The sequence below is a fragment of the Streptomyces sp. NPDC058664 genome, assembly GCF_042716635.1.
Classification (GTDB): domain Bacteria; phylum Actinomycetota; class Actinomycetes; order Streptomycetales; family Streptomycetaceae; genus Streptomyces.
The window spans coordinates 1-57,671 of sequence record NZ_JBHXRW010000003.1 but is presented as its reverse complement, the minus strand read 5'-3'; the positions used below and the strand labels follow the sequence as shown (position 1 = coordinate 57,671).

At 72.5% G+C, this 57,671-nt stretch carries 44 protein-coding genes, 6 tRNA genes and 1 riboswitch (1 of these 51 running past the window's edge); of the genes, 31 read left to right on the top strand and 19 right to left on the bottom strand.

Going from position 1 to position 57,671, the window contains the following annotated elements; genetic code table 11:
• Both purQ and purL read left to right on the top strand, forming a co-directional pair.
• Positions 1–220, top strand: partial view of a phosphoribosylformylglycinamidine synthase subunit PurQ gene (purQ, locus tag ACFWUY_RS03375; protein WP_327163303.1) — the 3' end only. The gene continues 461 nt to the left of window position 1, outside the view; 220 of the gene's 681 nt are visible here — the last part of the coding sequence; its start codon lies off the left edge, out of view; the stop codon is at positions 218–220.
• Positions 220–2,469, top strand: coding sequence for a phosphoribosylformylglycinamidine synthase subunit PurL (gene purL, locus ACFWUY_RS03370; RefSeq protein WP_384101490.1), 2,250 nt, complete (start codon positions 220–222; stop codon positions 2,467–2,469). Before purQ ends, purL begins: the two co-directional genes overlap by 1 nt.
• Before the next feature lie 69 nt (positions 2,470–2,538).
• On the opposite strand, the gene ACFWUY_RS03365 is transcribed toward purL, so the two are convergent.
• Complete coding sequence (locus tag ACFWUY_RS03365; protein ID WP_384101488.1) at positions 2,539–2,949, bottom strand: nuclear transport factor 2 family protein; 411 nt, start codon at positions 2,947–2,949, stop codon at positions 2,539–2,541.
• 77 nt (positions 2,950–3,026) lie between these two features.
• Between ACFWUY_RS03365 and ACFWUY_RS03360 the strand changes: the two genes are divergently transcribed.
• Complete coding sequence (locus ACFWUY_RS03360) at positions 3,027–3,815, top strand: sterol carrier family protein (RefSeq protein WP_384101486.1); 789 nt, start codon at positions 3,027–3,029, stop codon at positions 3,813–3,815.
• A 66-nt stretch (positions 3,816–3,881) separates the two neighbouring features.
• Complete coding sequence (locus tag ACFWUY_RS03355; RefSeq protein ID WP_384101484.1) at positions 3,882–4,688, top strand: META domain-containing protein; 807 nt, start codon at positions 3,882–3,884, stop codon at positions 4,686–4,688.
• Positions 4,689–4,701: 13 nt separating this feature from the next.
• On the opposite strand, the gene ACFWUY_RS03350 is transcribed toward ACFWUY_RS03355, so the two are convergent.
• Together ACFWUY_RS03350 and ACFWUY_RS03345 are read right to left on the bottom strand one after the other, a co-directional pair.
• Positions 4,702–6,096: a sulfatase-like hydrolase/transferase gene (locus ACFWUY_RS03350; RefSeq protein WP_384101482.1), complete on the bottom strand. Its 1,395-nt coding sequence runs from the start codon at positions 6,094–6,096 to the stop codon at positions 4,702–4,704.
• Positions 6,097–6,272: 176 nt separating this feature from the next.
• On the bottom strand, positions 6,273–6,365 hold the full coding sequence (locus ACFWUY_RS03345; RefSeq protein ID WP_384101480.1) for a putative leader peptide: 93 nt from the start codon (positions 6,363–6,365) through the stop codon (positions 6,273–6,275).
• 340 nt (positions 6,366–6,705) lie between these two features.
• On the opposite strand from ACFWUY_RS03345, the gene purF reads away from it, so the two are divergent.
• Both purF and purM read left to right on the top strand, forming a co-directional pair.
• A complete protein-coding gene (gene purF, locus ACFWUY_RS03340) occupies positions 6,706–8,232 on the top strand; it encodes an amidophosphoribosyltransferase (protein ID WP_384101478.1) in 1,527 nt (508 codons plus the stop codon).
• Positions 8,233–8,274: 42 nt separating this feature from the next.
• A complete protein-coding gene (gene purM / locus ACFWUY_RS03335; protein WP_384101476.1) occupies positions 8,275–9,342 on the top strand; it encodes a phosphoribosylformylglycinamidine cyclo-ligase in 1,068 nt (355 codons plus the stop codon).
• Positions 9,343–9,480: 138 nt separating this feature from the next.
• On the opposite strand, the gene ACFWUY_RS03330 is transcribed toward purM, so the two are convergent.
• On the bottom strand, positions 9,481–9,735 hold the full coding sequence (locus ACFWUY_RS03330; protein WP_030221379.1) for a DUF3073 domain-containing protein: 255 nt from the start codon (positions 9,733–9,735) through the stop codon (positions 9,481–9,483).
• 300 nt (positions 9,736–10,035) lie between these two features.
• Positions 10,036–11,127, bottom strand: coding sequence for a Leu/Phe/Val dehydrogenase (locus tag ACFWUY_RS03325; protein ID WP_384101474.1), 1,092 nt, complete (start codon positions 11,125–11,127; stop codon positions 10,036–10,038).
• A gap of 155 nt (positions 11,128–11,282) precedes the next feature.
• Here ACFWUY_RS03325 and ACFWUY_RS03320 point away from each other — a divergent pair, with 155 nt between their 5' ends.
• Both ACFWUY_RS03320 and bldC read left to right on the top strand, forming a co-directional pair.
• The gene (locus ACFWUY_RS03320; protein WP_384101472.1) at positions 11,283–12,137 is read left to right on the top strand and encodes a hypothetical protein; all 855 of its coding nucleotides are present in this window, start codon (positions 11,283–11,285) and stop codon (positions 12,135–12,137) included.
• Positions 12,138–12,718: 581 nt separating this feature from the next.
• Complete coding sequence (gene bldC / locus ACFWUY_RS03315) at positions 12,719–12,925, top strand: developmental transcriptional regulator BldC (protein WP_003949541.1); 207 nt, start codon at positions 12,719–12,721, stop codon at positions 12,923–12,925.
• A 332-nt stretch (positions 12,926–13,257) separates the two neighbouring features.
• Here bldC and ACFWUY_RS03310 read toward each other — a convergent pair whose 3' ends face one another.
• The 3 genes from ACFWUY_RS03310 to hrpA all read right to left on the bottom strand — a co-directional run bounded on the left by ACFWUY_RS03310 (position 13,258) and on the right by hrpA (position 17,687).
• Positions 13,258–13,449: a DUF6274 family protein gene (locus tag ACFWUY_RS03310; RefSeq protein ID WP_384101470.1), complete on the bottom strand. Its 192-nt coding sequence runs from the start codon at positions 13,447–13,449 to the stop codon at positions 13,258–13,260.
• Between the two features lie 126 nt (positions 13,450–13,575).
• Positions 13,576–13,649: transfer RNA gene (locus tag ACFWUY_RS03305), tRNA-Asp, on the bottom strand.
• Positions 13,650–13,748: 99 nt separating this feature from the next.
• Positions 13,749–17,687: an ATP-dependent RNA helicase HrpA gene (gene hrpA, locus ACFWUY_RS03300; RefSeq protein ID WP_384101468.1), complete on the bottom strand. Its 3,939-nt coding sequence runs from the start codon at positions 17,685–17,687 to the stop codon at positions 13,749–13,751.
• A gap of 121 nt (positions 17,688–17,808) precedes the next feature.
• On the opposite strand from hrpA, the gene ACFWUY_RS03295 reads away from it, so the two are divergent.
• The 3 genes from ACFWUY_RS03295 to ACFWUY_RS03285 are packed head-to-tail and all read left to right on the top strand — an operon-like array spanning position 17,809 to position 19,790.
• Positions 17,809–18,159, top strand: a complete 351-nt coding sequence (locus ACFWUY_RS03295) for a hypothetical protein (RefSeq protein WP_384101466.1) — start codon at positions 17,809–17,811, stop codon at positions 18,157–18,159.
• 54 nt (positions 18,160–18,213) lie between these two features.
• Positions 18,214–18,951 carry a DsbA family protein gene (locus ACFWUY_RS03290; RefSeq protein ID WP_384101465.1) on the top strand — a complete coding sequence of 246 codons (738 nt, stop codon included), beginning with the start codon at positions 18,214–18,216 and terminating at the stop codon, positions 18,949–18,951.
• The gene (locus ACFWUY_RS03285; protein WP_384101463.1) at positions 18,948–19,790 is read left to right on the top strand and encodes a cytochrome c biogenesis CcdA family protein; all 843 of its coding nucleotides are present in this window, start codon (positions 18,948–18,950) and stop codon (positions 19,788–19,790) included. The genes ACFWUY_RS03290 and ACFWUY_RS03285 overlap by 4 nt, the downstream gene beginning before the upstream one ends.
• Positions 19,791–19,893: 103 nt before the next feature.
• Here ACFWUY_RS03285 and ACFWUY_RS03280 read toward each other — a convergent pair.
• The 3 genes from ACFWUY_RS03280 to ACFWUY_RS03270 all read right to left on the bottom strand — a co-directional run bounded on the left by ACFWUY_RS03280 (position 19,894) and on the right by ACFWUY_RS03270 (position 20,175).
• Positions 19,894–19,967, bottom strand: a tRNA-Phe gene (locus ACFWUY_RS03280).
• 22 nt (positions 19,968–19,989) lie between these two features.
• Positions 19,990–20,063: transfer RNA gene (locus ACFWUY_RS03275), tRNA-Asp, on the bottom strand.
• A gap of 39 nt (positions 20,064–20,102) precedes the next feature.
• A tRNA-Glu gene (locus tag ACFWUY_RS03270) sits at positions 20,103–20,175 on the bottom strand.
• Positions 20,176–20,279: 104 nt separating this feature from the next.
• On the opposite strand from ACFWUY_RS03270, the gene ACFWUY_RS03265 reads away from it, so the two are divergent.
• The 7 genes from ACFWUY_RS03265 (at position 20,280) to ACFWUY_RS03235 (ending at position 30,023) form a co-directional block, all read left to right on the top strand.
• Complete coding sequence (locus ACFWUY_RS03265) at positions 20,280–20,630, top strand: metallopeptidase family protein (protein WP_384101461.1); 351 nt, start codon at positions 20,280–20,282, stop codon at positions 20,628–20,630.
• A 137-nt stretch (positions 20,631–20,767) separates the two neighbouring features.
• Positions 20,768–21,505 (top strand): hypothetical protein, encoded by a 738-nt coding sequence (locus ACFWUY_RS03260; RefSeq protein WP_384101459.1) that lies wholly within the window; start codon positions 20,768–20,770, stop codon positions 21,503–21,505.
• Positions 21,506–21,702: 197 nt separating this feature from the next.
• Positions 21,703–24,051 (top strand): DEAD/DEAH box helicase, encoded by a 2,349-nt coding sequence (locus ACFWUY_RS03255; RefSeq protein ID WP_384101457.1) that lies wholly within the window; start codon positions 21,703–21,705, stop codon positions 24,049–24,051.
• 221 nt (positions 24,052–24,272) lie between these two features.
• Entirely contained in the window at positions 24,273–27,422 is a 3,150-nt protein-coding gene (locus ACFWUY_RS03250) for an FG-GAP-like repeat-containing protein (RefSeq protein WP_384101455.1), read from the top strand.
• A 184-nt stretch (positions 27,423–27,606) separates the two neighbouring features.
• Positions 27,607–27,679, top strand: a tRNA-Lys gene (locus tag ACFWUY_RS03245).
• A 305-nt stretch (positions 27,680–27,984) separates the two neighbouring features.
• Positions 27,985–29,442 carry a diacylglycerol/lipid kinase family protein gene (locus tag ACFWUY_RS03240; protein ID WP_384101930.1) on the top strand — a complete coding sequence of 486 codons (1,458 nt, stop codon included), beginning with the start codon at positions 27,985–27,987 and terminating at the stop codon, positions 29,440–29,442.
• The gene (locus tag ACFWUY_RS03235; protein ID WP_384101453.1) at positions 29,439–30,023 is read left to right on the top strand and encodes a phosphatase PAP2 family protein; all 585 of its coding nucleotides are present in this window, start codon (positions 29,439–29,441) and stop codon (positions 30,021–30,023) included. The genes ACFWUY_RS03240 and ACFWUY_RS03235 overlap by 4 nt, the downstream gene beginning before the upstream one ends.
• Before the next feature lie 28 nt (positions 30,024–30,051).
• Here ACFWUY_RS03235 and sigJ read toward each other — a convergent pair whose 3' ends face one another.
• Positions 30,052–30,993, bottom strand: coding sequence for an RNA polymerase sigma factor SigJ (gene sigJ / locus ACFWUY_RS03230; RefSeq protein ID WP_384101451.1), 942 nt, complete (start codon positions 30,991–30,993; stop codon positions 30,052–30,054).
• Between the two features lie 186 nt (positions 30,994–31,179).
• On the opposite strand from sigJ, the gene ACFWUY_RS03225 reads away from it, so the two are divergent.
• The 6 genes from ACFWUY_RS03225 to ACFWUY_RS03200 all read left to right on the top strand — a co-directional run bounded on the left by ACFWUY_RS03225 (position 31,180) and on the right by ACFWUY_RS03200 (position 36,628).
• Positions 31,180–31,674 (top strand): rhodanese-like domain-containing protein, encoded by a 495-nt coding sequence (locus ACFWUY_RS03225; RefSeq protein ID WP_384101450.1) that lies wholly within the window; start codon positions 31,180–31,182, stop codon positions 31,672–31,674.
• A gap of 53 nt (positions 31,675–31,727) precedes the next feature.
• Positions 31,728–31,801: transfer RNA gene (locus tag ACFWUY_RS03220), tRNA-Met, on the top strand.
• Positions 31,802–31,933: 132 nt separating this feature from the next.
• Positions 31,934–32,674, top strand: a complete 741-nt coding sequence (locus ACFWUY_RS03215) for a MerR family transcriptional regulator (RefSeq protein ID WP_384101448.1) — start codon at positions 31,934–31,936, stop codon at positions 32,672–32,674.
• Between the two features lie 124 nt (positions 32,675–32,798).
• A complete protein-coding gene (locus tag ACFWUY_RS03210; RefSeq protein ID WP_384101446.1) occupies positions 32,799–34,010 on the top strand; it encodes a PP2C family protein-serine/threonine phosphatase in 1,212 nt (403 codons plus the stop codon).
• A gap of 201 nt (positions 34,011–34,211) precedes the next feature.
• A riboswitch (cyclic di-AMP (ydaO/yuaA leader) is annotated at positions 34,212–34,358 on the top strand.
• 11 nt (positions 34,359–34,369) lie between these two features.
• Positions 34,370–35,515: a M23 family metallopeptidase gene (locus ACFWUY_RS03205; protein ID WP_384101444.1), complete on the top strand. Its 1,146-nt coding sequence runs from the start codon at positions 34,370–34,372 to the stop codon at positions 35,513–35,515.
• Positions 35,516–35,677: 162 nt separating this feature from the next.
• The gene (locus ACFWUY_RS03200; protein WP_384101442.1) at positions 35,678–36,628 is read left to right on the top strand and encodes an aldo/keto reductase; all 951 of its coding nucleotides are present in this window, start codon (positions 35,678–35,680) and stop codon (positions 36,626–36,628) included.
• Here the strand turns inward: ACFWUY_RS03200 and ACFWUY_RS03195 are convergent.
• From ACFWUY_RS03195 to ACFWUY_RS03180, 4 genes are all read right to left on the bottom strand, one after another.
• Positions 36,625–37,956 carry a PrsW family intramembrane metalloprotease gene (locus ACFWUY_RS03195; protein WP_384101440.1) on the bottom strand — a complete coding sequence of 444 codons (1,332 nt, stop codon included), beginning with the start codon at positions 37,954–37,956 and terminating at the stop codon, positions 36,625–36,627. The genes ACFWUY_RS03200 and ACFWUY_RS03195 overlap by 4 nt on opposite strands.
• Before the next feature lie 56 nt (positions 37,957–38,012).
• The gene (trmB, locus tag ACFWUY_RS03190; RefSeq protein WP_384101928.1) at positions 38,013–38,777 is read right to left on the bottom strand and encodes a tRNA (guanosine(46)-N7)-methyltransferase TrmB; all 765 of its coding nucleotides are present in this window, start codon (positions 38,775–38,777) and stop codon (positions 38,013–38,015) included.
• 109 nt (positions 38,778–38,886) lie between these two features.
• Positions 38,887–40,071: an L-2-hydroxyglutarate oxidase gene (gene lhgO, locus ACFWUY_RS03185; RefSeq protein ID WP_384101438.1), complete on the bottom strand. Its 1,185-nt coding sequence runs from the start codon at positions 40,069–40,071 to the stop codon at positions 38,887–38,889.
• Between the two features lie 106 nt (positions 40,072–40,177).
• Entirely contained in the window at positions 40,178–41,617 is a 1,440-nt protein-coding gene (locus ACFWUY_RS03180; RefSeq protein WP_384101436.1) for an MFS transporter, read from the bottom strand.
• 569 nt (positions 41,618–42,186) lie between these two features.
• Between ACFWUY_RS03180 and ACFWUY_RS03175 the strand changes: the two genes are divergently transcribed.
• The 4 genes from ACFWUY_RS03175 to ACFWUY_RS03160 all read left to right on the top strand — a co-directional run bounded on the left by ACFWUY_RS03175 (position 42,187) and on the right by ACFWUY_RS03160 (position 48,572).
• Positions 42,187–44,421, top strand: a complete 2,235-nt coding sequence (locus tag ACFWUY_RS03175) for an asparagine synthase-related protein (protein WP_384101926.1) — start codon at positions 42,187–42,189, stop codon at positions 44,419–44,421.
• A gap of 27 nt (positions 44,422–44,448) precedes the next feature.
• Complete coding sequence (locus tag ACFWUY_RS03170; RefSeq protein WP_384101434.1) at positions 44,449–44,871, top strand: Uma2 family endonuclease; 423 nt, start codon at positions 44,449–44,451, stop codon at positions 44,869–44,871.
• Positions 44,844–45,011 (top strand): hypothetical protein, encoded by a 168-nt coding sequence (locus ACFWUY_RS03165; RefSeq protein ID WP_384101432.1) that lies wholly within the window; start codon positions 44,844–44,846, stop codon positions 45,009–45,011. Before ACFWUY_RS03170 ends, ACFWUY_RS03165 begins: the two co-directional genes overlap by 28 nt.
• Before the next feature lie 72 nt (positions 45,012–45,083).
• Entirely contained in the window at positions 45,084–48,572 is a 3,489-nt protein-coding gene (locus ACFWUY_RS03160) for a BTAD domain-containing putative transcriptional regulator (RefSeq protein ID WP_384101429.1), read from the top strand.
• Here ACFWUY_RS03160 and ACFWUY_RS03155 read toward each other — a convergent pair.
• Entirely contained in the window at positions 48,559–50,673 is a 2,115-nt protein-coding gene (locus tag ACFWUY_RS03155; protein ID WP_384101427.1) for a sigma-70 family RNA polymerase sigma factor, read from the bottom strand. The two genes, ACFWUY_RS03160 and ACFWUY_RS03155, sit on opposite strands and share 14 nt — an antisense overlap.
• A gap of 248 nt (positions 50,674–50,921) precedes the next feature.
• Positions 50,922–51,707 (bottom strand): TetR/AcrR family transcriptional regulator, encoded by a 786-nt coding sequence (locus ACFWUY_RS03150; RefSeq protein WP_384101425.1) that lies wholly within the window; start codon positions 51,705–51,707, stop codon positions 50,922–50,924.
• 353 nt (positions 51,708–52,060) lie between these two features.
• Here ACFWUY_RS03150 and ACFWUY_RS03145 point away from each other — a divergent pair, with 353 nt between their 5' ends.
• On the top strand, positions 52,061–53,425 hold the full coding sequence (locus ACFWUY_RS03145; RefSeq protein ID WP_384101423.1) for an NAD(P)/FAD-dependent oxidoreductase: 1,365 nt from the start codon (positions 52,061–52,063) through the stop codon (positions 53,423–53,425).
• A gap of 106 nt (positions 53,426–53,531) precedes the next feature.
• Positions 53,532–55,199 (top strand): SpoIIE family protein phosphatase, encoded by a 1,668-nt coding sequence (locus tag ACFWUY_RS03140; RefSeq protein WP_384101421.1) that lies wholly within the window; start codon positions 53,532–53,534, stop codon positions 55,197–55,199.
• On the opposite strand, the gene ACFWUY_RS03135 is transcribed toward ACFWUY_RS03140, so the two are convergent.
• A complete protein-coding gene (locus ACFWUY_RS03135) occupies positions 55,196–56,464 on the bottom strand; it encodes an MFS transporter (RefSeq protein WP_384101419.1) in 1,269 nt (422 codons plus the stop codon). The two genes, ACFWUY_RS03140 and ACFWUY_RS03135, sit on opposite strands and share 4 nt — an antisense overlap.
• A gap of 155 nt (positions 56,465–56,619) precedes the next feature.
• Here ACFWUY_RS03135 and ACFWUY_RS03130 point away from each other — a divergent pair, with 155 nt between their 5' ends.
• A complete protein-coding gene (locus tag ACFWUY_RS03130; RefSeq protein WP_384101417.1) occupies positions 56,620–57,186 on the top strand; it encodes a MarR family winged helix-turn-helix transcriptional regulator in 567 nt (188 codons plus the stop codon).
• Positions 57,187–57,671 lie beyond the last annotated feature (485 nt).

The window sequence follows — 57,671 nt, the reverse complement described above, 5'->3', positions numbered from 1 at the left end:
GCTCGACGAGCTGGAGGCCGAGGGGCGGGTCGCCTTCCGCTACCTGGACGTGAACCCCAACGGCTCGCTGCGCGACATCGCGGGCATCACCAACGCCGCCGGCAACGTGGTCGGCCTCATGCCGCACCCCGAGCACGCCGTCGAGCCGCTGGTCGGCACCGGCAAGACGGACGGCCTCGGTTTCTTCACCTCGATCCTCAAGAAGCTGGTCAACGCCTGATGAGCCTCGACACCGTCAAGCACGCGAGCGAGACGCCGGACAGCGAGCAGCCCTGGAAGGAGCTCGGCCTCAAGGAGGACGAGTACGCGCGCATCCGCGAGATCCTCGGCCGCCGTCCCACCGGCGCCGAGCTCGCCATGTACTCCGTCATGTGGTCCGAGCACTGCTCCTACAAGAGCAGCAAGGTCCACCTGAAGCAGTTCGGCGAGAAGGTCCCGGAGAACGACGCCATGCTCGTCGGCATCGGCGAGAACGCCGGCGTCGTCGACGTGGGCCAGGGGTACGCGGTCACCTTCAAGGTCGAGTCGCACAACCACCCCTCGTACATCGAGCCCTACCAGGGCGCGGCCACCGGCGTCGGCGGCATCGTCCGCGACATCCTCGCCATGGGCGCCCGTCCGGTCGCGGTCGTCGACCCGCTGCGTTTCGGCGCGGCAGACCACCCCGACACCAAGCGCGTGCTGCCCGGTGTCGTCGCCGGCATCGGCGGCTACGGCAACTGCCTGGGCCTGCCGAACATCGGCGGCGAGGTCGTCTTCGACTCCTGCTACCAGGGCAACCCGCTGGTCAACGCCGGCTGCATCGGCGTGATGAAGCACGAGGACATCCACCTCGCCAAGGCCTCCGGCCCCGGCAACAAGGTCATCCTGTACGGCGCCCGCACGGGTGGCGACGGCATCGGCGGCGTCTCGGTCCTCGCCTCCGAGACCTTCGACGACACGAAGCCCACCAAGCGCCCCGCCGTCCAGGTCGGCGACCCCTTCCAGGAGAAGCTCCTCATCGAGTGCACCCTGGAGATCTTCAAGGAGAAGCTGGTCGCGGGCATCCAGGACCTGGGTGGCGCCGGACTCTCCTGCGCGACGAGTGAACTCGCGAGCGCCGGTTCCGGCGGCATGCGGGTCGACCTCGACCGGGTGCACCTGCGCGACGCGACCCTCTCGCCCGAGGAGATCCTCATGAGCGAGTCGCAGGAGCGCATGTGCGCGATCGTCGAGCCCGTGCACGTCGAGCGGTTCCTGGAGATCTGCGAGAAGTGGGACGTCATCGCCACCGTCATCGGTGAGGTGACCGAGGGCGAGCGCCTGGAGATCTTCTGGCACGGCGAGCAGATCGTCGACGTGCCGCCGCGCTCCGTCGCCCATGAGGGCCCGACCTACCACCGGCCGTTCGCGCGCCCGGACTGGCAGGACGCCCTCCAGGCCGACGACGCCGGCAAGCTGCCCCGGCCGCAGAACGGCGCCGAGCTGAAGGACCAGGTCCTCAAGCTGGTCTCCTCCCCGAACCAGGCCTCGAAGTCCTGGATCACGGACCAGTACGACCGGTTCGTGCAGGGCAACACGGTCCTGGCGCAGCCCGAGGACGCGGGCATGGTCCGCATCGACGAGGAGACCAACCTCGGCGTGGCCATGGCGACCGACGGCAACGGCCGGTACGCGAAGCTCGACCCGTACACGGGTGCGCAGCTCGCCCTGGCGGAGGCGTACCGCAACGTCGCCGCCTCGGGTGCCAAGCCGCTCGCCATCTCGGACTGCCTGAACTTCGGTTCGCCCGAGGACCCGGCCGTGATGTGGCAGTTCGCCGAGGCCACCCGTGGTCTCGCGGACGGCTGCCTCCAGCTGGGCACGCCGGTGACCGGCGGCAACGTGTCGCTGTACAACCAGACCGGTGAGGTCGCGATCCACCCGACGCCGGTCGTGGCCGTGCTCGGTGTGATCGACGACGTGAACCGCCGTACGCCGATCGCCTTCGCGGAAGAGGGCCAGCTCCTCTACCTGCTCGGCGACACGCGTGAGGAGTTCGGCGGCTCGGCCTGGTCCGAGGTGATCCACCAGCACCTCGGCGGCATGCCGCCGGCCGTGGACCTCGATCGGGAGAAGCTGCTCGGCGACATCCTGATCTCGGCCTCCCGTGACGGCATGATCGACGCGGCGCACGACCTGTCCGACGGCGGTCTCGTCCAGGCGGTCGTCGAGTCCTGCCTGCGCGGCGGGAACGGCGCGCGCCTGGTCGTCCCCGAGGGCCTGGACGCGTTCACGTTCCTCTTCAGCGAGTCGGCCGGCCGTGCGGTCGTCGCCGTCCCGCGCAGCGAGGAGCTCCGCTTCACCGACATGTGCGGTGCGCGCGGTCTGCCCGCGGCCCGTATCGGTGTCGTCGACGGTGACGCCGTCGACGTCCAGGGCGAGTTCGCGCTCTCCCTGACGGAGCTGCGCGAGGCGCACGAGGCGACGATCCCGGGCCTGCTGGCCTGACGTTCTGACGTTTCACGTGAAACGGCCCCCGGTCCTGGCAATGGGACCGGGGGCCGTCCCGCATCCGTGTCACGTTCGGTCGGCCGGTCCCCAGAAGGCGTCGGATTCCTCGATGTCCGCCACGCACTCGTCCACGTCGGTCATCTTGCCGCCGACGATGGTGAAGAAGAGCCCGCCTTCCATCTCGATGCCGCGGTCGCCGCGGTCGCCGTGCCACTTGTGCACTGCCATGACATGGCCCCGGCCGTCCGGGTAGACACCCTTCAGCTCGACCTTGAACGTGCCGTCGGTGAGCTCCATGAGCTGCCCGAAGTGGGCGAGGACGTTGTCCGCGCCCTTGAAGTGGCCGGACATCCGGCTGCTGCCCGGTGAGTGGTGGGTGCAGTCCGAGGTCATCAGCGACCGCACGGTCTCCATGTCGCCCGCGGAGAACGCTTCGTAGCCGCGGCGGACCAAAGCGGCGTCAGGGTGTTCAGCCATCGCCGATCGACCCCTCTCCTACGCGTAGGTGTGTGCGGGAAGACCTCCCTCTTCAGTCTCCGACTACCCTCGCCCCCATGCCACCGGCCAAGAAGCGCACCCGCAGTTATGACTCCGCCAAGATCCGGTCCGCCGTGCGCGCCCAGTTCGGGCACGTACGGGAGGCGGTCGAGGCGTTCACGCCCGATCAGCTCGACGGGCCGACCAGGCTGGGGGAGTGGACGGTACGGGACCTGGCGGCGCACCTCGCGTGGATGGTCGACTCCGTGCCGCAGCTCCTGGCCGTGCCGGAGCACGGGAAGGACCGGCTGGCGCTGCTCGACTGGCCGTTCGTCACGGCCGACGCGGCCGAGCGGATCGACACGCACACCCGGGGCATCGACGCCTCGGACCTGCCGGGTCTGTACGCGCGCGTGGCGGACGATTACGAGCGGGCGCTGGCGGACGTCGCCGACGAGCGGCTCCTGCCGGTGAGCTTCGGCGCGATGACGCTCGCCGACTTCCTCGTCACCCGGACCGTCGAACTCGTCGTCCACACCGACGACCTGAACGCGGCGACCGGGGTCGGCATCCCGTACGACCGGCAGGCCCTCGCGGCCTGCACGCGGCTGCTCACCGACGCGCTCGCCTCGAAGGTCCCGGGTGGCGCGGTCGAGGTCCGCGTCCCGCCGTACGCCGTGGTGCAGTGCGTGGAGGGTCCCCGGCACACCCGGGGCACCCCGCCGAACGTGGTCGAGACGGACCCCCTGACGTGGATCAGGCTGGCGACCGGGCGGGCGGAGTGGGCCACGGAGCTGGACGGTGCCAGGGTCAGCGCGAGCGGCGAACGCGCGGACCTGGCGGAGTTCCTGCCCCTCATGGGCTGACCTCGACGGGCCGCCGACTCCGACGGGGCGAGGGAACCGACCCGCACGCGCGTCCGTCCCATCGGCATGAAGACGCCGCGCACCCCCCTCGCAGCCGCCGCCCTCGTCCTCCTCCTGACCGCCTGCGGTTCGGAAGGAGGCACCGTTTCCGGGGCGGACACCGTCTCCCCCGACCTGCCCGTCGCCGGTACCCACTGGACTATCGGCGCCGTGACGCTGGACGGGCGCAGGTCCACGGCCCCGGACGGCGCGCGTGTCGACTTCGCGGAGAACGGCCGCGCCCGGGGGAACAGCGGATGCAACTCCTTCGATGCCGCCGTCGCCGTGAACGGGGACACCCTCACGGTCTCCGGGCAGGGGATCACCGAGATCGGCTGTCCCGGCGACCGACAGCGCTTCGAGTCGGACCTGCTCAAGGCCTTCTCCGGCCCGCTGAAGGGAAGGCTGAAGGGCGAGTCCCTCACCCTGACCTCCCCGGACGGCCGGAACGGTCTGGAACTGACCGCCGAGCCGGCCGCCCTGCTGCGCGGCACCACGTGGAAGATCGACGGGCTCGTCTCCGGGGACACCGTGGCCTCCCCGCCCGCCGGCAGCGAGGGCAAGGCGCGGATCGTCGTCGGCAAGGACGGACGGGTCACCGGCAACCTCGGCTGCAACAACTTCTCCGCGACCGCCGCGGTGACGGAGAAGACGCTCACCGTCGAGGGACCGGCGGCCACCACCCGCATGATGTGCGCGAGTCCGCAGATGACGCTGGAGACGAAGCTGTACGAGCTCCTCGACGGCCCCCTCTCGTACCGGCTCGACCACCGGACCCTGACCCTCACCGACGCCTCGGGCGAGGGCTTCACCGCGGTCGCCGCCGACAAGTGACGATCGGCGGGGCTCAGTAGCGCAGGAGCCCCGCGTCGATCCGCTCCCAGGCCGTCCGCAGCGAGGCGGTGAGACCGGGCTCGACGGCCGCCAGGTCCGCTTGCTCGCGGGCGTCCCGGCCGAGGTGGAAGAGCTGGTCGCGGCCGGTCTTCCCGCGGTAGTACTTCCAGTCGCCCCGGCGCAGGGCCCGTTCGCCGCGCACCCGCCAGAACAGGTCCCGCTCGGGGACCTCGTCGCCGCGCAGGAGGTGCCGGGCGAGGCTCGTGCCGTCGAGCGGGTGGGCCGGGTCGGGCCGGGCGCCGGCCAGTTCGAGGAGGGTGGCGGTCCAGTCGGGGGTGAAGACGGGGAGCCGGCTGACCTGGCCGCCGTCGATCCGGGCCGGCCAGCGCAGGATCGACGGGACGCGGATGCCGCCCTCCTGGAGGGAGCCCTTGTTGCCGGCGAGCGGCCAGTTGTAGGAGAAGCGTTCGCCGCCGTTGTCGCTGGCGAAGAAGACGAGGGTGTCGCGCTCCTGGCCGGAGCGGCGCAGTGCGTCCAGGACCTTGCCGATCGACCGGTCGAGGTCCTCGACCATCTGTCCGTACTTCTCGATCGAACCACCGTCCTGGTGCCACAGGGCGCGGCCGTCGCCGGCCTTGATGCGGCGGGTGATCTCGTCGCTCGTCTCCGTGTCGCCGTCGGCGACCCACGGCCAGTGCGGGGTGGTGAAGTTCAGGTTGAGGAGCCAGGGCCGGTCGTGGTCGCGGCCGACGTACTCGCTCGCCCGCTCGGTGAGGATGCGGGTGTAGTAGCGCAGGTCCTTGTACTGGGCGTCGCCCTCGTAGAGGTCGTACTCGCCGCCGAGGCCGAGCTTGGAGTAGTACTCCAGGGCGCCGCCGAAGTTGCCGAAGAACTCGTCCCAGCCGGACCGGGTGGGGGAGTAGTCGGGGAGATAGCCGCAGTGCCACTTGCCGATGAGGGCGGTCGCGTACCCGGAGTCGCGGAGCAGGGAGGCGAGAGTGGGGTGGGTGGGCTCGAGGCCGACGGAGCGGTCGGCGATGGGCTCGGCGAGCCCGCCCTCGGTACGGCCCGGGTAGCGGCCGGTGTAGAGGCTGAAGCGGGTCGGGGAGCAGGTCGCGGAGCCGGAGTAGGCGTCGGTGAAGCGGACGCCCTGGCGGGCGAGCCGGTCGAGGTTCGGGGTGCGGATGTGCGGGGAGCCGTACGAGGAGAGGTCCGCCCAGCCGAGGTCGTCGCCGAGGATGAAGAGGATGTTGGGCCGCGGGGAGTGGCGGCGGGGGTTCGCGGCGCGGAAGTCGCGCTCCTCGGGCGCGGTGGCCAGGGCCGGGGCGGCGGTGGTGCCGATGGCGGCGGCGGCCGCGGCTCCGGCGGCGGCACCGCCGAAGGCACGGCGGGACAGGGGCGTGGACATACGGGATCTCCAGACGGGCGTACGGGTACGTCTCCGGGCCCGGCGGCACCGGGCGGGCGGAGGAAAAGGCCAGAGCGAAAGCCAGAGCGAAGGCCTGAGCGAAGGCAGAGGAAAGGCAGAGAAAAGGCAGAGAAAAGGCAGAGGGGAGGGGGAAGAGAGGAGGACCGGGAAGCCGGTCAGGCGCGGCGACAGCCGGCGCTCGTGACACGGACGAGGTCCACGTGTCGGCGCTGGACGAGGGTGACCGACCGGTCACGCAGGGGCTCCATGGGGTTGGAGCTTCGTCCAGCGTCCGCGTACCTGTCAACGGCCGTCTCGTACCCCGGGACCGGGTGTGGCGGCGGTGTTGCGGCGGTGTTTCGGAGCCCCGGAACGCCCCCGGAACGCCCTTGGAATGCTCCGGGATTGCGAACTCCGTCACATCGCGGGGGTCTTCGCGGGCTGGTACGAGCGTCCGCTCGCCGGAGCCCCGGGACCGGGATCCCTTACCCCGCCTGGCTCGTAGGCCCCTCCAAGCCGGAGATGATCAATTCATGCGATCACACGAGTGGCGAGCCGCCGGATTTCGCCAATTCGGACCAGTGGTCGAGCCCGTCTACACTCGGAAACGTGCCACGTGGTGACGGTCGACTCAATCACGACCTGCTTCCCGGCGAGAAGGGCCCCCAGGACGCTTGTGGCGTCTTCGGTGTCTGGGCTCCGGGTGAAGAGGTCGCAAAGCTCACGTACTTCGGGCTCTACGCCCTCCAGCATCGGGGCCAGGAATCCGCGGGTATCGCGGTCAGCAACGGCTCCCAGATCCTCGTCTTCAAGGACATGGGCCTCGTGTCCCAAGTCTTCGACGAGACCTCTCTCGGTTCCCTCCAAGGTCATATCGCGGTCGGTCACGCCCGCTACTCGACCACCGGGGCGTCCGTGTGGGAGAACGCGCAGCCGACGTTCCGGGCAACCGCCCACGGCTCGATCGCGCTCGGCCACAACGGCAACCTGGTGAACACGGCGCAGCTCGCCGAGATGGTCGCCGACCTGCCCAAGAAGGAAGGCCGCTCGACCAGGGTGGCCGCCACCAACGACACCGACCTGCTCACCGCGCTTCTCGCGGCCCAGGTCGACGAGGACGGCAAGCCGCTCACCATCGAGCAGGCCGCCGCGAAGGTCCTCCCCGACGTCCGGGGCGCCTTCTCCCTCGTCTTCATGGACGAGCACACGCTCTACGCGGCCCGTGACCCGCAGGGCATCCGCCCGCTGGTCCTCGGTCGTCTGGAGCGCGGCTGGGTGGTGGCGTCGGAGTCCGCCGCTCTCGACATCTGTGGTGCCAGCTACGTCCGCGAGGTCGAGCCCGGCGAGATGATCGCGATCGACGAGAACGGCATCCGTACCTCGCGATTCGCGGAAGCGAAGCCCAAGGGCTGTGTCTTCGAGTACGTGTACCTGGCTCGCCCCGACACCGACATCGCCGGCCGGAACGTGTACCTCTCCCGCGTGGAGATGGGCCGCCGCCTCGCGAAGGAGGCGCCGGTCGAGGCCGACCTGGTGATAGCGACGCCGGAGTCCGGTACCCCGGCCGCGATCGGCTACGCCGAGGCCTCGGGCATCCCCTTCGGCGCGGGCCTGGTGAAGAACGCCTACGTCGGGCGCACCTTCATCCAGCCCTCCCAGACCATCCGCCAGCTCGGCATCCGGCTGAAGCTGAACCCCCTCAAGGACGTCATCAAGGGCAAGCGCCTGGTGGTCGTCGACGACTCGATCGTCCGCGGCAACACCCAGCGCGCCCTGGTCAAGATGCTCCGTGAGGCGGGCGCGGCCGAGATCCACATCCGGATCTCCTCCCCGCCGGTGAAATGGCCCTGCTTCTTCGGCATCGACTTCGCCACCCGCGCGGAGCTGATCGCCAACGGCATGTCGATCGAGGAGATCGGCAAGTCGCTGGGCGCGGACTCGCTCTCGTACATCTCCATCGACGGGATGATCGAGGCGACGACGATCCAGAAGCCGAACCTCTGCCGTGCCTGCTTCGACGGCGAGTACCCGATGGAGCTGCCGGACCCCGAGCTGCTCGGCAAGCAGCTCCTGGAGACCGAGCTGGCCGCAGGCCCGGCCGCCACCGCGGCTTCCGACGCGCTCCGTCGTCCGTGAGAACCCGCTGCGCCCCGCAGTACGACACGAAAGTTCCCAGCCATGCCTGAGACCACTGGTGCCAGCTACGCGTCCGCGGGCGTCGACATCGAAGCGGGTGACCGCGCCGTCGAGCTCATGAAGGAGTGGGTGAGGAAGACGCGGCGCCCCGAGGTCCTCGGTGGCCTCGGGGGCTTCGCCGGCCTCTTCGACGCCTCCGCCCTCAAGCGCTACGAGCGTCCGCTGCTCGCCTCCGCCACCGACGGCGTCGGTACGAAGGTCGACATCGCCCGCCAGATGGGCGTGTACGACACGATCGGCCACGACCTGGTCGCGATGGTCATGGACGACATCGTGGTCTGCGGCGCCGAGCCGCTCTTCATGACCGACTACATCTGTGTCGGCAAGGTCCACCCGGAGCGGGTCGCCGCCATCGTCAAGGGCATCGCCGAGGGCTGTGTCCTCGCCGGCTGCGCCCTGGTCGGCGGCGAGACGGCGGAGCACCCGGGCCTCCTCGGCCCGGACGACTTCGACGTCGCCGGTGCCGGCACGGGTGTCGTGGAGCACGACCGGCTGCTCGGCGCCGATCGCATCCGTACGGGGGACGCGGTCATCGCCATGGCTTCCTCGGGTCTTCACTCCAACGGGTACTCGCTCGTCCGGCACGTGGTCTTCGACCGCGCCGGCATGACCCTCGACCAGCGGGTCGAGGAGCTCGGCCGGACCCTGGGCGAGGAGCTCCTGGAGCCCACGAAGATCTACTCGCTGGACTGCCTGGCCCTGACCAGGACCACGGACGTCCACGCGTTCAGCCACATCACGGGCGGCGGCCTCGCGGCCAACCTGGCCCGGGTGATCCCGGACGGCCTGCACGCCACGGTCGACCGGTCGACCTGGGCGCCGGGCGCGATCTTCGACCTGGTCGGCAAGGCCGGCCAGGTGGAGCGCCTGGAGCTGGAGAAGACCCTGAACATGGGTGTCGGCATGATGGCCGTCGTGCCGGGCGAGTCCGTGGACGCGGCCCTGACGACCCTGGCGGACCGGGGCGTCGAGGCCTGGGTCGCGGGCGAGATCACCGAGCGCGGGGCGCACACCACCGGCGCGGAGCTGGTCGGCGACTACGCGAACTAGTACGAGGCGGTACCGCGGGGCGCTCCTGAGGGGCGCCCCGTCCGCGTGTCCCCGTCCGTCCGCGCGTGCCTGCCCGCGGACAGCACAGAAACCCGGCCAGGTGCTCCCGGCCGGGTTTCCGTCATGCGATTAAGAAGGTCAAGCGCGACGCGGGGACGACGCGGGACCGGATTCGTCGTCCTCGTCCTCGTCGTCCGTGTTGTAGAGATCCGCGTACTGGGCGTACGGGTCGTCTTCCTCGTCGTCGTCCTCGAACGGCTCGCCATTCGGCGGCTGACTCGAAGTCGAAGCGCCCAGCTCATTGGCCAGACGCGTCAGGTCCGTCCCGCCGCTGCTGTACTTCAGCTGGCGGGCGACCTTGGTCTGCTTGGCCTTTGCCCGGCCGCGCCCCATGGCTCGACCCCCTCGGTGACGGGGCTCGATGGCCCCAGAGTCTTGACACGCGTTCATGAGTCGGAACGGACTCTCGAAAGAGAGACCGGTCCGTAGAGCTTCAACGGTACCTGTTTCCGCGGGTCTACGGTACGCCGCACGCATCACATACCCCGGTACAGAACCTTCGAGGAGCTCTTTCCTCGCTGGTCAATCGCGATTTTAACCTCTTCTGGAGGGCCGACCCGCCGACGGGCGTGAGCGAAGTCTCTCCGCGTGCCCGTGACGGGCTCCCGGCGCCGGGCCGGCCCTCCGTGCGGCTCAGCCGCGCCGCGCGTCCGCCATCCGCTGCTCGGCGATCCGGTCGGCCGCCGAGGCCGGCGGAATCCCGTCGGCCTTCGCACGTGCGAAGATCTCGAGAGTGGTGTCGAAGATCTTCGTCGCCTTCGCCTTGCAGCGGTCGAAGTCGAAGCCGTGCAGCTCGTCGGCGACCTGGATCACGCCGCCGGCGTTGACCACGTAGTCGGGCGCGTAGAGGATCCCGCGCGCCGCGAGGTCCTTCTCGATGCCCGGGTGGGCGAGCTGGTTGTTGGCCGCGCCGCAGACGATGCTCGCGGTGAGGAACGGCACCGTCTCCTCGTTCAGGGCACCGCCCAGCGCGCAGGGCGCGTAGATGTCGAGACCCTCGACGCGGATCAGCGCCTCGGTGTCGGCGACCACGGTGACCTGCGGGTGCTTGTCGGTGATCCGGCGCACCGACTCCTCGCGCACATCGGTGATCACGACCTCGGCACCGTCCTGGAGGAGGTGCTCGACGAGGTAGTGGCCGACCTTGCCGACGCCCGCGACGCCGACCTTGCGGCCGCGCAGGGTCGGGTCGCCCCAGAGGGTCTGCGCGGAGGCGCGCATGCCCTGGAAGACGCCGAAGGCGGTGAGGACGGAGGAGTCGCCGGCGCCGCCGTTCTCGGGGGAGCGGCCGGTGGTCCACCGGTTCTCGCGGGCGACGACGTCCATGTCGGCGACGTAGGTGCCGACGTCGCAGGCCGTGACGTACCGGCCGCCGAGGGAGGCGACGAAGCGCCCGTAGGCGAGGAGGAGCTCCTCCGTCTTGATCTGCTCCGGGTCGCCGATGATGACGGCCTTGCCGCCGCCGTGGTCGAGACCGGCCATGGCGTTCTTGTACGACATGCCGCGGGCCAGGTTGAGCGCGTCGGCGATCGCCTCGGCCTCGGTGGCGTACGGGTAGAAACGGGTGCCGCCGAGGGCGGGGCCGAGGGCGGTGGAGTGGAGGGCGATGACGGCCTTGAGGCCGGTGGCGCGGTCCTGGCAGAGCACGACTTGCTCGTGGCCACCCTGCTCCGAGTGGAACAGGGTGCGCAGTACGTCAGCAGGAACGCCGGTCACATCGGTCACGGTGGTGACTCCCAAGTACGAAGCGGCGGTTTCGGCCCTCCCTGCGGGTGGGGGAGGACCAGTTCGGCAAGAGAGTAAGTCCTACCTGGGCGTAGATCGGCCTCAGTGCTCAGGATCACCCCCTCCCGGAGTACCTCCGTGGAAGGATTCGCGACATGTCGGTCGCCTCCTCGGTCCTCATCCCCTACGCGTCCTATCTGCGGGTGTACGAGCCGCTGGCCGCGTTCCCCGAGCCGGAACGGACCCACTGGGCCAGGTACGCGCGCAGGCCGCGCACTCCGGGGGCGCAGGAGGAGCTGCGGCGTTCGCTGGCGGACCTGCTGCCGACCCCGCCGGTCCCGGTGCCGGTCCACGAGAGCGGGGAGGCCTTCGTCGCCCATCTGGACGGGGTGGTGGTGATCTGCCCTTGGCGGACCCGGCTGCGGGGGTGGCTGGCGCTCCAGGAGCTCGACGGCCAGTTCCCCGGGCCGGTGCTCGACGCGATGCTGCCGCCGGTGGTGCGGACCCAGGTGGCGGGCGACTACGAGCGGTGGCTGAGCAGGAACCCGGACGCGCGGCCGTGGATCCGTACGGCGGTCTGGCAGGTGCCGCTGCGCTGGTTCGCGCTCTTCGGGGACGAGGACCGGCAGTACGAGCCGGGGAGGCCCGGGGGCGCGGCGGGCCGGGCGCCGGTGCTGCGCTACCGGACGACGATGGCGCAGGCGCGCCGGCGGCTCGCGCGGGCGCTCAGGGCGCTGCGGGAGTCGATCGACGACGGTCCCATGACGGAAGGGCTGGTCGAGGTGGGGCGCTGGCTGGAGGAGTTCCATCCGCGGGCCCTGGTGGAGCTGGACTTCGGCGGTCTGGTGCACGCGGTCGGCGAGGAGTGGCTGGCGGAGGACCGGTCGGCGGCGCAGATGGCGGAGGGGATCGAGGCGCTGCGGGCCGGCGACGGCGAGGGGGCGAGCGAGGCGTACGGGCGGCTCGCGGAGCGCTGGCGGACGGTCAGGGAGCTGCGCTTCGCGAATTGACATCAGTCGGGCATCTTCGTCAGGTCGGTATCGACAAGACATGTCCGGCCGGTGTAAATGATCTTCGGGGTTGTCCGAATCCCGCCCGCCCGGATCTCGGCACTCGGGTGCGCGGGTCCTTCGGCACCCGCCGGGCGGGGACGTTGGTCCCGATCCGGGCCTTTGGCTCAAGCGTGACGGACGGCACTTACCGCACCCTTGCGTCCATCGCCCACCCTCGTGCCAAAATAGGACAAGGAGTCCGGGGAGGGTTCCTTCCGTCCATCTATGGGCGGAACGCTCAGCATTGCACTCTATGGGGGGTCTGAGGACTCCTGATCGCTCTGTGACTGATCGTCACAGTCGCGTGACTGTCCGTTATGGCATGGTCCATCGACTTCCGCCGCTGATGAACACCTGCGAGGGCAATTCCATCGGTTTGGCCGACGTGGCTGGACGGATGGTGTAGTTGTAGTGCCGAGGACAAGCCGTTCGTCCTATAACCGACTCGGCCCGCTTCTGCCATTTCGGGCAACGCGGGTCAAGGTGCAGAATTTAGAGGAAAGAACCGAGATGGTTCGGTTCTCCCGAGGAGGCCGCTCATGACCGCTCGCACCCCTGATGCCGAGCCGCTGCTGACCCCTGCCGAGGTTGCCACGATGTTCCGTGTGGACCCGAAGACGGTGACCCGTTGGGCGAAGGCCGGGAAGCTCACGTCCATCCGAACCCTGGGTGGGCACCGCCGCTACCGCGAGGCTGAGGTTCGCGCGTTGCTGGCGGGCATTCCGCAGCAGCGCAGCGAGGCCTGAGGTCGCGCAAACACCCCGCTTCACCCCGTAACACCGGGCCCGTCCGGATCCCCCAATCCGGTCGCCCACCCCTAGCTCTGCCGACGGATTCCTGCCCCAACAGGCCTTCGTCAACGATCGCGCTGGACTCCGCCGGGTCCAGCGCGATCTTTTTTGTGCCCGGCGTCACTCCATGGGGAGGGTAGTGCAATTGCACATATTAAATCGAACCGGTGTAGGAAGGGTGTAAGTGAAGTGGTTTCTGAAACTGCCTCAGTGACTCCCGTCACACTGGCGAAGTCTTGCCAAAGAACAGCCTCCCACTTCCCGGAGCGCTCCCAACCCGCCGTTGGTCATGGGTCGGTGGGACTTTCGTCCTCGTCCGCCGGCGCCGGTTCCTCGGGCTCCGGGAACTCCATGGCGAGCCGCAGGAGACGGTGGCAGACCACGCAGTGGCGGGTGAGGTGCCCGTAGCGGGACGCGGCCGCCAGATGGGCGCGCAGCAGCGCGCGCGTGTCGTGCCGTGCTGCGGACGCCGCGGCCATGCGCGACCACCTCCGGTGTGGGCCCCGATCCCCTGATGTCCGGGGTACCGGCGCGCACGTGGCCCCGTCAAGACACGGGAACACAACGAAAGGCCCGCATCGCGTGATGCGGGCCTTTCGTGAAAGCGATCCTGACGGGACTTGAACCCGCGACCTCCACCTTGACAGGGTGGCGAGCTAACCAACTGCTCCACAGGACCTTGTTCGCAACCGCTTGTAAGTGGCTGCGAGGAAGACTGTACAGCAGGTCAGCGGTCCGGTCGAACTCACCGGCGGACGGGCGGACCGAGGCCCGCCGGTCAGGGCGCCGCCGCGTCGATCGCCTTCACGATCCGCTTGTCCGAGACCGGGTACGCCGTGCCGAGCGCGTGCGCGAAGTAGCTCACCCGCAGCTCCTCGATCATCCAGCGGATGTCGGTGACCTCGGACGGCACCGGGCGGCCCTTCGGGAGCTGTTCGAGGAGCCAGGCGTACTCGTCCTGCATCTCCCGGACCTTCTCCATCCGGGTGGTGTCCCGCTGCACCCCGGTCGGCATCTGCTGGAGCCGCCGGTCCACCGCCACCAGATAGCGCATCAGGTCCGGCAGCCGCTTCAGCCCCGTACGGGTGACGAAACCGGCCGGCATCAGCCAGGCGAGCTGCGCCCGTACGTCGGTCAGGTTGTCGATCAGCGCCAGGCTGCTCGTCGACTTCAGCCGGCGCTCGCAGGCCTGCCAGGCGGCCAGGATCTGCTGGACCTGGCCCACCGTCCGCACCGTCGTGTCCACGAGGTCCGCGCGAACCTTGTCGTACAGCTTCCGGAAGGACTCCTCGTCCCACGCCGGGCCGCCGTGGTCCGCGATCAGCTTGTCGGCGGCGGCGGTCGCGCAGTCGTCGAAGAGGGCCTGGATCGAGCCGTGCGGGTTCGAGGACAGGGCCAGCTTCTGCTGGTTCGTCAGCTTGTCCGAGGCGAACTTCGCCGGGTTCACCGGGATGTTCAGCATGATCAGCTTCCGGGTGCCCCGCCACATCGCGAGCGCCTGCTCGGCCTCCGTGTCGAAGAGCCGTACGGCCACGCTGTCGCCCTCGTCCACGAGCGCCGGGTACGCCTTGACCGGCTGCCCGCCCCGCTTGGTCTCGAAGACCTTCGTGAGCGTCCCGATCGTCCAGTCCTTCAGCCCCGAGCGCTCCAGGGAGGGACCGGAGCCGTCCGGGCCCGCCGTCGCCGCCTGGGCGGCCTTGGAGAGCGCCTGGCGGGCCTTGGGGCGCAGGCGGAGCCGCAGCGCCTCCAGGTCCTTGTCCTCGGCGATCTTCCGGCGCCGCTCGTCGACGATCCGGAACGTGACCTTGAGGTGCTCGGGGACCTTCGCCCAGTCGAAGTCCTCGGCCGTGACCGGGACGCCGACCATCCGCTGGAGCTCGCGGGCGAGCGCCCCGTCCAGCGGCTCCTGCACGGGCACGACCGCGTCCAGGAAGCGGCTCGCGAAGTTCGGCGCGGGGACGTAGTGGCGGCGGATCGGCTTCGGGAGCGACCGGATCAGCTCGGTCACGACCTCCGCGCGCAGACCCGGGATCTGCCACTCGAAGCCCTCGTCCGTCACCTGGTTGAGCACCTGGAGCGGGATGTGGACGGTCACGCCGTCCGCGTCCGCGCCCGGCTCGAACTGGTACGTCACCCGGAACTTCAGCGGCCCCTGCCGCCAGGAGTCCGGGTAGTCGTCCTTGGTGACCGCCCCGGCCTTCTCGTTGATGAGCATCTCGCGCTCGAAGTCGAGGAACTCCGGCTCCTCGTGGCGCTTGTGCTTCCACCAGGAGTCGAAGTGGGCTCCCGACACGACGTGTTCGGGGACGCGCTTGTCGTAGAAGTCGAAGAGCGTCTCGTCGTCGACGAGGATGTCCCGGCGGCGGGCCCGGTGCTCCAGCTCCTCGACCTCGGTGAGGAGCTTGCGGTTGTCCGCGAAGAACTTGTGGTGGGTGCGCCAGTCGCCCTCGACGAGCGCGTTCCTGATGAACAGGTCGCGGGAGACCTCCGGGTCGATCCGGCCGTAGTTCACCTTGCGGTCGGCGATGATCGGCACGCCGTACAGCGTCACCTTCTCGAAGGCCATCACGGCCGCCTGGTCCTTCTCCCAGTGCGGCTCGCTGTACGTCTTCTTCACCAGGTGCTGGGCGAGCGGCTCGATCCACTCGGGCTCCACGCGCGCGTTGACCCGGGCCCAGAGCCGCGAGGTCTCCACCAGCTCGGCGGACATGACGAAGCGCGGGGGCTTCTTGAAGAGCGCGGAACCGGGGAAGATCGCGAACTTGGCGCTGCGGGCGCCCAGGTAGTCGTTCTTCGCGCCCTCCTTCACGTCCTTCATGCCGATGTGCGAGAGCAGACCGGCGAGGAGGGAGACGTGCACGGACTGCTCCGGCGCGTCCTCCTCGTTGACGTGGATCCCCAGCTGCTTGGCGACCGTCCGCAGCTGCGCGTAGATGTCCTGCCACTCGCGGATGCGCAGGAAGTTCAGGTACTCCTGCTTGCACATCCGGCGGAAGGAGCTGGAGCCGCGCTCCTTCTGCTGCTCGCGGACGTACCGCCAGAGGTTCAGGTACGCCAGGAAGTCGCTGGTCTCGTCCTTGAAGCGGGCGTGCTGCTGGTCGGCCTGCGCCTGCTTCTCCGCCGGCCGCTCGCGCGGGTCCTGGATGGAGAGCGCCGCCGCGATGACCATGACCTCGCGGACACAGCCGTTCTTGTCGGCCTCCAGGACCATCCGGGCGAGCCGGGGGTCGACGGGCAGCTGGGCGAGCTTCCGGCCCTGCTGGGTGAGCCTCTTCTTCGGATCCTTCTCCGCCGGGTCGATCGCGCCCAGCTCCTGGAGGAGCTGCACGCCGTCCCGGATGTTGCGGTGGTCCGGCGGGTCGATGAAGGGGAACTTCTCGATGTCGCCGAGACCGGCCGCGGTCATCTGGAGGATGACGGAGGCCAGGTTCGTACGGAGGATCTCGGCGTCCGTGAACTCCGGCCGGGAGAGGAAGTCGTCCTCCGAGTACAGCCGGACGCAGATGCCGTCGGAGGTACGGCCGCAGCGGCCCTTGCGCTGGTTGGCGCTGGCCTGGCTGACCGGCTCGATCGGCAGCCGCTGCACCTTCGTGCGGTGCGAGTAGCGGGAGATGCGGGCGGTGCCCGGATCGATCACGTACTTGATGCCGGGGACGGTCAGGGAGGTCTCGGCGACGTTCGTGGCGAGCACGATCCGGCGGCCCGAGTGCGCCTGGAAGACCCGGTGCTGCTCGGCGTGGCTCAGGCGGGCGTAGAGGGGGAGGACCTCGGTGTTGCGGAGGTTCCGCTTGAGGAGCGCGTCGGCGGTGTCCCGGATCTCGCGCTCACCGGAGAGGAAGACCAGGACGTCGCCGGGGCCCTCGGACTGGAGCTCGTCGACGGCGTCGCAGATCGCGGTGATCTGGTCGCGGTCCGATTCCTCGCTGTCCTCTTCGAGGAGCGGCCGGTAGCGGACCTCGACCGGATACGTACGACCGCTGACCTCGACGATGGGCGCGTCCCCGAAGTGTCTCGAGAACCTCTCCGGGTCGATCGTCGCCGAGGTGATCACGACCTTGAGGTCGGGGCGCTTCGGCAGCAGCTGGGCCAGATAGCCGAGCAGGAAGTCGATGTTGAGGGACCGCTCGTGGGCCTCGTCGATGATGATCGTGTCGTACGCGCGCAGCTCGCGGTCCGTCTGGATCTCGGCGAGCAGGATGCCGTCCGTCATCAGCTTCACGAAGGTCGCGTCCGGGTTCACCTGGTCGGTGAAACGGACCTTCCAGCCGACGGCCTCGCCCAGCGGCGTCCGCAGCTCCTCGGCGACCCGCTCGGCGACCGTGCGGGCGGCGATCCGGCGGGGCTGGGTGTGCCCGATCATGCCCCGGACGCCCCGGCCCAGCTCCAGGCAGATCTTCGGGATCTGGGTGGTCTTTCCGGAGCCCGTCTCACCGGCGACGATCACGACCTGGTGGTCGCGTATCGCCTCCAGGATCTCGTCCTTCTTCTGCGAGACGGGCAGCTGCTCGGGATAGGTGACCGCGGGCACGCGGGAGGCGCGCCCGTCGACGCGCTCCTTGGCCTTGGCCGCCTCTGCGGCGATCTCGTCCAGGACGGCCTCGCGGGCCTCGGGCTTGCGGATGCGGCGGGCGCCTTCGAGACGGCGGCCGAGGCGGTGGGAGTCCCGCAGCGAGACCTCGGCCAGGACGGACTGGAGGGCGGCGAAGGAAGTAGACATACGGAATCCAGGATCGCACCTGCGGCCGAGAAGCGGCGAACCGATTTACGAGCGGCCTCACCGGGGCCGGTGATCGGGTGCGTACTATTTCGGGCACGCCGCCCGGACGGAGAGGTTTCGCATGTTCCGCACCACCCGCGCGCCGGCGGCGTTCGTCGCGCTGATGGGTCTGGTGCTGGGCCTCCTGGTCTGCGGGGTGACGACGGGTACGCCCCAGGCGGTCGCCCCCGTGGCCGTGGGAGCGGCCGGGCCGGGCTGCGACCCCGGCCACCCCGTCGACGAGGGGGCCGCGGGGCCCGTCGTCCCACCGCGCGCGCACGGCTTCGCCGAGCTGCTGCCGGCCCTTGCCGCGGACCGGGAGCCGTGCGGGGGCCGCGTGCCGGATCCGGGCGGCCGGGGCGTGTCGACGGGGCGGGAGCCACCCGCGCGCGTACAGCTGTCTCCCGTGGAGCTGTCGGTCCTGAGGGTGTAGACGGGCGGCCGTCCTCCCTCGTCCTCCCCCTCTTCTCCTCAGGAGCGCTTCCGCATGTCCAAGTCCCAGCCGGTCCTCATCGTCTCCGGGGTCGCCGTCGCCGCCGTTCTGCTCGGCGTCGTCTCGTACACCGCCACCAAGCCCTCGCCCCCCGGCGCCGCCGGCTCCTCGTCCGTCGCCGAGGTGTCCGCCGACCCGTCCGCCGGCGTCTATCCCGAGCTGGAGGCGTACGCCCGCCGCGACGCCTCCGACAAGCTCGCCCTCGGCCGGGCCGACGCGCCCGTCGTGCTCATCGAGTACGCCGACTTCCAGTGCGGCTACTGCGGGAAGTTCGCCCGGGACACCGAGCCGGTCCTGGTGAAGAAGTACGTCGACAACGGCACCCTGCGCATCGAGTGGCGGAACTTCCCGATCTTCGGCGAGGAGTCGGAGGCCGTCGCCCGCGCGTCCTGGGCGGCCGGGCAGCAGGGCCGGTTCTGGGAGTTCCACCGGGCCGCCTACGCGGAGGGCGCCAAGGAGAAGGGCTTCGGGAAGGACCGGCTCGCCGCCCTCGCGAAGGAGGCGGGCGTCCCCGACGCGGCCCGGTTCGCGAAGGACACCGACGGGGCGGAGGCCCGTGACGCCGTCCGCAAGGACCAGGCGCAGGGGTACGGCATCGGGGCCACCTCCACCCCGTCCTTCCTGATCAACGGCCGGCCGATCGCGGGCGCGCAGCCCCTGGAGACCTTCACGGAGGCCATCGAGGCGGCGGCGAAGGCGGCGAAGAGCGCTCCCGCGAAGGCCAGGCCGTGACCTCCGGCATCGGCTACTTCGCCGCCTTCCTCGGCGGGCTGCTCGCCCTGCTCAGCCCGTGCAGCGCCCTGCTCCTGCCCGCCTTCTTCGCGTACTCGATCGACACGCGCGCGAAGCTGGTGGCCAGGACCGGCATCCTCTACGCGGGCCTGGCGACGACCCTCGTCCCGCTCGGCGCGGCAGGCTCCTTCGCCGGCCGTCTCCTCTACGGCCACCGGGACCTCCTCGTCACCGCCGGCGGCTTGCTGATCATCGGGCTCGGCGTCGTCCAGGTCCTCGGCCTGGGCTTCGCGTCCCGCCGGATCGCGGAGGCGAGCGGGAGGATCCGGCCCACGTCGGCGCTCTCCGTCTACGCCCTCGGCCTGGTCTACGGCCTCGCGGGCTTCTGCGCGGGCCCGATCCTGGGCAGCGTCCTGACGGTGGCGGCGGTGAGCGGCAGCCCGGCGTACGGGGGGCTGCTCCTCGCCGCCTACGCGCTCGGCATGGCGGTCCCGCTGTTCGTCCTCGCGCTGCTCTGGGAGCGGTACGACCTGGGCCGGCGGTCCTGGCTGCGCGGCCGCCCGCTCCGGCTGGGCCGCCTGACGCTCCACTCGACGTCGCTGCTCTCGGGCCTGTTCTTCGTCGCCCTCGGCACGCTCTTCCTGGTCTTCGACGGGACGACGGCGCTGCCGGGCCTGCTGTCGGTGGACGACTCGTTCGCGGTGGAGCAGCGGGTGGCCTCGCTCGGCCGGGCGGTCCCGGACTGGGCGCTCCTCGCCGCGGTGGTGGCCGTGGTGGCGCTTGTGCTCGCGGTGCGGGGCGGACGGGGGAGCCGTACGCGGGAGCGCGAGGAGGTGTGACGGTACGGGGAGGGGGCGCCGGCCTCCTCCCCGTAAGGTCTCCCGGTCAGGCGGCACAGGACACGAAGAAGGCCCCGTTCTTTCGAACGGGGCCTTCTCTTTGTGGCTGGGGCCGGGGTCGAACCGGCGACCTATCGCTTTTCAGGCGATCGCTCGTACCAACTGAGCTACCCAGCCACGAAGCTGTTTCCAGCTTCAGCGACTCTGACGGGACTTGAACCCGCGACCTCCACCTTGACAGGGTGGCGAGCTAACCAACTGCTCCACAGAGCCTTGCTATGTGCGAGAACCAGTCTCGCACACGGTAATGCGTACCCCCAACGGGATTCGAACCCGTGCTACCGCCTTGAAAGGGCGGCGTCCTGGGCCACTAGACGATGAGGGCTCTAGGCCCACCTTCGTGCTTCTCAGCGCGTCGGGGACGTGAGAAGCATATGGGATCCCCGCCGCTATCGCCAAAACGGTTTCCGGCGGGGGGAGAATGGGCCCGTGCTGGAGATGACGCGCGAGGAGTTCGAGGAGCTTGTCGCCGAGGCCCTGGACCGGATCCCGCCGGAGCTGACGCGGCTGATGGACAACGTGGCGGTGTTCGTGGAGGACGAGCCCTCCCCCGACGATCCCGAGCTGCTCGGGCTCTACGAGGGGACGCCGCTGACCGAGCGCGGCGAGTGGTACGCCGGTGTGCTGCCGGACCGGATCACGATCTACCGGGGGCCGGCGCTGCGGATGTGCGAGTCGAAGGAGGACGTGGTCGCGGAGACCGAGATCACCGTGGTCCACGAGATCGCCCACCACTTCGGCATCGACGACGAGCGGCTGCACGCGCTGGGCTACGGCTGAGCCGGGCGGCCGCGCGGGGGCCGTCTCCTCCGCCGGGCGGCCGAGCGCCTTGCCGGGGGCCGTGTCCCTTGTGAGGCCCGGGGAGTTGGGCAGTGCACGCGTTCCGTTCCTGCCTGTCGTGTCCTGGAGGTGCCCCCGTGCGCCAATTGCCCACCCCGGTGAGATGGGCCGCCACCGCGCTGGCCGTCGCGGCCTGTGCCGGTCTGAGCGGCTGTATGAGTGTGAGTGACGAGGGGGCGAAGCCGGCGCCCGGCGCGTCCGGCGGGAAGCGGGGCGTGGCGACCGGGTCCGGTGGCGGCGAGGCCGGAGCGCCGGGCGGTGGTGGCGGTTCCTGGAACGGACGGCCGGACGCCGGCGGCCCCGACGTGGCCGGCGCGGGTACGGAGTCCCCGGTGCCGAGCGGCTCGCCCTCGGGCACGGCGAAGCCCTCGCCGGGCTCGGTGCTGCCCGTGGAGGGGTCCGGCGGCCACGACGGCCCGTTGAAGCCCCGGCCGACGGGCGGCGGCCAGGACGGCCCGGGTGGCGGCACGGGCGGTGGCGCGGGCGGCTCCACGGGCGACGGTGGCGACGGCGGGAACAGCGGTGGCGGTGGTGACGGAGGGAACGGCGGGAACGGTGGCGGCGGAAGTGCCGGAGGGTCCGGAGGGCCGGGCGGCGGCGGATCCACGCCGACACCCGAGCCGCCCGAGCCGACCCCCGAGCCGACGCCGGAACCGACCGTGCAGCCGACCCCCGAGCCGACGCCGGAACCGACCTCGAACCCGACCGATCCGCCGACGTCCGGAACCGACACCCAGATGAGTGGCGTGCGGGCGGCGGACGGGCCGGGAGCGCCCCCGGAGCCGACGGCATCTCCGCAGGTCGGACCGGTGTGACGCAGGCCGATTTGCCATAGGCGGGGGAGGGTGCGTATGGTAGTAGATCGTTTGATCCCATTGCCCGGCGCCGACACAGAAGAGCGCCGTGTGGCGCGTACTCTCCCTAGCCGTGGCTGACCGCATTGAGGCGGTCGATTTGCGAATTCACGGAGTTACGGGCGCGTGCCGAGACTCCGGAAGGTTTCGCATTTCGCATGTCCATTTTCAGCTCTGACCACGCCGTCATGCCCGAGAACGACGAGATCGTCGAGGCCGTAGAGGTCACCGAACTCGTCTCCATCGAGGCCGACGACACCGTCGACACGGTCGACATCATCGGGACCGTCGACACCATCGACATCGACTCGGACGCCTCCGACGAGGAGCCCGCCGAGCCCACCATCACCTTCGGCGACCTCGGTCTGCCGGACGGCGTCGTGCGCAAGCTCGCGCAGAACGGCGTCAGCACCCCCTTCCCGATCCAGGCGGCGACCATCCCGGACGCCCTGGCCGGCAAGGACATCCTCGGCCGTGGCCGTACCGGCTCCGGCAAGACCCTCTCCTTCGGTCTGCCGCTGCTCGCCGGACTGGCCGGCGGTCACACCGACAAGAAGAAGCCCCGCGGCATCATCCTCACGCCGACGCGTGAGCTCGCGATGCAGGTCGCGGACGCTCTCCAGCCGTACGGCGACGTGCTCGGCCTCAAGATGAAGGTCGTCTGCGGCGGTACCTCCATGAGCAACCAGATCTACGCCCTGGAGCGCGGTGTCGACGTCCTCGTCGCCACCCCGGGCCGTCTGCGCGACATCATCAACCGTGGCGCCTGCTCCCTCGAGAACGTCAAGATCGCCGTCCTCGACGAGGCCGACCAGATGGCCGACCTGGGCTTCCTGCCCGAGGTCACCGAGCTGCTCGACCAGATCCCCGGCGGCGGCCAGCGCATGCTCTTCTCCGCCACCATGGAGAACGAGATCGGCACCCTGGTCAAGCGCTACCTGACCGACCCCGTCACGCACGAGGTCGACAGCGCGCAGGGCAACGTCACGACCATGACCCACCACGTCCTCGTCGTGAAGCCGAAGGACAAGGCGCCGGTCACGGCCGCGATCGCCGCCCGCAAGGGCCGCACGATCATCTTCGTCCGCACCCAGCTGGGCGCCGACCGCATCGCCGAGCAGCTGTGCGACGCCGGTGTGAAGGCCGACGCGCTGCACGGCGGCATGACGCAGGGCGCCCGTACCCGCGTCCTCGAGGACTTCAAGAAGGGCTACGTCAACGCGCTCGTCGCGACCGACGTCGCCGCCCGAGGCATCCACGTCGACGGCATCGACCTGGTCCTCAACGTGGACCCGGCCGGCGACCACAAGGACTACCTGCACCGTTCGGGCCGTACCGCCCGTGCCGGCCGCTCCGGTGTCGTGGTCTCCCTGGCCCTGCCGCACCAGCGCCGCCAGATCTTCCGTCTGATGGAGGACGCGGGCGTCGACGCCACGCGCCACATCGTCGGCGGCGCCGGCGCCTTCGACCCCGAGGTCGCCGAGATCACCGGCGCCCGTTCGCTGACCGAGGTCCAGGCCGACTCGGCGAACAACTCGGCCAAGCAGGCCGAGCGCGAGGTCGTCGACCTGACCAAGCAGCTGGAGCGCCTCCAGCGCCGTGCCGTCGAGCTCCGCGAGGAGGCCGACCGTCTGGTGGCCCGCGCCGCCCGTGAGCGCGGCGAGGACCCGGAGGCCGCCGTGGCCGAGGTGACCGAGGCCGCCGAGGCCGAGGTCGCCGCCGCCGCGGTGGAGGCCGAGCGTGCCGCGCGCGCCGAGGAGCAGCGCCGCGAGGAGCGTCCGGCGGCCCGCGACGAGCGGGGCAACTTCGAGCGCCGTGACCGTGGCGGCTTCAACCGTGACGACCGCGGTGGCGACCGTGGTGACCGCGGTGGTTTCCGTGGCGGCGACCGTGGCGGCTTCCGTCGCGACAACGACCGTCCGTCCGGTGGTTTCCGCCGCGACGACCGTCCGTCGGGCGGCTTCAACCGTGACGACCGTCCCTCGGGCGGCTTCCGTCGCGACAACGACCGTCCGTCCGGTGGTTTCCGCCGCGACGACCGTCCGTCCGGTGGCTTCAACCGTGACGACCGCGGTGGCGACCGTGGCGGCTTCCGCCGTGACGACCGTCCCTCGGGCGGCTTCCGCCGTGACAACGACCGTCCGTCCGGTGGTTTCCGCCGCGACGACCGTCCGTCCGGTGGCTTCAACCGTGACGACCGCGGCGGCCGCTCCTTCGAGCGCCGTGACAACGACCGTCCGTCGGGCGGCTTCAACCGTGACGACCGCGGCGGCCGTTCCTTCGAGCGCCGTGACGACCGTCCGGCCGGCGGCCACCGCGGCAGCGACCGTCCGTTCAACCGTGACCGTCGCGACGAGCGCCCGGCGACCGGCGGCTTCCGCCCGGCCGGCGGCGACCGCCCGTACGGCCGTCGTGACGACCACCGCGGCACCGGCTCGACCGGCTCGACCGGTGGCTCCTCCTTCGGCCGCCGCGACGACAAGCCGCGCTGGAAGCGCAACGGCTGACCTCACGTAGCACCCTGAGCAGGGCCCGTACGACACCTCGGTGACGTACGGGCCCTGTCCCGTTGAACGGGTTCGAACCCGACCGACGTGTGAGAAGACCGGCCCGTTCCCGTACAACCATCACGGGGGCGGGTCGGTCTCGTACAGGGACGCGTGGGAGGACCAGGCGTCCGACCACCGTCCGCCGTCAGTGATGGATCACCCCCCGGGGAGAAGCCCTCTTGTCCCGTACCGCAGCCGCGCGGCGAACCCGCACGCGCGCCGTCCTGCTCGCCGCCGTCATGGCCGCCACCGGAGCGGGCCTCGTGCCCGGCGCGGTCGCCGCGCCCGGGGCGCCCGTGGTCGGCATCGACCAGCTCGACATCGACCCCACCTGGCGGACCGCTCCCCGCGCGGAGACGGTCGTCGCCGTCGGCGCGGGCGGGTACGCGCACCGGGCGGAGGCCGACGACCGGCATGCGAGCGAACCGCTGGAGTGGACGGACTTCGCGACCGGCACGAGCCGGTCCCTGGGGTTCGGCGGCGGCAACGAGTCCTTCGCCGAGTTCGGCACCGGTGGCCGGTACGCCTACGCGGACGAGGGCATCGGCTCTCCCGCCCTCCTCGACCTGGACACCGGTACGACGACGGCCCTGACCGTCCCCGAGGACGCCTCCTACCGGGGGCTGGTCGGCGACCGGCTGCTCTTCCAGCAGTACGAGCCCGGCACCTCGTTGCAGTCCACCAGCGGGTACTTCATCCGGAGCGCGGGCGCCCCGGACGGCCCCTCGGTCCCCGTGACCGGCTGGCCGGCCGAGGCGGACCTCCACATGGCGCGACTGGTGGCCGGGGCGCCGGGCGTGGCCGTCCTCCGCTTCACCCGGGGCGAGTCGGGCACGAACAGTGACTCCCTCCTCGGAGTCGTCGACCTGACGACCGGGCGGATGCGGGTACTGGAGGAGCCCACCGCAGCGGACGGCGTGCTCGTCGCGGGCGTCGCCCTCACCGCCGAGCGGATCGCGTGGGTGGACCCCGACCGGACCGTCCACATCCGGCAGCTCGCCGACCTCACCGGCCCGGAGGTCGGCTACCCGCTGCCGGAGGGGCTGAGCGCCACCCGGATCGGGCTCGTCGGCGACTGGCTCCTGACCACGGCCGAGCCGCGGAACCCGGGCGAGGCGCTCACCCGCCGCCTGGTCGCCGTCAGCCCGGCCGGCGAGCAGCGGACGCTCCTCGCCGGCGCCGAGGAGCGGATCACCCAGCTCGGCGACGGCTCCGGCACGGCGGCCGTCACCGGCGGCACGTCCGCCACCGACTGGGCCCTCCTCAAGGCCGTGCCCGGCAAGGGAGACGGCGCCCCGGTCCTGGAGAAGCTGCGCAAGGTGGCGCCGCTGCCGACCGAGGTCGTGTCCCTCGCGCTGGGCATGGGCCGGCTCACCACACTGGAGCAGGACGGCCCGAAGGCCCCCGGCTTCCAGATCCGTTCGCTGCCGGTCGGCCCGCTCCACACGGGTCAGTCCGCGTCCGTGGGGGCCGGTACCGAGACGGGCGCGCAGTGGCACGAGACTCCGGTCTTCGACGGCGGTGACGGACGTACGGTCTCCTCGCCGAGGATCGCGTACACCGACCGCGCGGTCGTCTCCCGCCGAACCACCGGGCAGACCACCCGGGTGACGGTCGGGCAGCAGGGCGAGATCGCCGACACCTTCGGCCGGTGGGCGGTCTACCAGACCGGCACCCCCGGCTGGTACGGCGAACTCGCCGCCGGCGGCGAGACCCTCGTCCTCGACCTGGACGCGGAGAAGACCGTCTCCCGTCAGCCCCAGGTCGCCGCGGCCCTCTGGGGGGACACCCTCTACACCGGCACGGGCACCACGGGCCAGGTCGTCCGCAAGGACCTGGCCACCGGCAGGACCCTCGGCACGCTCGCGACCGACGCCGGCTGCCCGCTGACCGAACTCCAGACGGCCGGCCGCTGGCTCTACTGGTCGTGCGCCCGGTACGAGAAGCAGGGCGTCCTCGACCTGAGGAACCCGTCCGCGCCCGTCCGCATCGCCCTGCCCAAGGGCGCTTACCGGGGCGGACTCCTCGGCGACGGCTACCTCGTGGACCAGAGCGGCGGCGGCTCGTACCTGCGGGTCACCCCCTTCCACACCGGGAGGGCCGGCACGCCCTACGACCTGACCCGGGCCGCGGCCGTCACCGGCGTGCGCCGCACCACCTGGACCGTCGACCGTTTCGGCGGGGCCGTCGCGTACAAGGACGCCGGGAACCGGGTCCACGTCGTGTGGCCCGGTGTTCCCACCTCCGGCCTCGCCGCGCCCTGGGCGAAGGCGCCGGCCACCATGCGGCTGCAGGACGGCTGGAAGGCGTCCTGGGGGCTGTCGAAGCCCGCGTCGATCTGGCGGCTGACCGTGCGCGACCGGTACACCGGGAACCCGGTCCGCACCTTCGGGGCCGACGAGACCCGGGGCCGTGTCGACGTCTCGTGGGACGGCAGGTCGGCGGCGGGGAAGCCCGTGGCGAACGGCACGTACACCTGGCACCTCCAGGCGTACCCGGCCGACGGGGAGGGCAGGGACCTGTCCCTGACCGGCACGGTCACGGTCTCCGGCGGCAAGCCGGCCTGGCGGGACATGGCCGGGAACGACACGCAGGGCGACCTCCTGGTGATGGACACGGCGGGCCTGGTGTCGATGTACCGGGGCAACGGGTACGGCGGCTTCTCGGCGCGGACGGCGGGCACGGGCGCGAAGTTCGCGACCACGTCCGTCCTGGTGCCCTTCGGCGACGTGAACGGCGACGGCTGCACCGACGTCCTCGCCCGGGTGGGCGACCAGCTGCGGGCGTACCGGCCCGGGTGCGGAAAGGTGGTGTCGGCCTCGTCGCCGTACACGCCGATCGGCTCGGGCTGGGGGCAGTACGACGTCCTGACGTCCCCCGGCGACGCGAACGGCGACGGCTTCGCCGACCTGATCGCACGCCAGACGTCGACCGGTGACATGTACTTCTACGCCGGTACGGCCGACCACCGGGTGAAGCCCCGCGTCCGGATCGGCACCAACTGGAAGCTGTACAAGAAGATCGCCGGCGCCGGCGACCTGAACGGCGACGGTCGCGGCGACCTGCTGGGCGTCGACGCGGCCGGCGTGCTGTGGCGGTACTACGGCACGGCGACCGGCGGTGTGACGGCCCGGGTGAGGATCGGACCCGGCTGGAACATCTACTCGACCCTGGTCGGAACCGGCGACATCTCGGGCGACGGCTGCCCGGACCTGGCCGCCCGCGACGCCTCGGGCATGCTCTACCACTACCAGGGCACGTGCCGCGGGGCGTACGGCTCCGCCACGCTGATCGGCGGCGGCTGGAACGCCTTCAGGGCGCTGTTCTGACCCTCGCGAGGACGCTGTTTTGACCCTCGCGGCGGATCCCTGGTCCGCCCGGGGCGAGCTCCGTCCCGCGCGCCGCGCCCCGGGCCCCGCCGGCCCGCGGTGCGGCGCGCGGCCCGGCTCGTGTCGGATACCCGATCGGTTCGGGGGATCACTCGGGCTATGCTGCACGGGTGTGCTTGTCCACGGGCCGTTAGCTCAATTGGCAGAGCAGCGGACTTTTAATCCGTTGGTTGTGGGTTCGAGTCCCACACGGCCTACGTGTGGCGGGCGGGGAGCGTGACTTCCGAGCCGCCGAGAAGCGCCCCGACCGGTTCCGACCGGGCGGGGCGCTTCGGCGTCTCCGGTCGTCTCCGGTCGCTTGCCGTCGCTTCCCGTCGTGACGGGGTGTCCGGTCGCAGCGGCGGGCGGGCGGTCGGCAGGCGGGGCTGGTGGTGGGCCGCGTAGATCTTTCCGGCGTGAACACCCCCTCCCCGGGCGCGAGGTGCGACACCGTGGGCGAGTCTGGAACGTGGGCCAGAGCGTGAGCGTGGAGGTGGGGACGGTGAACGGATCCGGTGATCCGATGGCGGGGGTCCGGGGGCTCGCCCGGTGGGCGCTGGCCGCGGCCGCCGCGGCGGTCGTGCTCCTGCTGACCGGGCTCGGTGCCGGCGGGCTGCTGATCCTGCTGATCGGGCTGGTCGGGCTCGCCTGTTCGGCCGTGGGCATCTGGTACTTCCTCGCCCACCGCGGGCCGCTGCGGCTGCTGGGCGCCCTGATCGCCGTCGCCGCGCCCCTCGCGGTCCTCAGCCTGTACATCGTCTGGGGCCTCTGGCTGACCGCGCTCCTGGCCCTCGGACTGTGGAGCGTGGCGCTGCTCTGCGCGCGGGCCGCCCTGCGCCGCCTCCGCGACTTGAACGGAAGCGGCAGGGGCGGGCGGACCGATCTGGCGCGCGGCGAGCGGCGGCCCAGGCCCCGGCGACCCGTGCTGATCATGAACCCCAGGTCCGGGGGCGGGAAGGTCGCCCGCTTCGGTCTCGTCGAGCGCGCCGAGAAGCTGGGCGCCCGGGTCATCCTGCTCGACACGTCCGTCGAGACCGACGTCGCCGCGCTCGCCCGGCAGGCCGTCGCCGACGGCGCCGACCTGCTGGGGGTGGCCGGCGGCGACGGTACGCAGGCGCTGGTCGCCGCCGTGGCCGCCGAGCACGACCTGCCGTTCCTCGTGATCTCGGCCGGTACGCGCAACCACTTCGCCCTCGACCTGGGCCTCGACCGCGCCGACCCGGCGGCCTGCTTGGACGCCCTCGTCGACGGGGAGGAACTCCGGGTCGACCTGGGCTCGGTGTCCGGCCGCGCCTTCGTCAACACGGTCTCCTTCGGCGTGTACGCGGATGTCGTCCAGCACCCCGAGTACCGCGACGCCAAGGCGGGCACGGCGCTCGACCTCCTGCCCGACCTGCTCCAGGGCGGTGAGGGCGACCGTCTCGACGCCTTCGCCGACGACGTGCCGCTGCCCGCCCAGCAGGCGCTCCTCGTCAGCAACAACCCGTACGCGGCGCCCGATCCGTTCGGTGCCGCCGCGGCCCGGAGACCCCGGCTCGACCGGGGCAGGCTCGGGGTGATCGGCATCCGGGTCGACGGGGCGGCGCAGGCCGCCGAACTGGCCGTACGGGGCACCCAGTCCGCCGGCCTGAACGTGCTGACGGCCACGCGGGTCGAGGTGACGGGGAGGGCCGCCGGCGGGACGGGGGCCTTCTCTTCGGACCCTTCGGACCCTTCGGACTCCTCGGGCGCCGCCACTTCCTCCGCCCCCGCCTCCGGATTTCCCGCTCCCGGTTCCGTCGATCCCGGCTTCATCGCCGTCGCCGTCGACGGCGAGGCGCTGATCCTGCCCACCCCCGTCGTCTGTACCCTCCGACCCGGCGCCCTGCGGGTCCTCGTGCCCCGCAACCGGCCGGGGGCCAGCGACCCGCTGCCGCCCATGGACTGGCGGCGCATCATCGAACTCGCCTTCCACCATCACTCCCCGAGGAGCGGCACATGACCGGGACGACCACCAAGAGCCCCCTCCGGGCCGTACTCCGGGACCTCCGCGCGGTCGACGGCGCCGTGTACGCCGCCGTGGCCGCCACCCCCACGCCCGCGCTCGACGCGGGGCTCCGCAGGCTCTCGCACACGGCCGACCACTCGAAGATCTCGTTCGCCGTGGCGGCGGCGCTCGCCCTGGTTCCCGGCCGGCCGCGCCGGGCGGCCCTCGTCGGGGTCGGGGCCGTCGCCGTGGCCTCGGCCACGGCCAACCTGCTGGGCAAGCGGCTGGTCCGCAGGGAGCGCCCGGACCGGGAGGCGGCCCGGGTGGTGGCGGGCCGCCACGTGCCGATGCCGGACTCGGCCTCTTTCCCCTCCGGGCACACCGCCTCCGCGGTCGCCTTCGCCACCGCGGTCGGGGTGGTGCTGCCCCCGACCGCGGTGCCCCTGCAGGTCCTGGCGATGGCCGTGGGCTACTCCCGGGTGCACACCGGCGTCCACTATCCGGGTGACGTCGCCGCGGGCGCCGTCCTCGGCATCGCCAGCGCCGCCGTCTCCCTGACGGCCTCGTCGGCCTGGTCGGCCGCCAGGGGGAGGTAGGCGACGCGCGGGAGCGGCCGACGGGGCGTCAGTACGCCGCCCGGGCGAGGTCCTCCTCCGAGAGGCCGAGCGCGGCGAGCCGTTCCGGGTCCGCCAGGATGTGCAGCTCGACGATCCGGTCCCCGGCGATCGTGAACGCCATGAGCGCGGAGGGGCGCCCGCCGGTGACCGACAGGACCGCGGGAGCGCCGTTGACCAGGATCGGCAGCGCCGCCGTACGGAACTTGGCGTAGGTGAGGGCCTGCGAGATGACGGCCTCGGCGCCCCGCACGATCTTGGAGACGGCCGCGAGTCTCGTACCGCCGTCCGCGCGCAGCACCACGTCCGGGTCGAGGACCGCGAGCAGCCCCTCGAAGTCGCCGCCGTTCGCGGCGGCGAGGAAGGCGTCGGCGATCTCCCGCTGCCGCCGCGCGTCGGGTCCGGCGGCGGGGGTGGCGTCCCGCACGCGGCGGCGGGCGCGGCTGGCGAGCTGGCGGGTGGCGGCCGGGGTGCGGTCCACGATCCGCGCGATCTCGTCGAAGGAGACGGCGAACATGTCGTGCAGGACGAACGCGAGCCGTTCGGCCGGCGCGAGGGTCTCCAGGACGACGAGGAGGGCGAGGCCGACGGATTCGGTGACCTCGGCCGTGTGCTCGGGGTCGGTGATGTCGGGGAGCCGGACGACCGGGTCGGGGACGTGGTACTCCAGCGGGTCCTCGCGGCGCGAGCCGCGGGAGCGCAGCATGTCGAGGCAGACGCGGCCGACGACCGTGGTCAGCCAGCCGCTGAGGTTCCGCACCTCGCCGACGTCGCTGCGGCTCAGCTTGAGCCAGGCCTCCTGGACGGCGTCCTCCGCCTCGCTGAGCGAGCCCAGCATCCGGTAGGCCACCGCCCTCAGGTGGCCTCGGTCGGCCTCGAAGCGCCGGGCCAGCAGTTCGTCGGTGCCGCGGTCCTGGTCCACTCGTCGATCTCCCCGTTCGCGTCCCGTCATGCCGTCATGACGGAGGAAACCCCGCCGGTGTGACACGGCCGTGGCGGCGATGGGCGGGTCACACGGTTTCCGATACGTGAGATCCACGCCGCCTCATGGTGAACGCCCGGGATTCCCCGGCCGATGCCCCCGACCACCGTGGATCCTCACTTCAAGGCGGTGATCTTCGTCCGTAGATTGATCACCATGACGACGACAACGACGCAGGTCAACCCCGTGCTCCGCACCCCGCCGGCCTCCCCGGCCGCCGCCGCCGCGTACTTCTCCGCCGGCCTCGCCTTCCACGCCGACGTCTCCGACGTGGCCTCGGCGCTCGCCACCGCGGCGGCCGACGGCACCGACCCGGGCTTCGTGGTGATCGACTCGCGGTCGACCGCCTCCTGGGACCAGGGCCACGTCCCCGGCGCGATCCACCTGCCGACCGCGCTCGTCCCCGAGCAGGCCGAGCAGCTGCTCGACCGGTCCGTGCCGGTCGTCACGTACTGCTGGGGTCCCGGCTGCAACGGCGCCACGCGCGCCGCGCTGGCCCTCGCCGAGCTGGGCTTCCAGGTGAAGGAGATGCTCGGCGGTTTCGAGTACTGGGTGCGCGAGGGCTTCGCGTACGAGACCTGGGAGGGGCCCGCGGAGAAAGCCGCGGACCCGCTCACGGCGCCGGTCGACTCGGACGACTGCGGCTGCTGACGAAAACCGATTTCGTGATTGCCCCGCCCGTAGCGTAGAGTCAGGTTTACCGACGCGGGGTGGAGCAGCTCGGTAGCTCGCTGGGCTCATAACCCAGAGGTCGCAGGTTCAAATCCTGTCCCCGCTACTCAGTAGCAACGAAGGCCCGGATCCAGTCACTGGATCCGGGCCTTCGTCGTATGCCGTTTCCCGGCACTTCTCCGCTTGACGTACTTCTCCGCTTGACCTTGACGCGACGTCAAGATTTAGCGTTCCGGGTATGGAGTGGTCGATCCAAGAGATCGCCAAGAAGGCCGGCACCACCAGCCGCACCCTCCGGCACTACGGAGAGCGCGGACTGCTGGAGCCGAGCCGGATCGGCGCGAACGGTTACCGGTACTACGACCAGGCGGCGCTCGTGCGGCTGCAGCGGATCCTGCTGCTGCGCGAGCTCGGGCTCTCGCTGTCCGCCATCGCCGAGGTCCTCGCGGGGCAGCGGGACACGACCGCCGCCCTCCGCACCCATCTCGCCCTGCTCGAACAGGAGCGCGAGCGCATCGGTCGCCGGATCGCGTCCGTGCGGACCACTCTCCACAAGACCGAGAACGGAGAAGAACTCATGGCCGACGAAGTGTTCGACGGTTTCGACCACACGGCGTACGAGGAGGAGGTCACCGAGCGCTGGGGCCGCGACGCGTACGAGAAGGGGGACCGCTGGTGGCGGTCGCTCGACGCCGAGGGGAAGAAGGCGTTCATGGACGAGCAGGCGGGGATCGCCCGCGACTTCGCGCGGGCGCTCAGGGACGGCCTGGCCGCCGGCGACGAGGAGGTGCAGGCGATCACGCGGCGCCAGATCGCGTGGCTGTCGCACACCACGACCCCGAGCAAGGAGTACGTGATCGGCCTCGGCCGGATGTACGTCGACGACCCGCGGTTCACCGCGAACTACGACAAGCACGGCGAGGGGACCGCGGTCCTGGTCCGGGACGCGATGGAGATCTACGCCGAGCGGAACCTCTGACGGCGGCCGGCCGCCTCCGTACGCCGGTCGGCCCCGTGGGAGTCGCCGCCCGGTGCGGGGGCGGCCACCCTGGGAGGGCGCGGTACGGACCGCGGCCGGGTACGGACCGGGCAGGAGAGCACAGGTGGGGCACCCCCTAGGAGCGGGCGACGGCGGGCGACGGGGCGGTGACGGCCGCCACTCGTACGGGCGTGCCCGGCGGTTCATCCGCGCGCTGCCGCCGCTGGTCATCGCCGGCGGGGTCGTCTTCGACCTGCTGACACCGCCCGCGTACACCGCCGCGCCGCTGTTCTCCGCCGCCCCGCTGATCGCCGCGCCCTTCTTCTCCACCCTCACGACCCTCCTCACCGGGATCGCCGCGCTCCTCGCCTCCGTCGGGCTGCACCTCTACAACGGCACCGTCACCGAGGTCCCGACCCTCACCGAGACCCTGACCGTCGCCACCGTCTCCGCGCTCGCCCTCCTCATCAGCCGGGTCGTGCGCCGCAGCGGCGAGCGGCTCGCCTCGGCGCGGGTCATCGCGGAGACCGCGCAGAAGGCCGTGCTGCCGACGCCCGCCGAGCGGATCGGCGGGCTGCAGTGCGCGGCCCGTTACGAGGCGGCGCAGGCGGACGCGTTCATCGGCGGCGACCTGTTCGCCGTCCAGGACACCCCCTACGGGGTGCGGCTCGTCGTCGGGGACGTCCGGGGCAAGGGGATGGACGCGGTGGAGGCCGTCGCCGTCGTCATCGGGGCCTTCCGGGAGGCGGCCGAGCAGGAGCGGAGCCTGGAGGGCGTGGCGCAGCGCCTCGAACGGGCGCTGGCCCGGGAAGGCACCCGCAGGGACGGACTCGACGCCGTCGAGGGCTTCACCACCGCCGTCCTGGCCGAGATCCCGCGCGAGGGCGGGAGCGGCACCTTCAGCGGTTTCGTACGGATCGTCAACCGCGGGCACCCGCCACCGCTGATGCTGTACGCGGACGGGCGCCTGGACACGCTGGATCCGACCGAACCGGCGCTGCCGCTCGGCATGGGCGATCTGGCGGTGTGGCCGGACCGGGCCGAGGGGCGGCCGTACCCGCCGGGCGCGACGCTGCTCTTCTACACCGACGGCCTCTCCGAGGCGCGGAACGCGGCGGGTGTCTTCTACGACCCGGGGCAGCGCCTCGCCGGCCGGATCTTCCCGGGGCCCGAGGAGCTCCTCGACGCGCTGGTGGACGACGTACGGCTGCACACGGGCGGCGGGGCGACGGACGACATGGCGCTGCTCGCGCTGAGCCGTCCCACGACGACGCAGCCGGAGCGGCGCCGCACGATGCCGGTGGTCCCGCCGGCCGGGCCCGGTCACCGGCCGTAGCCGGAAGGTGTCGCTGCGATAACAATTGATCCGGTGTCAGCCCGGGTAGGTTTCGCCAGTTGTTGCTGAAGGGGGGTCAACTCGGGCCATTGTGACCCAATTCAATGAATGATCAAGGGGAACGGCTTGGAATCGGGACCCGCTGTCTATTAACGTTCGATAACGCAGCGCGGTCGTCCCAGCCGCCGCAAGAGGCGGCACCGTGCGCACGCGCCGAATCCTGAAAAGGAACCGGGGAACCACCAATTGGGGTGAATCGGGCCCTTCGCACCTGTGCGACCGTGCCCGTAGGAGACCTTCCTGCTCCGAACCCGTCAGCTAACCCGGTAGGCGAGAAGGAAGGAAAGGAGCGCCCCTTCGTGGCGTCCAACACCCCCGCACCCGAAGTCCCCTTCGACGCCTTCGGAAGTGGTGCGGGTCCTGCCGCCCCGGACACCGAGTGGAACCCCACCGAGGGCTCCCTCCGCGCCGAGAGCCGCTCCGGCGGCCGGCACCGGGTCGTCAAGCAGCGCTCCAACTTCGCCCGCTCCTCCACCGTCCTCGGCGTCGGTGTCATCGCGGCCGTCGGCGCGGGCGGCCTCGCCACCGCGCAGGAGAAGCCGCCGGTGGCCATCTCGCTCCCGGACCTCCCGGACCTCGGTCTGCCGGACGCCCACGACCTTCCCGGCGTCGGCGACCTCCTCCCGGACGCGGGCACGTCGTCGGACGAGGACCTGACGGTCGCCGCGGCCCGCTCCAACCCGAACCCGCTCACCGTCGCCGCGTACACCACCGTCGACGACGACGAGCGGACCGGGACGGCCGCCGAGCAGGTGACGGGGAAGACGGCCGGCACCGCCGACGCGGGCGAGGCCCTGCGTGCGCGCATCCTCCAGCAGGCCGAGCAGCAGCAGGCCTCCGCCGACGCCGCCGAGAAGGCCGCGGCGGAGAAGGCGGCGGCGGAGAAGGCGGCCGCGGAGGCCGCGGCCAAGGCCGAGGCCGCGGAGAAGGCGGCCGCGGAGGCCGCTGCCGAGGCGAAGGCGAAGGCCGAGGCGGAGGCCAAGGCGAAGGCGGAGGCGGAAGCCGCGGCCAAGGCCGAGGCCGAGCGCCTCGCCCAGCTCGCCGCGAGCTACTCGATGCCGCTCTCCTCGTACTCCCTCACCGCCACCTACATGCAGTCCGGCTCGATGTGGTCCTCCGGCTACCACACGGGCCTCGACTTCGCGGCCCCCACCGGCACCCCGCTCAAGGCGGTCCACGGCGCCACCGTCAAGTCGGCGGGCTGGTCCGGTTCCTACGGCTACCGGATCGTCCTGGAGCTGGAGGACGGCACCGAGGTCTGGTACTGCCACCTGTCGTCCATGACGGTCGGCGTCGGCCAGACCGTGGGCACCGGCGAGACGATCGGCCGCGTCGGCGCCACGGGCAACGTCTCCGGCGCCCACCTCCACATGGAGGTGCACACGCCCGGCGGCGACGGCATCAACCCGGCGGACTGGCTCCGCTCCAAGGGCCTGACGGTCTGACCGCCTGACGGTCTGACCGCCGGGCTGCCTGGTCGCCGGGCCTGACCGGCGGGTGGATCGGCGGGCGGACCGGCGGGCCTGAGCAGCGGGCGGACCGGCGGGCCTGAGCAGCGGGCGGACCGGCCGCGGAATAGGCCCGGGGCCGGAGAGGGTTGCCCCTCCATGGCCTCTCTCCGCCCGCTGGGCAGTTCCGACCTGCACGTCTTCCCGCTCGCCCTCGGCGGCAACGTCTTCGGGTGGACGGCCGACGAGACGCGGTCCTTCGCCGTCCTCGACGCCTACGCCGCAGCCGGCGGCAACTTCGTCGACTCCGCCGACGTCTACTCCGCCTGGGCCGAGGGCAACGAGGGCGGCGAGTCCGAGACCGTCATCGGCCGCTGGCTCGCCTCCCGCGGCAACCGCGACGACATCGTCGTCGCCACCAAGGTCGGCGCCCACCCCCGCTTCAAGGGACTGGCCGCCGCCACCATCAAGGCCGGCGCGGAGGAGTCGCTGCGCCGCCTCGGCACCGACCGCATCGACCTCTACCACACCCACTTCGACGACGAGTCGGTCCCCGTCGAGGAGATCGTCACCGCCCTCGACCAGCTCGTGCGGGACGGCAAGGTGCGGGCGGTCGCGGCCTCCAACATCTCCCCGGAACGGCTGCGGGCCTCCCTCGACTTCGCCGAGGCCGAGGGCCTCACCCGGTACGTGGCCCTCCAGCCGCACTACAACCTGGTCTCCCGCGAGACCTACGAGGGCCCGCTCCTGAAGACCGTGGAGCAGGCCGGGCTCTCCGCCGTCCCGTACTACGGCCTCGCGTCCGGCTTCCTCACCGGCAAGTACCGCCCCGGCGCCACGGTCGACAGCGTCCGCGCCTCCGGTGCCGGCGGCCACCTGGACACCGAGCGGGGCCGGGCCGTGCTCTCCGCGCTCGACACGGTCGCCGAGGCGCACGGAGCGGAACTCGCCACCGTCGCCCTCGCCTGGCTCGCCTCCCGCCCGACGGTCGTCGCCCCGATCGCCTCGGCGCGTACGGTCGAGCAGCTCCCGGCGCTGGTCGCGTCCGCCGACCTCACCCTGACGGAGGCCGAGCTGACGCTCCTGACGGAGGCGTCGAACACTCCCTAACTCCGGTACGGGTTGTAGCCGTCGTAGTCCAGGTACTGCGGCGGCGCCCACGCCCGGCCCGTCGCCCGGGCCGCGTACGTCAGGGCCGGTGAGGCGACCTCGCGGCGCTGCCACAGGTGGTGGAGGAGTTCCTGCTCGCGGGCCGGGAAGTCGGGCCCCGCCGTGCCGCGCCGGGCCCGGTCCCGCAGGAACGCCAGGGTCGTCGCGAAGGACTCGTACTCGCCCACCGCCCGCGCGGCCGGCGGACCGTACGTCCGGGCGGCGAACGAACGGGCCACCTGACGGGCCCGCATCGAGGAGAGCGCGAGCGGCTCGGCGGGAGAGATCCAGCCGGCCGCCGCGTACGCCGGGAGCTCCCCGGATATCGTGCGCAGCTCCCGCTGACGGCTCCACACCGCGAGCCAGGTCAGCAGACCGAAGGCCGGGACCATGAGCGCCCCGTACACCGCGAAGAAGGCCCAGGGTCCGCCGAAGGTGGCCGAGCCGTTCCACGCGGCGTGCAGCCCCATGGCGAGCAGCAGCCCCGCGAGCGGCAGCAGCACCTTCCGGAGGCGCTTGCCGCGCGGGGCGAGTGCGGCGAAGCCGAAGCCGATGCCGGTGAGCACGGTGAAGAGCGGATGGGCGAACGGCGACATCACGACCCGTACGAAGAAGGTCGCGGCGGTCACCGAGCCGAGGCCGGAGGTGCCGAACTCCTGGTCCTCGCCGAAGGCGTTGCCGAGGTAGAGGATGTTCTCGGTGAAGGCGAAGCCGGTCGCCGTGAAACCGGCGACGACGACCCCGTCGACCAGGCCGCCGAAGTGGCGCCGCCGGAAGAGGAAGAGCAGCAGGATCGCGACCGCCTTCGCGCTCTCCTCCACGACGGGCGCGACCACCGTGGCGCCGAGGGTGTCCGCCGAGTCGGGGTCTGCGGTGGCCGTCGCGATCCAGCGGATCGCGAAGGTGTTCGCCAGGATCGCGACCAGGGCGGCGGCGAAGGCGCCCCAGGCGAAGGCGAAGAGCAGGTTCTTCCACGGGCCCGGCTCGACCCGGTCGAGCCAGCGGAACGCGGCCATCAGCAGCGGTACGGGCAGCAGGGCCAGGCCGAGACCGACGAGGAAGCCCTCGGTTCCGGTCTGCTCGCGGACCATCGCCAGGATGAACAGGGCGCAGATCGCGAGCACGGTGATGACGGCGACGGCTCGGACCACCCGGCTGCGCCAGAAGGCCCGGCGTGGCCGGTACCGCCACTGGGACCGGTCGGCGGCGGCGGGGAAGGCCGGCTCCTCGGTGTCCCGGTGCGGGACGGGAGCGGTTTCCGGCTGGTCGGCGGGGGCGGGGTTCGACACGTGAGCGACCCTAACGACCCCCACCGACACCGGGCGACGGAGTTACCCGCTCCGTGTCACTTCCGCCGGAAGAGGAGGTCGTGCACGACATGGCCCTTGTCCAGGCCCTGGCCCTCGAAGCGGGTGAGGGGCCGGAAGTCCGGGCGGGGCGCGTAACCGCCGTCGGCCTGGGTGTTCTCGAAGTCCGGATGCGCGGAGAGCACCTCCAGCATCTGCTCGGCGTACTCCTCCCAGTCCGTGGCGCAGTGCAGCTCGGCACCGGGCTTCATCCGGGTCGCGAGGAGGCTGAGGAACTCGGGCTGGACGAGCCGCCGCTTGTGGTGGCGCGCCTTGGGCCACGGGTCGGGGAAGTAGACGCGGCAGCCGTCGAGGGAGTCCGTGGCGAGCATCTCGCGGAGCAGGATGATCGCGTCGCCGTTGGCGACCCGGACGTTCGTCAGGCCGTTCCGGTCGGCGAGGCCGAGCAGATTGCCCTGGCCGGGGGTGTGCACGTCGACGGCGAGGATGCCGGTGCCGGGGTCGGCGGCGGCCATCTGCGCGGTCGCCTCGCCCATGCCGAAGCCGATCTCCAGGACGACCGGAAGACCGTCGAACATCTCGGCGAGGTCGATGACCCTCTTGCCGTCGATGTCGAGCCCCCAGTCGGGCCAGCGCTTCAGCAACGCCTCGGCCTGGCTGGTGGTGACACGGCTGCGACGCGGCTGGAAGCTGCGGATCCGCCGCTCGTGGTGGGACCCGGCGGGGTCGGGCAGAGGTCCCTCGCCGGGGGCGAACCTCTGGCTGCCCCGCCGGGCGGGGGGCTGGGCGGGGTGCGGGGTCATCTCAGGCTGCTCAGACACAATGCCCCCGATTCTACGGCGGGCCCCGGCGAGGGCGCGCTACGAGCGCGGGCACGCCACGAGCGAGGGCGCGGGTACGAGCCGGGGCGCTCTACAGCAGGGCCAGGGCCCGGCCCGCCACCTCCCGGCCGATCGGCAGCGACGCAGTCGCCGCGGGCGAAGGCGCGTTCAGCACGTGGACCGTGCGCGCCGCCTCCCGGATCAGGAAGTCGTCGACCAGCGTCCCGTCCCGCAGCACCGCCTGTGCCCGCACGCCCGCCGCCGCCCGGCGCAGGTCGGACTCCTCCACCACCGGAAGCAGCCGCCGCACCGCCTCCGTGAACGCCCGCTTCGACAGCGACCGGCGCAGCTCCCCCGACCCGTACCGCCAGTGCTTCCGGGCGATCGTCCACGAGCCGGGCCAGGCCAGCGTGCCGGCCAGCTCGCGCGGCCGGACGACGGACCAGCCGTACCCCTCGCGGGCGAGCGCCGGGACCGCGTTCGGCCCGATGTGGACGCCGCCGTCGATGCCCCGGGTCAGGTGCACCCCGAGGAACGGGAACGCCGGGTCGGGGACGGGGTAGACCAGGCCACGGACGAGCGAGGGGTCCGCGAGCTCGTAGTACTCCCCCCGGAAGGGGACGATCCGCATGCCCGGGTCGTCGCCGGCGAGCCGCGCGATCCGGTCGCAGTGCAGCCCCGCGCAGTTCACCAGGACCCGCGCCCGCACCACCCGGCCGTCCGCCGTCCGCACGGCGACCCCCCACGGCCGCCGGTCGATCACGGTGACCTCCGCCCCGTACAGGATCCGGGCGCCGGAGGACTCGGCGAGGCGGGCCGACACGGCCCCGTAGTCGCAGATGCCGGTCGTGCCGACGTGGATCGCGGCCAGACCCCGCACCCGTGGCTCGTACTCGCTGATCTGCGCCGGGCCGAGCTCGCGCACCGGGATGCCGTTCTCCCTGCCGCGCTGTACGAGCGCGTGCAGCCGGGGCAGCTCCTCGCGCGCGGTGGCGACGACGAGCTTGCCCGTCACCTCGTGCGGAATGTCCCACTCCGCGCAGAACTTGACCATTTCGGCCGCGCCCTCGACCGCGAACCGGGCCTTGAGCGACCCGGGCCGGTAGTAGATCCCGCTGTGGATCACCCCGCTGTTGCGCCCGGTCTGGTGGCGCGCGAGGGCGTGCTCCTTCTCCAGGACCGTGACCCGGGTGCCGGGAGCGGCGCGCGTCAGCGCGTACGCCGTCGACAGACCGACGATCCCGCCGCCGATCACCAGCACGTCACAGTCAAACACCAGCGCCACCTCCCACCCCCGATAGTGCACTGGCCCACTGACAAACCCGTGAAACCTCGCGCGACGTCACGAGACGCAGGTCACGCCCCAGGGGCGGTTGCTCCCCTCACGCCGGGGCGACGAGCAGCGGCCTCGCCCTCTCCCGCAGCTCCATGACGCGCGGCTCGTCCCCGTACGGTTCGAGCCGGTGCAGCAGGTCCCGTACGTACTCGGTCGTCCGCGCCGAGGAGATCCGGCCGGCCACCTCCACCGCGCGCGTACCGGCCGCGCAGGCCGCGTCCAGGTTGCCCGACTCCAGTTCGGCGACGGCGGAGACCACGAGCCGCAGCCCGTGGGAGCGGACGAACTCCTCGGTCGGCCGCAGGAGCGCCTGCTCGGTGAAGCGCCGCACCTCGTGGGGCGCCTTCAGGTCGCGGTAGCACTCCGCGGCGTCGGCGCAGAACCGGTCGTACGAGTAGAAGCCCAGCCAGGTCGGGTCGGCGTCGCCCTCCCGGGAGCGCTCCAGCCAGCCCTCGGCGGACTTGAGCGCGGCCGCGGCGGCGACTCCGTCCCCGGCCTTCGCGTGCGCGCGTGCCTCGACGAGCCGGAAGAAGGACATGGTGCGGGCGGTGGCGAGGCCCCGGTTCCGTTCGAGCGCGGCCTGGGCGAGGTCCACGCCCTCGTCGGCGAAGCCCCGGTAGGTGGCCTGGAGGGACATGGAGGCCAGGACGTAGCCGCCGAGGGGCACGTCGGCGGCGGCGCGGGCGAGCCGCAGCGCCTGGATGTAGTAGCGCTGGGCGGCCTCCTGCTGCCCGGTGTCGAAGGCCATCCAGCCGGCGAGCCGGGTGAGCTCGGCGGTCGCGCCGAACAGGGCCCGGCCGACCTCGTCCGAGTACGAGGCGAGGAGCAGCGGGGCGGCGTCCACGCGTAAGCACTCGGGGACCATGGAAGAACGCCAGTCCCCGCCGCCGTACTTGGAGTCCCAGCGGCGCGCGTCCTCGGCGGCCTCGCGGAGTTTGGCGACGTCGCTGTGGCCCACACGCGCGTGCTCCGCGACGGTGGCGGCCGTGATGCCGCCCGCCGAGCGCCGGGCCTCGCGCTCCACCGACGGGTCGGCGGGGGTTATCAGCCAGCGGGACGCGGGCGTCGCGTACGCGCTCACCGCGAAGGATCCGGCGAGCGACTGCCAGATCCCGCCGCCGGCGCGCCGCCCGGCGAGGTCGAGCCGGTACAGGTCGGTGGCCGAACGCACCGCCTCGCCCACGTCGCGCGGGAAGGCGAGCCCCACCTCGGGCGCCGGATCGGCGTCGGCGAGCCCGATCTCGTGCAGCGGCACGGGCCGGCCGAGCTTCTGCCCGATCGCGGCGGCGATCAGGTGCGGGGCGGCGCCCTGCGGCACCATGCCCTTCGACACCCACCGGGCGACCGAGGTCTTGTCGTAACGAAGCGTCAGGCCCCGTTGCGATCCGAGGTCGTTGACGCGCCGGGCGAGCCCGGCGTTGCTGATTCCCGCGAGGGCGAGAACCGTGCCGAGCTTTTCGTTCGGCCCGCGTTGCTCCCTGGACATGACGCCACCCCTCGACCACCCAGACGGCCGCCACGACGCCGGGCATAGGCGTGCGGCATTCGTAAACACAGCGTAGTTCGCCGCATCCCTACCGTTAAGGGGCGGTGTTCCGTATGGCGAGATTGTTGTGTGAACAGTCGGCGTGCGGGCCAGGTGGCCGGGATCGTGCTCCCGCCGTGTGGCCGTGCGCCCGGCCGTGCGCTCTCTCCGGGCCGTCGGGGGAGCGCTTCCATGAGGAACGCGTGGGTCGGCCCGCTCGGCCGGGAACGGTGTCCCGGACCGGTGGGCTGGGGGATACCGCCGCCCCATTCCCCGCGGGCGGCGGACGGCACCGGGAGGCGGGAGCGCCTCCCGGGCTGCCGTCGACCGGTGGGAAGCGGTGCGCGCGGGCCGAGGCCCGGACCCCTTCCACCCCCGCAGGGGAGGGTCGATATTTGGCCGAATGACGCCGGTGGCCAACTGGCCCATGCCAGGGGCGCATTCGGTTTCGCGCGTGTGCACCCGGACTCCGCCCCGTGCGCCGTTGTCGTGGCAGCATGTCTCCCACCGAAACGGATGTGGAGGCGCCGATGCGATGGCTGGTGGGCTGGAGCAGTGTCGCCGCGAGCTTCGCAACGACGGCCGGGGCGCGGGCGGGATCGGTGAGCGGCTCGTACGGCGGCGGGCACGGCGCCCACGGCTCGTACGACGGCGGTTACGGCGCCGGCCACGACAGCGGCTACGGCGGCTACGGCGGCGGGTACGGATCCGCCCCGTCCGCCGCCACCGAGGGGCGCACGGTGCAGCCGGTGGGCGCACAACTCCTCTGGGGCGACCCCGACCCCCTGTGGGTGGTCGGCGACTGGCGCCCCGACGAGGTGCGGGTGGTGGCCGTCGACGACCACACCCGTCTCGCCGTCCTCGGCTGTTGCGCCGCGAGCGACGAGGAGCTGCGGATCGGCCTGCTCACCGCGCGCGGAGGCGCGTTGCGGCACCTCACGGCCTGGCCCGGCAGCTACACGGCGGTCGTCAAGGCCGGCCGCCGGGTCACCGTCACCGGTGATCTCGCGGGCGCCCGGCCGGTGTTCCACACCCCGTGGGCGGGCGGCACCGCCTACGCCACCGCCGCCCTGCCGCTCGCCGACCTCGTCGAGGCCCAGCTCGACATCGGCCACCTGGCCGCGCTGCTCGCCTGCCCCGAGACCCCGGAGGCGCTGCGCGACTCCACCCCGTACGAGGGGGTCCGGCGGGTGCCGCCCGGCCACGCGCTGATCCTGCGGGAGGGATCGCGCGAGATCACCGGGTACGAGCAGGTCGCCTCGCTCGCGGTGGCGGCGGCCCAGGCCGACCCCCGGCAGGCCGTCGAAGGGGTACGGGACGCCCTGGTCGAGGCGGTCCGCGCCCGGCTCACCGCTCCCCGGCACGCGCCCGAGGCCCCGCTTCCCGACCCGGGGCCCGTCCCCGGCATGGGGCCCGCCGACCGGCGGGCGGCCCGGGGCGCGGGCCCGGCGCCGGGCATCGGCGCCGACCTGTCGGGCGGCAGCGCCTCCGGCACGCTCGCGCTGCTCGCGGCCGGGCTCCCCGGAGTGCCGGGCACGATCACCGGGCACGGCGCGGGCGCGGGGGAGCGGCTGCTCGCCGTCACCTTCAACGACCTGGCGACCCCGGCCGGTTCGGGCCGTGAGGACGAGCTGAAGCGGGCCGGGGAGCTCGCGGCCGACCCCCGCCTGCACCACGTGGTCGTCGCGGCCGGCGAGGAGGCGCTCCCGTACGCCGCCCTGGACGGGCCGCTCACCGACGAACCGGGGCCCGCGCTCGTCACGGCCGAGCGGCACCGGCGACGGCTCGCGGGCGGCAGCGCCGACCACTTCACCGGCATGGGCGCCAAGCAGGTCCTGGACGCGCACCCGGCACGCCTCGCGGACCTGCTGATGGACCGCAGGCGCCGCTCCCTGGTCCGTCCGGTGACGGCGCTGGCCAAGGCGACGGGGCCGTCGGCGGGATCGCTGCTCGTGCCGCTGACGGTGTACCGGGCGGCGCGGAAGCTGGCGCGCACCCCGTACCGGACGGGCCTGGAGTCGGCGGCCCGGCGGGTCCTCGAGGCGAACCGCACGGCGCCGGACGGCTTCGGCCCCCTGGAGGCGTCCCTCTCCGCGCTCACCTGGTCGCGGCCGGGTCCTGCGGCGCGCTGGCTGACGGGGGAGGCGCTGGCTGAAGTATCGGTTCGCCTGAACCGGGCGGCGACCCTGCCGGCCTCCGTCCAGCGCCCGGGCGAGGCACGCGCGCGTGCCGCCCTCGCGCGCGCCGCGGCCGACCACCGGGTCCTGGAACAGGCCGCCGAGATCCGCGGCCAGCGGCTCCACGCCCCCTTCCTCGACAACCAGGTGGTACGGGCCTGCCGGGCCCTCCCCGAATCGCTCCGGGTCCAGCCGGACGCGCGCGCGGGAGTCCTGCGTACGGTCCTCGCCGGCGCCGGCGTCCACGACCTTCCGCCCGGCTGGGGCGCCTCCCACCCGGCGGTCCCGGCCGCCGCCACGCGCGCGGGCCTGCGCGCCGCGCTGCCCGGGCTGCTCGCCCTCTTCGACGCCCCGCTCCTCGCCGACGCGGGCCTGATCGAGGCCCGCGTCGTCCGCGAGGCCCTCCGCGCGGCGGCCGACGGCGAACCGGTCCCGCTGGACGGCCTCGCCGACCTGGTCTCCACCGAACTCTGGCTCCGCCGCCTCCTGTCCCGCCGCGGCTCCTGCTGGACGAACACGACCGAACCCCGCGCCCACCGCGCGGTCCAGGGCCCGTTGATCCCGGCGTCGAGGTCGCTCCCGGCGTGAGGCCGCGCCGAGCGCGAGAATGACGCCGTGACGGCGGTGGAGCAGGTCTTCGAGCTGTACAGCGCCCAGGAGCCTGAAGGCCGGCGGTTGGAGCCGGTCGAGGGGGAGATCTGTATGACCTCGCCCAACGACGGGCAGCACGCGGAGATCGTGGCGGAGCTGCGTGACCAGGTGACGGGCCCCGACCGGCTGATCAGCTGCTACACCGGCATCGGGCTGAGGGTGCCCGGTGGAGCGGATTCGCCGCCTGGATCGGCAAGGTCGGCCGAAGGCCGTCTCGTACCGGACCTCGCGATCGCCCCCAGGGGCAGCTTCGCGAACGAACAGGTCTGGCGGCTCCCCGCTCCCGTCCTCCTCGTCGCCGAGGTGACCTCCGCCTTCACCGCCCACCGTGACCGCGTCCAGAAGGTCCGGGCCTACGCGTGCGCGGGCATCCCCTCTATCTGCTGATCGACCGCGAGGCGGGCGAGGCCGTCATGCACTCCGGACCCTCCGGCGATGTCTACGGCCACCAGTCCATCCACAAGCTGGGGACACAGGTCCCGCTGCCGCCCCCGCTCGGCCTCACGCTCGACACCTCGGCGTTCTGACGGCCGGACCCCTGAGGGCACACCCGGATAAACCCCGAGGCGCACCCGTAGCCCACCCGCCACAATGAGCCGGTGCGGTATCTCATCCTCGGCACCACCGAGGCCCTCGACCCCCGCGGCGCCCCCCTCCCCCTCGGTGGCGCCCGGCTGCGCGCGCTCCTCGCCGCGCTCGCGCTGCGCGGTGGTCGGCCGGCCTCCGCCACCGAGCTCGCCGACGACGTGTACGGGGACGACCCGCCGCAGGACGCGCCCGCCGCCCTCCAGGCCCTGGTCGGCCGCCTCCGCCGGATCCTCGGCAGGGAGGCCGTCGCCTCCACCCCCGGCCCCGGCTACCGGCTCGTCGCCACCCCCGACGACATCGACCTGTACGTCTTCGAGCGCCAGGTCAGGGACGCGGGCGCCCACCTCGACGCCGACGACCCCGACACCGCCGCCGCCCTCCTCAGGGAGGCCCTCGGCCTCTTCCGGGGCCCGGCCCTCGCCGACCTCCCCGACCCGGCGGGCGTCCGGCCCGAGGCCCAGCGGCTCGCGGCCCTGCGGCAGCGCGTCGAGGCCGACCTGCGCCGGGGCGCCACCGACGGGCTCGTACCGGAGCTGACCGAACTCACCACCACGTACCCGTACGACGAGGCCTTCCGCGCCCACCTCATCCGCGCCCTGCGGGCCGAGGGCCGCCACGCCGACGCCCTCGCGGCCTACGAGTCGGCCCGCCGCACCCTGGCGGACGCCCTCGGCACGGATCCGGGCCCCGAACTCGCCGCCCTCCACCACGAACTCCTCACGGGCGCGCGGCCCGAACGGGGGCCCCGTCCCGGCGGACGACGGGCCCCCACCGGCACCACAGAGGCAGCCGACGGGAGCCGCCCCCCGGGCCCCACCGCCCCGGCCGTCACCGCGCCGACCCCCACCACCCCGGCCCACCGAGCCGGCGAACAGACAACACCGCCCGAGACCACCGGCCCGACCGCGTCCCCCGCAGAGCCCGCCCCCGACCCGGCCCCCACTCCCGACCCGGCCCCCACCCCAGCCTCAGCCACTACCCCGACCCCCACTCCCACCCCCGAACCCGGCAACATCCGCCCCCGTCTCACCTCCTTCGTCGGCCGTGAGCCCGAGCTCGCCGCGCTCCGCGCCGACCTCGCCCGTTCCCGGCTCGTCACGCTCACCGGGCCCGGCGGTTCCGGCAAGACCCGGCTCGCCGAGGAGGTCGCGCTCCGGGTGGTCGGACCGGCCGCCTGGATCGCCGAACTGGCGCCGCTCGACGACCCCGAGGCACTCCCCGGCGCCGTCCTCTCCGCGCTCCGGCTCCGCGAGATCAACCTGATCACCCGCGACGGCGTGCCCCTCAAGGACGACCCCACCGCCCAGCTCGTCGAGCACCTGGCCGACCGCCCCCTCCTCCTCGTCCTGGACAACTGCGAGCACGTGATCGACGCGGCCGCCGCCCTCGCCGAGACCCTCCTCACCCACTGCCCGCGGCTCCGCGTCCTCGCCACCAGCCGCGAACCCCTCGGCGTCCCCGGCGAGTCGGTCCGCCCCGTCGAGCCCCTCCCGCCCGACCCGGCCCACCGGCTCTTCGCCGAGCGCGCCCGCGCCGTACGCCCGTCCTTCGACCTCACAGGGAACGGTGACCTCACCGGGAACGGCGACCTCGCCGGAGACGGCGGCGCGGCCGTCGACGAGATCTGCCGCCGCCTCGACGGCCTGCCGCTCGCCATCGAACTGGCCGCGGCCCGGCTGCGGCTGCTCACCCCGCGCCAGATCGCCGACCGCCTCGACGACCGGTTCCGGCTCCTCACCTCCGGTTCCCGCACGGTCCTGCCCCGCCAGCAGACCCTGCGCGCGGTCGTCGACTGGTCCTGGGAGCTGCTCGACCCCGACGAGCGCACCCTGCTCCGCCAGGTCTCGGTCTTCGCCGGCGGCTGGGACCTCGCCGCCGCGGAGGCCCTCTCGCCGCGCGCCGCCGACTCCCTGGGCGCCCTGGTCGACAAATCCCTGGTCGTCGCCACCCCCACCGAGGGCGGCGAGATGCGCTACCGGCTCCTGGAGACCATCCACGAGTACGCGGCCGAGCGGGCCGCCGAGACCCCGGCGCTCCTCGCCGCCGCCGAGGCCACCCACACCGCCCACTTCACGGCGCTCGCCGAGGCCGCCGAACCCAAGCTCCGCTCGGGCGAGCAGCTCCCGTGGATCGAGCGGATCGAGCGCGACCTCGACAACATCCGTGCCGCCCTGCACCGCACCCTCGTCACAGCCCCCGACGAGGCCGCCGCCCACCGTCTCGTCTTCGCCATGGGCTGGTTCTGGTGGCTGCGCAACTACCGCCCCGAGGGCCAGGCCTGGACGGATCGGGCGGTCGCGCTCGGCGACGACCCGGCGGACCCCGCCGATCCCCGCTACTGGCCGCGCATGCACCTGCGCATGCTGCAGTTCTTCCTCGCGGTGGAGAGCAACACGATGGGGGACTTCCTGGTACCGGAGACGGCCGCGCTCGTCCGGCGTGTGCGTGCCGCGTTCGGGGCGCGTCCCGGCCCGGAGGGAGCCCGCTTCCCCGGACTGCTGTGGCCGTTCACCGCGTACCTCACCGAGGAACCGGACGTGATCCGGGGCCTCCTCGACGTCGCCGTCGCCAACTGCCGCCGCCACGGCGGCGACTGGGAGGTCGGCGTCAGCCTCATGTTCCGTACGCACATGGTCGTCGACATGCCGGGCGGCATGCCCGGCATCGACGAGGACCTGGCCGAGCTCCGGGCGCTCTCCCGCCGGGTGGGCGACCGCTGGATGGGCGCGCAGATCGCGAGCGCGGCGGGAGAGGCCCATCTGTTGCGCGGCCGCCACGAGGAGGCCGCCGAGGCGTACGAGGAGGCCCTCGGTCTGGCCCGTGAGGTCGGTGCCCACGCCGAGAGTCCGTTCCTCCTCGCCCGGATGGCCGAACTCGCCTACAGCAAAGGGGACATGGAGGCAGCTGAGCGGGGCCTCGACGAGGCCGCACGGGAGGCCGAGCGCCACCACGTACGGGACACCCAGACGTTCGTCTGCTTCCTGCGCGCCGCCCTCGCCCTCTACCGGGGGGACGTCACGGGGGCCCGCGCCCAGCTGGAGGAGGCGGGCCGGACGGTCGCGCTCGGCGCGCCGCCGCCGCACTTCGAAGCGGTGGTGACCGGTCTCGTGGCCCGCGTGGAGGCGTACGAGGGCCGGGGCGCCGCCGCGGTCACCACGGCCGCCTCGGCGCTGCGGGCCGCGCGGGACGCGCAGTGCGCGGACTTCGTCACCATGGGCCTGGCGGAGGGCCTCGCCCTCACCCTGTCCGAGGCGGGTGAACAGGCCCTCGCGATACGGATTCTGGCGGCCGTCGACGGCTGGCGCGGCGACCTCCCCCGCTCGGTCCCCGGACTGAGGGAGGCCGAGGCCGTGAGGGCCGGGGCGCTCGCCGCGCTCGGTCCGTCCGGCCTCGCCGTCGCCCGCGAGGCGGGGGCGGGCCTCGGCATCGACGAGATACTGGCCCTCGTGGCACCCGTCGCCGGTCCCCTGGACGCGGACGGGTGCGTCAGGAGCAGCTGATCCGGGACTCGGCCCAGTCGGCGACCGCGGCACGGCCGAACGGCGTGTGCTCCTCCACCACGAGCCGGATCGTTTCGCGGCCGGTGATGTCGACGTGCACGGGGACCGGCGGGTCGCCCGGCCGGACCACGTCGGACCGCCAGAGCCGCTCCTCGTCCCCGTACACGGAGAAGCGGACCCCGCCGACACCGAGCGGGGCGCTCAGGTCGTCGACACCGACGATCGCGTCGTAACGCGCGCACTGCCGGTTGAGGTCGATGAGCAGCGACGACGGCGTGTGGACGCTGACCCCGTGCGCGTACGAGGTGCCGCCGATGGAGAGGCCTTCGCGCGGCCACATCCAGCTGCTGTCGGAGAGCGAGACCTCGGGCTCGGTGCCGTCGCCGAAGATCCCGTACCGCAGCTCGTCGACCTGGTAGACGGACGGCGGCGCGGGCGGCGGGGCCGGCTTCTGCGAGGGCTTCTCCGGGCTCGGCGTCGGCGTCGGCGTCGGCGTCGGTGTGGGCGTCGGCTTCGGGCTCGGCTTCGGCGGGGGCGGCGGTGGCGGCGTCGGCTTCGCGGGGCTCGGGGTGGGCGAGGGCTTCTCCGGGCTGGGCGTCGGCGTGGGCGCCGGCGGCTCGGACGTCACGGGCGTGGGCGGCGGTACGGGCTTCGGCGTCGGTCTCGGCGGGGGCGCGGGCTCCGCCGGTACGACGGGGGTGACGACCGGCTGCGTCGGCTTGGGCGCGGCCACGGGCTGCGGGTCCCCGGACATGGCCCAGACGAGTCCGGCGGCCGCGGCGACGGCCATGGCGGCCGCGATGCCGGCCTTCGCGGGCGCGCCGAGCCCTTCGGCGGCGGCCCCGCCGGAGGCCGCGCCGCCGGAGGACCCGGCCGCGGCGGCCGCGGCGCCCGCACCGGCCGCGCCGACGGCGCCACCGGCGACGACTCCGGCCGCCTTGAGCGAGTACCCGGCGGCGAACCAGCCGATGACGGCGACCGGCAGCAGCGCGGGGATCCCGGCGTTGACGTGCGCCAGCTCACCGGCGGCGAGCCGGCACTTGGCGCACTCGTCCAGGTGCTTGCGCAGTCCGCGTTCGGCGCGCATCCGCAGGCCGCCGCGCGCGTAGGCGCCGAGCCGGTCCGCGTACCGGGCGCAGTCGCCGCCGGCCGTCAGGGACTGGCTGACGTGGGCCTGGAGGTACGCCTGCTTGAGGCCTTCGCGGGCGCGGCTGGCGAGCACGGCCGTGGCGTTGGCGGTGAGCCCGAAGAGCGGCGCGACCTCGCTCGGCGACTCCTCCTCGACGGTGGTGTGCCACAGGACGGCCTGCCAGCGCTCGGGCAGCGAGCGGAAGGCCTGCATGGCGAGCGACTGCTCGGCCTCGTGCATCGCGCGCACGTCCGCGCCGAGGTCCATCGTGTCTTGGTCGGAGACCTCGGAGGAGCGGGCGGCGTCCGCCGCGAACAGGGCGAAGTCCTCGACGAGGTGTTCCCGCTTCTGGGTCCTGGCCCAGTTCGCCGCGACCCGGCGGACGGTGGTCATGAGGTAGGCGCGTACGGCCTGTTCGGGCCCGGCCCCGCCCCTGACCGCCTGGAGGGTACGGGTGAAGACCTCGGCGGTGAGGTCGTCGGCGGTGTGGGCGTCCCGGCAGCAGGTCCTGGCGTACCTGCGCACGGCCTCGGAGTGGCGGTGGAACAGTTCCTCGTACGCGGAGCCGTCGCCGTTCCGCATGAGCTGGACGAGCTCGGCGTCGGACGGCGGCAGTTCGACGGGCGGCGGAAGGACGGTGTCGGGTTCGTCGGCCTCGGCGTCGTGATCGGCCCCGTCGGCCTCGGCGTCGTGATCGGCACCGGCGGGATTCGCAGCGCCGGCGCGGTCCACGACGCCGGTGAATCCCTCGGCGGTCACTCCCCCGGCGCTCCAGGATCCGGGGCCCGGCCCCCATCCGGAGACCTTGCCCTCGCGCTGCTGGGGCACGCTCGCGTCGAGGAGCTCCGCCGTCGCGTCCGGCGCGCTGGGGAAACCTCCCGGCCCCCCCTGATTCGGCACCTGCCCGGCGGGGAGGTCCCCGGTCTCCGCGGTGCCGCCGCCCAGTGGATCGTCCCGACCGTCACCGCTCATCGCGGAAGCCCCCGTACGCACGCCCAGACCCGAACACCGGCTCAGCCTGCCACAGAGCGCGGGCACGCCGAGGCGCCGTGACCACTTACCACTCGTCCGGGGCGACTTCGTGTATCCGGGCGTAACCGCTCACACGTTCGTGTCGAACGCGTTGGTCCACCCGGACCACGAAAGCGTGACTCGTGACGTACGGGCACACGAGGGACGAGCACGGTGTACGGGCACGGCGTACGGGTACGGGCCCGCCCCTACCGGGAGCGCAGCCCCTCGAGCAGGATGTCGAGGAGCCGGGTCGAGGCCGCCGCCTGCTGCACCGCGTCCGGCAGGGCCGGGGCCGCGGTGGCGATGACGAGGAGGACGTCCGCCACGGTCACGTCCGCCCGCAGCTCACCCGCCTCACGCGCCCGGTCGACCAGCCGGCCGACCACTTCGAGCAGCTCCGTGGCGCCCGCGTCGTCCCGCTCCTCGGCCGGCACGGCCCGCGGCGCGATCACCCGCGCGTCGGCCTGCCCGGCGACACCCCGCTGGTACGGCACCCGGGCCGCGTCGTCCGTGTCGTCATCGGGAACCGGCACCACGGGGTCGTCGACGCCCACCCGCAGCACCTGCGGCGGAAGGAGACGGCCGGCGCCCGAGGCGACCGAGGTCCGCAGGAACCGGGAGAGCGCCGACCACGGCTCCTCCTCCTGGCCCAGCGCGGCCCGCGCCTGCTCGGTCAGCCGGGAGGTCTCCTCCTCGGCTATGCGCCGCACAAGGACGTCCTTGCTCGGGAAGCGCCGGTAGACGGTGCCGACACCGACACGGGCGCGGCGAGCCACGTCCTCCATCGGAGCGCCGTAGCCGAGCTCGCCGAACACCTCGCGCGCGGCGCGCAGGACGTGCTCCAGATTGCGCTGGGCGTCCACCCGCAGCGGCGCGGACCTGCCGCCTGCCGCCGGTGCGCCGTTGCGCTCGGAGCCGGCGCCCGCGTGGAGGCCGTCGTCGACGGTCGCCGTCCCGGCGCCCGTCTGCCATCGTGAATCCTGAATATGCATAAGCGTTCCCCCGCTCATGATGTCTCCCCCCGGAGACTCCCCGCCCTGACACGGGGCTTCCGGCCGGTGAGCGCTTCGGTCCACGCGCTCCCCTCCGACACCCCGACGAACTACGAACATAGTTGAGTCGGGGTCAATTCAGAAGGGGGAGTTCCGTACGGTGCGCCCCCCGATCGGAGCAAGGACCGGAACACTCCCGATTCCGACCCACCACCGGACCGGGCGCGACCACCCTGACCTGCACCGTTTCCCCCGCACCCCGGGTACGCGCCACCCCGCGCCTCCGTACCCCTCCGGTCACACAATTTGCCGAGGCTGTGGACAAACCACGGACGGGAGTGCGTCATGGGACAGTGACCCAACCTGCGCGCATTCTCGTGGTCGGCGGTGGCTACGTCGGCATGTACACCGCGCTGCGCCTCCAGCGGCAGCTCAGGGCCGAGCTGAGAGCCGGCACCGTCGAGATCGTGGTGGTCACCCCCGATCCGTACATGACGTACCAGCCGTTCCTGCCCGAGGCCGCCGCCGGCTCGATCTCCCCGCGCCACGTCGTCGTACCGCTCCGCAGGGTTCTCGACCGCTGCCGGCTCGTCATCGGCGAGGTCACGTCCGTCGACCACGCCAAGCGGACCGCGTCCCTCTCGACTCTCGCCACCGCCGAGGAGGCCACCGGCGCCGTCGACCTCACCTACGACGAGCTGGTCATCGCGCCGGGCTCGGTCTCCCGCACCCTCCCGGTCCCGGGCCTGCCCGACCACGGCATCGGCTTCAAGACCGTCGAGGAGGCCATCGGCCTGCGCAACCACGTCATCGAGCAGATGGACATAGCCTCCTCGACCCGGGACCCGGGACTCCGCGACGCCGCCCTGACCTTCGTGTTCGTCGGCGGCGGGTACGCGGGCGTGGAGGCGCTCGCCGAGCTGGAGGACATGGCCCGCTACACGGCCCGGTACTACCACAACGTCAAGCCCGAGGACCTGAAATGGGTCCTCGTCGAGGCCACGGACCGGATCCTGCCCGAGGTGGGCGAGGAGATGGGCCGGTACGCCATCCGTGAGCTGCGCGGCCGGAACGTCGACGTACGCCTGGAGACCCGCCTCGAATCCTGCGAGGACCGGGTCGCCGTCCTCAGCGACGGCACCCGGCTGCCCACCCGCACCGTCGTCTGGACCGCCGGGGTCAAGCCCGCGCCCGTCCTCGCCGAGACGGACCTGCCGCGGAACGAACGCGGCCGGCTCCGCTGCACGGCCCAGCTCGCCGTTGAGGGCGTCGCCCACGCCTGGGCCGCCGGTGACGCCGCCGCCGTCCCCGACGTGACCGCGGAGGAACCGGGCAGGGAGTGCGCGCCCAACGCGCAGCACGCCGTCCGCCAGGCCAAGGTCCTCGCCGAGAACATCGCGGCCTCCCTGCGCGGGCAGCCGCTCAAGGAGTACGCGCACGCGTACGCCGGTTCCGTCGCGTCCCTGGGCCTCCACAAGGGCGTCGCGCACGTCTACGGACGGAAACTCAAGGGATATCCGGCCTGGTTCATGCACCGTGCCTACCACCTGAGCCGGGTGCCCACCTTCAACCGCAAGGCCCGGGTGCTCGCCGAATGGACCCTGTCCGGCCTGTTCAAACGGGAGATCGTCTCCCTCGGGTCGCTCGAACACCCCCGCGCCGAATTCGAACTCGCCGCCGCACCGCCACCCGCTCCCGGCGACAAGCCGTCGTCCTGACATCACTGTCAGTGCACTCGTCCACACTGGGCGTGTGACCATAGGTGGACTCACACCTGCACAGCGTGACTCTGCACGGCACCGACACCACGAGGCATACAGATCCGTGAACTTCACCCGTTGGAGCGCCCGGCTCCCCGGCACACAGCGCCGCGCGGCGCGGGGGACCGAAGGCTCCGTGCCCGCCGCCCGCGGTGAGTACGCGCGGCAGCCGGGGCAGCTCGGCCACGAGGCCACCGACACCGCCGAAGCCGTCGGGGCCGCCGGCGTCCCCGCCCTGGAGGACTTCTCCGTACGGGAGCTCCTCGGCCGTCTTCCCGGCCTGGTCGCACTCGTGTACGGCCCGGAGCACCGCATCGCGTACGTCAACGACGCCTACGCCGCCGCCTTCGGACCGCGCCCCGCGGGCGCCACCGTCGCCGACACCTGCCCGGAGGCCGAGGAGCTCGGGCTGCTGCCCCTCATCGACCAGGTGCTGCGCAGCGGCAAGCCCCGCACGGTCAAGTCCCGCCGCACCCAGGACGGCGGCTCGTACACGGTCACGTGCCTGCCCGTGGACGGTCCCCACCTCGACGGCGGAGTCCTCGTCCACGCCGCGGACGTCACCGACCACGCCGAGGCCGCCGAGCGGCTCCGGGCCAGCGAGCGCCGCCACCGCGAGACCGCCGTCACCCTCCAGCGCTCCCTGCTCCCGCAGGACCTCGAGCACCCCGACGACCTGCGGATCGCCGCCACCTACCAGCCCGGCGGCACCGACGCGGCCGTCGGCGGCGACTGGTACGACGTGATCACCCTCGGCGCCGGCCGCACCGCGCTCGTCATCGGGGACGTGATGGGCCGGGGCGTGCGCGCAGCCGCCGTCATGGGCCAGCTCCGCACCGCCGTCCGGGCCTACGCGCGCCTGGACCTGCCCCCGCACGAGGTCCTCCAGCTCCTCGACGGCCTCGCCGCCGAGATCGACGCCAGCCAGATCGCCACCTGTGTGTACGCGATCCACGACCCCAACGAGGGCAAGCTGGTCTACGCCTCCGCGGGCCACCTCCCGATCCTCGTACGGGACGAGGACGGCACCGTCCGGCGCGCCGAGGACCCGACCGGACCGCCGCTCGGCACCGGCGGCTGGCTGCACACCTCCGGCTCCATCGCCCTGCCGCCCGGCTCCACCGCCGTCCTCTACACCGACGGCCTCGTCGAGCGCCGCCGCGAGGACATCGACGAGGGGGTCGCGGCCCTGGCCCGCGCCCTCTCCGGCGCCAGCGGCACCCCGCAGGTGGTCTGCGACCGGCTGCTCCGCTCCCTCGGCGTCACCGCCGAGCACGACGACGACGTGGCCGTCCTCGTCGTCCAGCACCCCTCCCGCGAGGGAGCGGACGCGGAGCTCTTCCACAACGCGGCCCTGGAACTCCTCGGCGGGGTGGAAGCGGCTTCCCGCGCGCGTGCCTTCGCCTCCGGGGTCCTGTCGTCCTGGCGCTTCCCGGTGGAGCTGCGCGACCTGGGCGTCCTCGCCACCAGCGAACTCGTGGCGAACTCCCTCCAGCACGGCACCCCGCCCATGCGGCTGCGGCTGCGCCGCACGGACCGCCGCCTGATCATCGAGGTGACGGACGGGGACGACCACCTGCCGCGCCGCCGCAGGGCGGAGACGGAGGACGAGGCGGGCCGCGGTATCTCGATCATCGCGACGATCGCCTCGTCCTGGGGAAGCCGCCGCACCCCTGGCGGCGGCAAAGCGGTGTGGTGCGAGTTCGCCCTGCCGGACCGGAAGTCCGACTAGGCGGCGGCGGTCTCCGGCTCCGGCTGGTGCCGGGCGACGACCTTCGAGGGCCGCACGGCGAGCGACGGCCGGTCCTGCTCCGGGGTCAGCTGCCGGCCGAGCCGCACGGCGAGGAACGTGATGCCGAGCGAGAAGAGCACGAAGGTCACGATGTACGGACCGTGCAGCGCGGCCCCCATGGGCCCGCCCACGGCCGGTCCGACGGCCAGCGCCAACTGCTTGACCAGCGCGAAGGCCGAGTTGTACTGCCCGACCATCGACTCCGGCGCGAGATCGGCCACCAGGGGCGCCACGGTCGGCGACAGCATCGCCTCACCGAGCCCGAAGAGGGCGTACGTGGAGACGAAGGCCGCCGTCGCCATGGCCTGGCTGCCGTGCCCGAGGCCCGCGTACCCGGCGATCAGCCAGGCCACGGCCCAGATCAGACCCACGGCCGCGATCACCCGGGACCGCCTGCGGCGCTCGACGAACCTCAGCACCAGGAACTGGGCGGCCACGATCACCGCCGTGTTGGCGGCGAGCGCGATGCCGAGCGTCGAGGGCTGGATGCCGGCCGCCTCGGTGCCGTACGCGGCGAGCCCCGACTCGAACTGTCCGTAGCAGGCGAAGAAGAGGACGAAGCCGAGGACGCACAGCTGGACCATCGCCCTGTGCCCGAGCAGCGCCCGAAGACCGCCGCCCTTCCCGCCCTCCGACGGCCGGGCGTCCTGGAACGCGGGTGACCCGGGCATCCGCACGGTCCCGACGACCGCCGCGAGAACGAGGAACATCGCCGCCTCGATCGAGAACAGCAGGATGAAGCTGCCGGGCCGGCTCGTGTCGACGAGCAGACCGCCGATCAGACCGCCGACACCGAGCCCGAGGTTCTGCAGGAAGAACTGCGTGGCGAAGGCCCGGGTACGACCGACGGGCGTCGAGCACCAGACGATCATCGTGGCGAGCGCCGGCTGGAGCACGGCCGTACCGGCACCGAGCAGCGCCGCCGCGCCCACGGCGGCGGGCACGCTGGAGGCGAACCCCATGCCCACGGCCCCGACGGCCGCGACGACCGAAGCCACGAGCAGAACGGGCACGGGCCCGCGCCGGTCGATGGCCCGTCCGCTGAACGGCAGCACCACGAGCGCGGCCATGGCGAAGACGGCCAGGACGATGCCCGCCGTGGCCGCGCCCAGATCCCGCACCTGAGCGACGTACACATAGAGGTACGGCACGGTGAAGCCGAGTCCGAACGCGCTCAGCGCGCTGCCTGCCTGAATGCGGCGCATCGCTGCGCCCCTCGCCTTGGTCACACTCACCCACTTCGATCACAGGTTCAGACGTGTAGGCCTGAACCTTGAAGACTTCAACGCTAAAGTTAACGTCTCAACAGTACACACCGAAGGACTTCAACGCCAACGAGACCCGTGGGATACTCGCCCCCATGTCCGAAAACCCCGAGCGGTCCGGCCCGCAGGCTCCCCAGGAGCCGACCCTCGACGAGCAGATCGCCGCCTACCAGCGCGAGTTCCGCGACCTCGACCCCCAGGTCGAGAAGGTCGTCTCCGCCCTCGGCCGGCTGAACCGCCGCATGAACGTGGCGTACGGACGCCAGCTCGCCGACCTCGGCATCAGCAACGCCGAGTGGGAGGTCCTCAAGACACTGGTCCTCGCGGGCGAGCCCTACCGCCTGGGCCCCGGCGAGCTCGCCAAGCGCCTCGGCCTCACCCCGGCCGCGATGACCCACCGCATCGACCGCATGGCCGGCGAAGGCCTGGTCACCCGCGACCGCGACGAGAACAACCGGGTCCGCGTGATCGTCGAGCTCACCGACGAGGGCCGGTCGAAGTGGCTGGAGGCCATGCGGATGGCCACGGACTTCGAGGAGGACCTCCTTCAGGACCTCACGGGAGAAGAGAGGGGAGTCCTCGCCGAGATGCTCATCCGCCTCCTGCGCCGCGTGGAGCTCACCCAGCCCGACGCCGGCGGCCGCCTGACGGACCTCGACTGACCCCTCGCGTCCCACCGGGAGGGGGTTGACACGCCCCTGGCGGATGCGTAGTGTTCTCCGAGTTGTCACAGAGCCGGAACGGTTCTTCGACAACTACTCCGCCGCTGAAAGCGGCACCTCTACTCCGCACGATCTCCCCACCGGGAAGAATTTCGGCATGCCGAAATTCATTTCGAAAGCTCGATTATGAGTCGCCGGGGAAATCCGCTAGAGTTTGAGACGTCGGAACGGCCCAACAGCCGCAAAGACAAACCCCGCTGACTGGGAATCAGACGCCGAAAACATCTGATAGAGTCGGAACCGCCGGAAGGGCCCGGAGCGAAAGCGAAAGGGACCGGAAAGCGCCGAGGAAATCGGGTCGGAAAGATCTGATAGAGTCGGAAACGCAAGAACACGAAGTACCGGAGGGAAAAGCCCGGAGGAAAGCCCGTGAGGGTGAGTACGAAGGAAGCGTCCGTTCCTTGAGAACTCAACAGCGTGCCAAA

Coding starts and splice junctions, on each gene's coding strand:
- ACFWUY_RS03215 (WP_384101448.1), top strand. CDS start 31,934: ATGGAGTGGTCGATCCAAGAGATCGCCAAGAAGGCCGGCACCACCAGC.
- ACFWUY_RS03175 (WP_384101926.1), top strand. CDS start 42,187: ATGCGATGGCTGGTGGGCTGGAGCAGTGTCGCCGCGAGCTTCGCAACG.
- trmB (WP_384101928.1), bottom strand. CDS start 38,777: ATGACCCCGCACCCCGCCCAGCCCCCCGCCCGGCGGGGCAGCCAGAGG.
- ACFWUY_RS03255 (WP_384101457.1), top strand. CDS start 21,703: ATGTCCATTTTCAGCTCTGACCACGCCGTCATGCCCGAGAACGACGAG.
- purL (WP_384101490.1), top strand. CDS start 220: ATGAGCCTCGACACCGTCAAGCACGCGAGCGAGACGCCGGACAGCGAG.
- sigJ (WP_384101451.1), bottom strand. CDS start 30,993: ATGACGGGACGCGAACGGGGAGATCGACGAGTGGACCAGGACCGCGGC.
- ACFWUY_RS03135 (WP_384101419.1), bottom strand. CDS start 56,464: ATGCGCCGCATTCAGGCAGGCAGCGCGCTGAGCGCGTTCGGACTCGGC.
- ACFWUY_RS03355 (WP_384101484.1), top strand. CDS start 3,882: ATGAAGACGCCGCGCACCCCCCTCGCAGCCGCCGCCCTCGTCCTCCTC.
- ACFWUY_RS03130 (WP_384101417.1), top strand. CDS start 56,620: ATGTCCGAAAACCCCGAGCGGTCCGGCCCGCAGGCTCCCCAGGAGCCG.
- ACFWUY_RS03240 (WP_384101930.1), top strand. CDS start 27,985: ATGGCGGGGGTCCGGGGGCTCGCCCGGTGGGCGCTGGCCGCGGCCGCC.
- ACFWUY_RS03345 (WP_384101480.1), bottom strand. CDS start 6,365: ATGGAGCCCCTGCGTGACCGGTCGGTCACCCTCGTCCAGCGCCGACAC.
- ACFWUY_RS03235 (WP_384101453.1), top strand. CDS start 29,439: ATGACCGGGACGACCACCAAGAGCCCCCTCCGGGCCGTACTCCGGGAC.
- ACFWUY_RS03350 (WP_384101482.1), bottom strand. CDS start 6,096: ATGTCCACGCCCCTGTCCCGCCGTGCCTTCGGCGGTGCCGCCGCCGGA.
- hrpA (WP_384101468.1), bottom strand. CDS start 17,687: ATGTCTACTTCCTTCGCCGCCCTCCAGTCCGTCCTGGCCGAGGTCTCG.
- purM (WP_384101476.1), top strand. CDS start 8,275: ATGCCTGAGACCACTGGTGCCAGCTACGCGTCCGCGGGCGTCGACATC.
- ACFWUY_RS03320 (WP_384101472.1), top strand. CDS start 11,283: ATGTCGGTCGCCTCCTCGGTCCTCATCCCCTACGCGTCCTATCTGCGG.
- ACFWUY_RS03180 (WP_384101436.1), bottom strand. CDS start 41,617: ATGTCCAGGGAGCAACGCGGGCCGAACGAAAAGCTCGGCACGGTTCTC.
- ACFWUY_RS03310 (WP_384101470.1), bottom strand. CDS start 13,449: ATGGCCGCGGCGTCCGCAGCACGGCACGACACGCGCGCGCTGCTGCGC.
- ACFWUY_RS03290 (WP_384101465.1), top strand. CDS start 18,214: ATGTCCAAGTCCCAGCCGGTCCTCATCGTCTCCGGGGTCGCCGTCGCC.
- ACFWUY_RS03360 (WP_384101486.1), top strand. CDS start 3,027: ATGCCACCGGCCAAGAAGCGCACCCGCAGTTATGACTCCGCCAAGATC.
- ACFWUY_RS03200 (WP_384101442.1), top strand. CDS start 35,678: ATGGCCTCTCTCCGCCCGCTGGGCAGTTCCGACCTGCACGTCTTCCCG.
- ACFWUY_RS03155 (WP_384101427.1), bottom strand. CDS start 50,673: ATGAGCGGTGACGGTCGGGACGATCCACTGGGCGGCGGCACCGCGGAG.
- ACFWUY_RS03295 (WP_384101466.1), top strand. CDS start 17,809: ATGTTCCGCACCACCCGCGCGCCGGCGGCGTTCGTCGCGCTGATGGGT.
- ACFWUY_RS03330 (WP_030221379.1), bottom strand. CDS start 9,735: ATGGGGCGCGGCCGGGCAAAGGCCAAGCAGACCAAGGTCGCCCGCCAG.
- ACFWUY_RS03150 (WP_384101425.1), bottom strand. CDS start 51,707: ATGCATATTCAGGATTCACGATGGCAGACGGGCGCCGGGACGGCGACC.
- ACFWUY_RS03365 (WP_384101488.1), bottom strand. CDS start 2,949: ATGGCTGAACACCCTGACGCCGCTTTGGTCCGCCGCGGCTACGAAGCG.
- bldC (WP_003949541.1), top strand. CDS start 12,719: ATGACCGCTCGCACCCCTGATGCCGAGCCGCTGCTGACCCCTGCCGAG.
- ACFWUY_RS03225 (WP_384101450.1), top strand. CDS start 31,180: ATGACGACGACAACGACGCAGGTCAACCCCGTGCTCCGCACCCCGCCG.